The organism is Ramlibacter sp. JJN2-2R (assembly GCF_057747835.1).
Map to the genome: position 1 here is coordinate 1,654,709 of NZ_CM173226.1, position 54,809 is coordinate 1,709,517.

General features: G+C 71.1%; 56 protein-coding genes (2 of these 56 running past the window's edge). 32 read left to right on the forward strand and 24 right to left on the reverse strand.

Translation table 11 applies throughout. The annotated features are described in order from the left end of the window. The 3 genes from AC3ANR_RS08215 to AC3ANR_RS08225 form a co-directional block, all read left to right on the forward strand. Window positions 1-186, forward strand: the end of a protein-coding gene (locus AC3ANR_RS08215; protein WP_488291387.1) for a JmjC domain-containing protein. The gene continues 939 nt to the left of window position 1, outside the view; 186 of the gene's 1,125 nt are visible here — the last part of the coding sequence; its start codon lies off the left edge, out of view; the stop codon is at window positions 184-186. Beyond that, window positions 183-674, forward strand: coding sequence for a hypothetical protein (locus AC3ANR_RS08220; RefSeq protein ID WP_488291388.1), 492 nt, complete (start codon window positions 183-185; stop codon window positions 672-674). Before AC3ANR_RS08215 ends, AC3ANR_RS08220 begins: the two co-directional genes overlap by 4 nt. Before the next feature lie 160 nt (window positions 675-834). Then, window positions 835-1,104, forward strand: coding sequence for a hypothetical protein (locus tag AC3ANR_RS08225; RefSeq protein ID WP_488291389.1), 270 nt, complete (start codon window positions 835-837; stop codon window positions 1,102-1,104). A 131-nt stretch (window positions 1,105-1,235) separates the two neighbouring features. On the opposite strand, the gene AC3ANR_RS08230 is transcribed toward AC3ANR_RS08225, so the two are convergent. Then, entirely contained in the window at window positions 1,236-3,098 is a 1,863-nt protein-coding gene (locus tag AC3ANR_RS08230) for a PKD domain-containing protein (protein ID WP_488291390.1), read from the reverse strand. Between the two features lie 348 nt (window positions 3,099-3,446). Here AC3ANR_RS08230 and AC3ANR_RS08235 point away from each other — a divergent pair, with 348 nt between their 5' ends. Next, window positions 3,447-4,553 (forward strand): helix-turn-helix transcriptional regulator, encoded by a 1,107-nt coding sequence (locus AC3ANR_RS08235; RefSeq protein WP_488291391.1) that lies wholly within the window; start codon window positions 3,447-3,449, stop codon window positions 4,551-4,553. A 33-nt stretch (window positions 4,554-4,586) separates the two neighbouring features. Here the strand turns inward: AC3ANR_RS08235 and AC3ANR_RS08240 are convergent, their stop codons facing one another. The 7 genes from AC3ANR_RS08240 to AC3ANR_RS08270 are packed head-to-tail and all read right to left on the reverse strand — an operon-like array spanning window position 4,587 to window position 10,143. Further along, entirely contained in the window at window positions 4,587-5,360 is a 774-nt protein-coding gene (locus AC3ANR_RS08240; protein ID WP_488291392.1) for an MBL fold metallo-hydrolase, read from the reverse strand. Window positions 5,361-5,415: 55 nt separating this feature from the next. Then, window positions 5,416-6,498: an NlpB/DapX family lipoprotein gene (bamC, locus tag AC3ANR_RS08245; RefSeq protein WP_488291393.1), complete on the reverse strand. Its 1,083-nt coding sequence runs from the start codon at window positions 6,496-6,498 to the stop codon at window positions 5,416-5,418. A 24-nt stretch (window positions 6,499-6,522) separates the two neighbouring features. Beyond that, complete coding sequence (gene dapA, locus AC3ANR_RS08250; RefSeq protein ID WP_488291394.1) at window positions 6,523-7,410, reverse strand: 4-hydroxy-tetrahydrodipicolinate synthase; 888 nt, start codon at window positions 7,408-7,410, stop codon at window positions 6,523-6,525. Next, on the reverse strand, window positions 7,407-7,985 hold the full coding sequence (locus AC3ANR_RS08255) for a class I SAM-dependent methyltransferase (RefSeq protein WP_488291395.1): 579 nt from the start codon (window positions 7,983-7,985) through the stop codon (window positions 7,407-7,409). Before AC3ANR_RS08255 ends, dapA begins: the two co-directional genes overlap by 4 nt. Beyond that, complete coding sequence (locus tag AC3ANR_RS08260; protein ID WP_488291396.1) at window positions 7,982-8,794, reverse strand: SDR family oxidoreductase; 813 nt, start codon at window positions 8,792-8,794, stop codon at window positions 7,982-7,984. The genes AC3ANR_RS08255 and AC3ANR_RS08260 overlap by 4 nt, the downstream gene beginning before the upstream one ends. Before the next feature lie 4 nt (window positions 8,795-8,798). Then, window positions 8,799-8,930, reverse strand: a complete 132-nt coding sequence (locus AC3ANR_RS08265; protein WP_488291397.1) for a hypothetical protein — start codon at window positions 8,928-8,930, stop codon at window positions 8,799-8,801. 1 nt (window position 8,931) lies between these two features. Then, the gene (locus AC3ANR_RS08270) at window positions 8,932-10,143 is read right to left on the reverse strand and encodes an MFS transporter (RefSeq protein WP_488291398.1); all 1,212 of its coding nucleotides are present in this window, start codon (window positions 10,141-10,143) and stop codon (window positions 8,932-8,934) included. A gap of 156 nt (window positions 10,144-10,299) precedes the next feature. Here AC3ANR_RS08270 and AC3ANR_RS08275 point away from each other — a divergent pair, with 156 nt between their 5' ends. Genes AC3ANR_RS08275 through parC form a run of 5 tightly spaced genes read left to right on the forward strand, consistent with a single transcriptional unit; the run spans window position 10,300 to window position 17,259 of the window. Beyond that, complete coding sequence (locus AC3ANR_RS08275) at window positions 10,300-12,273, forward strand: DNA topoisomerase IV subunit B (RefSeq protein ID WP_488291399.1); 1,974 nt, start codon at window positions 10,300-10,302, stop codon at window positions 12,271-12,273. 8 nt (window positions 12,274-12,281) lie between these two features. After that, on the forward strand, window positions 12,282-12,842 hold the full coding sequence (locus AC3ANR_RS08280) for a GNAT family N-acetyltransferase (protein WP_488291400.1): 561 nt from the start codon (window positions 12,282-12,284) through the stop codon (window positions 12,840-12,842). Then, window positions 12,839-13,711, forward strand: a complete 873-nt coding sequence (locus AC3ANR_RS08285) for a lytic transglycosylase domain-containing protein (protein WP_488291401.1) — start codon at window positions 12,839-12,841, stop codon at window positions 13,709-13,711. Before AC3ANR_RS08280 ends, AC3ANR_RS08285 begins: the two co-directional genes overlap by 4 nt. Window positions 13,712-13,756: 45 nt before the next feature. After that, entirely contained in the window at window positions 13,757-14,947 is a 1,191-nt protein-coding gene (locus tag AC3ANR_RS08290; protein ID WP_488291402.1) for a GGDEF domain-containing protein, read from the forward strand. Beyond that, window positions 14,926-17,259, forward strand: coding sequence for a DNA topoisomerase IV subunit A (parC, locus tag AC3ANR_RS08295; RefSeq protein WP_488291403.1), 2,334 nt, complete (start codon window positions 14,926-14,928; stop codon window positions 17,257-17,259). Before AC3ANR_RS08290 ends, parC begins: the two co-directional genes overlap by 22 nt. Window positions 17,260-17,307: 48 nt before the next feature. Here parC and AC3ANR_RS08300 read toward each other — a convergent pair whose 3' ends face one another. The 4 genes from AC3ANR_RS08300 to AC3ANR_RS08315 all read right to left on the reverse strand — a co-directional run bounded on the left by AC3ANR_RS08300 (window position 17,308) and on the right by AC3ANR_RS08315 (window position 20,537). After that, window positions 17,308-17,643, reverse strand: coding sequence for an addiction module antidote protein (locus AC3ANR_RS08300; protein ID WP_488291404.1), 336 nt, complete (start codon window positions 17,641-17,643; stop codon window positions 17,308-17,310). Further along, window positions 17,643-17,939: a type II toxin-antitoxin system RelE/ParE family toxin gene (locus AC3ANR_RS08305; protein WP_488291405.1), complete on the reverse strand. Its 297-nt coding sequence runs from the start codon at window positions 17,937-17,939 to the stop codon at window positions 17,643-17,645. Before AC3ANR_RS08305 ends, AC3ANR_RS08300 begins: the two co-directional genes overlap by 1 nt. Before the next feature lie 97 nt (window positions 17,940-18,036). Next, window positions 18,037-18,696 (reverse strand): response regulator, encoded by a 660-nt coding sequence (locus AC3ANR_RS08310; protein WP_488291406.1) that lies wholly within the window; start codon window positions 18,694-18,696, stop codon window positions 18,037-18,039. Next, window positions 18,693-20,537: a sensor histidine kinase gene (locus tag AC3ANR_RS08315; protein ID WP_488291407.1), complete on the reverse strand. Its 1,845-nt coding sequence runs from the start codon at window positions 20,535-20,537 to the stop codon at window positions 18,693-18,695. Before AC3ANR_RS08315 ends, AC3ANR_RS08310 begins: the two co-directional genes overlap by 4 nt. Before the next feature lie 101 nt (window positions 20,538-20,638). Here AC3ANR_RS08315 and AC3ANR_RS08320 point away from each other — a divergent pair, with 101 nt between their 5' ends. From AC3ANR_RS08320 to AC3ANR_RS08375, 12 genes are all read left to right on the forward strand, one after another. After that, window positions 20,639-20,965 (forward strand): hypothetical protein, encoded by a 327-nt coding sequence (locus AC3ANR_RS08320; RefSeq protein WP_488291408.1) that lies wholly within the window; start codon window positions 20,639-20,641, stop codon window positions 20,963-20,965. Window positions 20,966-21,209: 244 nt separating this feature from the next. Beyond that, window positions 21,210-21,572, forward strand: coding sequence for a GNAT family N-acetyltransferase (locus AC3ANR_RS08325; protein ID WP_488291409.1), 363 nt, complete (start codon window positions 21,210-21,212; stop codon window positions 21,570-21,572). A gap of 133 nt (window positions 21,573-21,705) precedes the next feature. Beyond that, window positions 21,706-22,107, forward strand: coding sequence for a GFA family protein (locus tag AC3ANR_RS08330; RefSeq protein ID WP_488291410.1), 402 nt, complete (start codon window positions 21,706-21,708; stop codon window positions 22,105-22,107). A 90-nt stretch (window positions 22,108-22,197) separates the two neighbouring features. Then, complete coding sequence (locus AC3ANR_RS08335; protein ID WP_488291411.1) at window positions 22,198-22,692, forward strand: TspO/MBR family protein; 495 nt, start codon at window positions 22,198-22,200, stop codon at window positions 22,690-22,692. A gap of 133 nt (window positions 22,693-22,825) precedes the next feature. Next, the gene (locus AC3ANR_RS08340) at window positions 22,826-23,137 is read left to right on the forward strand and encodes a hypothetical protein (RefSeq protein ID WP_488291412.1); all 312 of its coding nucleotides are present in this window, start codon (window positions 22,826-22,828) and stop codon (window positions 23,135-23,137) included. 109 nt (window positions 23,138-23,246) lie between these two features. Next, entirely contained in the window at window positions 23,247-23,672 is a 426-nt protein-coding gene (locus AC3ANR_RS08345) for a hypothetical protein (RefSeq protein ID WP_488291413.1), read from the forward strand. Window positions 23,673-23,786: 114 nt separating this feature from the next. Next, the gene (locus tag AC3ANR_RS08350; RefSeq protein ID WP_488291773.1) at window positions 23,787-24,008 is read left to right on the forward strand and encodes a DUF7661 family protein; all 222 of its coding nucleotides are present in this window, start codon (window positions 23,787-23,789) and stop codon (window positions 24,006-24,008) included. A 41-nt stretch (window positions 24,009-24,049) separates the two neighbouring features. Beyond that, window positions 24,050-24,493: an aminoglycoside 6'-N-acetyltransferase gene (gene aac(6'), locus AC3ANR_RS08355; protein ID WP_488291414.1), complete on the forward strand. Its 444-nt coding sequence runs from the start codon at window positions 24,050-24,052 to the stop codon at window positions 24,491-24,493. 111 nt (window positions 24,494-24,604) lie between these two features. Next, complete coding sequence (locus AC3ANR_RS08360; RefSeq protein WP_488291415.1) at window positions 24,605-25,000, forward strand: GFA family protein; 396 nt, start codon at window positions 24,605-24,607, stop codon at window positions 24,998-25,000. A 33-nt stretch (window positions 25,001-25,033) separates the two neighbouring features. Beyond that, window positions 25,034-25,114 (forward strand): hypothetical protein, encoded by an 81-nt coding sequence (locus AC3ANR_RS08365; protein WP_488291774.1) that lies wholly within the window; start codon window positions 25,034-25,036, stop codon window positions 25,112-25,114. A 62-nt stretch (window positions 25,115-25,176) separates the two neighbouring features. Further along, window positions 25,177-25,365 carry a hypothetical protein gene (locus tag AC3ANR_RS08370; RefSeq protein ID WP_488291416.1) on the forward strand — a complete coding sequence of 63 codons (189 nt, stop codon included), beginning with the start codon at window positions 25,177-25,179 and terminating at the stop codon, window positions 25,363-25,365. A gap of 23 nt (window positions 25,366-25,388) precedes the next feature. Next, complete coding sequence (locus tag AC3ANR_RS08375) at window positions 25,389-26,162, forward strand: carbon-nitrogen hydrolase family protein (RefSeq protein ID WP_488291417.1); 774 nt, start codon at window positions 25,389-25,391, stop codon at window positions 26,160-26,162. On the opposite strand, the gene AC3ANR_RS08380 is transcribed toward AC3ANR_RS08375, so the two are convergent. Both AC3ANR_RS08380 and AC3ANR_RS08385 read right to left on the reverse strand, forming a co-directional pair. Continuing rightward, a complete protein-coding gene (locus AC3ANR_RS08380; RefSeq protein ID WP_488291418.1) occupies window positions 26,100-26,957 on the reverse strand; it encodes a transglutaminase-like domain-containing protein in 858 nt (285 codons plus the stop codon). The two genes, AC3ANR_RS08375 and AC3ANR_RS08380, sit on opposite strands and share 63 nt — an antisense overlap. A gap of 25 nt (window positions 26,958-26,982) precedes the next feature. Next, window positions 26,983-28,023 carry a DUF4399 domain-containing protein gene (locus tag AC3ANR_RS08385; protein ID WP_488291419.1) on the reverse strand — a complete coding sequence of 347 codons (1,041 nt, stop codon included), beginning with the start codon at window positions 28,021-28,023 and terminating at the stop codon, window positions 26,983-26,985. A 138-nt stretch (window positions 28,024-28,161) separates the two neighbouring features. Here AC3ANR_RS08385 and AC3ANR_RS08390 point away from each other — a divergent pair, with 138 nt between their 5' ends. Next, the gene (locus AC3ANR_RS08390) at window positions 28,162-29,154 is read left to right on the forward strand and encodes a MerR family transcriptional regulator (RefSeq protein ID WP_488291420.1); all 993 of its coding nucleotides are present in this window, start codon (window positions 28,162-28,164) and stop codon (window positions 29,152-29,154) included. A 62-nt stretch (window positions 29,155-29,216) separates the two neighbouring features. Here AC3ANR_RS08390 and AC3ANR_RS08395 read toward each other — a convergent pair whose 3' ends face one another. Both AC3ANR_RS08395 and AC3ANR_RS08400 read right to left on the reverse strand, forming a co-directional pair. Continuing rightward, the gene (locus AC3ANR_RS08395; RefSeq protein ID WP_488291421.1) at window positions 29,217-30,368 is read right to left on the reverse strand and encodes a mandelate racemase/muconate lactonizing enzyme family protein; all 1,152 of its coding nucleotides are present in this window, start codon (window positions 30,366-30,368) and stop codon (window positions 29,217-29,219) included. Continuing rightward, window positions 30,365-31,033 (reverse strand): GntR family transcriptional regulator, encoded by a 669-nt coding sequence (locus AC3ANR_RS08400; protein WP_488291775.1) that lies wholly within the window; start codon window positions 31,031-31,033, stop codon window positions 30,365-30,367. Before AC3ANR_RS08400 ends, AC3ANR_RS08395 begins: the two co-directional genes overlap by 4 nt. Window positions 31,034-31,297: 264 nt before the next feature. Between AC3ANR_RS08400 and AC3ANR_RS08405 the strand changes: the two genes are divergently transcribed. The 5 genes from AC3ANR_RS08405 (at window position 31,298) to AC3ANR_RS08425 (ending at window position 36,162) form a co-directional block, all read left to right on the forward strand. Then, window positions 31,298-32,116: an ABC transporter permease gene (locus AC3ANR_RS08405; protein WP_488291422.1), complete on the forward strand. Its 819-nt coding sequence runs from the start codon at window positions 31,298-31,300 to the stop codon at window positions 32,114-32,116. Between the two features lie 181 nt (window positions 32,117-32,297). Then, window positions 32,298-33,041 (forward strand): ABC transporter ATP-binding protein, encoded by a 744-nt coding sequence (locus AC3ANR_RS08410; RefSeq protein ID WP_488291776.1) that lies wholly within the window; start codon window positions 32,298-32,300, stop codon window positions 33,039-33,041. A gap of 34 nt (window positions 33,042-33,075) precedes the next feature. After that, the gene (locus AC3ANR_RS08415) at window positions 33,076-34,074 is read left to right on the forward strand and encodes an ABC transporter substrate-binding protein (protein ID WP_488291423.1); all 999 of its coding nucleotides are present in this window, start codon (window positions 33,076-33,078) and stop codon (window positions 34,072-34,074) included. Then, on the forward strand, window positions 34,071-35,687 hold the full coding sequence (locus AC3ANR_RS08420; protein WP_488291424.1) for a GMC family oxidoreductase: 1,617 nt from the start codon (window positions 34,071-34,073) through the stop codon (window positions 35,685-35,687). Before AC3ANR_RS08415 ends, AC3ANR_RS08420 begins: the two co-directional genes overlap by 4 nt. Before the next feature lie 49 nt (window positions 35,688-35,736). Next, window positions 35,737-36,162 (forward strand): PaaI family thioesterase, encoded by a 426-nt coding sequence (locus AC3ANR_RS08425; protein ID WP_488291425.1) that lies wholly within the window; start codon window positions 35,737-35,739, stop codon window positions 36,160-36,162. Between the two features lie 925 nt (window positions 36,163-37,087). On the opposite strand, the gene AC3ANR_RS08430 is transcribed toward AC3ANR_RS08425, so the two are convergent. The 5 genes from AC3ANR_RS08430 to AC3ANR_RS08450 all read right to left on the reverse strand — a co-directional run bounded on the left by AC3ANR_RS08430 (window position 37,088) and on the right by AC3ANR_RS08450 (window position 45,521). Further along, complete coding sequence (locus AC3ANR_RS08430) at window positions 37,088-37,540, reverse strand: RidA family protein (protein ID WP_488291426.1); 453 nt, start codon at window positions 37,538-37,540, stop codon at window positions 37,088-37,090. Further along, window positions 37,537-38,472, reverse strand: coding sequence for a transglutaminase family protein (locus AC3ANR_RS08435; protein ID WP_488291427.1), 936 nt, complete (start codon window positions 38,470-38,472; stop codon window positions 37,537-37,539). The genes AC3ANR_RS08430 and AC3ANR_RS08435 overlap by 4 nt, the downstream gene beginning before the upstream one ends. 5 nt (window positions 38,473-38,477) lie before the next feature. Continuing rightward, entirely contained in the window at window positions 38,478-41,039 is a 2,562-nt protein-coding gene (locus AC3ANR_RS08440) for a circularly permuted type 2 ATP-grasp protein (protein WP_488291428.1), read from the reverse strand. A 94-nt stretch (window positions 41,040-41,133) separates the two neighbouring features. Continuing rightward, window positions 41,134-41,526: a DUF4148 domain-containing protein gene (locus AC3ANR_RS08445; RefSeq protein ID WP_488291429.1), complete on the reverse strand. Its 393-nt coding sequence runs from the start codon at window positions 41,524-41,526 to the stop codon at window positions 41,134-41,136. Between the two features lie 581 nt (window positions 41,527-42,107). After that, window positions 42,108-45,521: a transglutaminase family protein gene (locus tag AC3ANR_RS08450; RefSeq protein ID WP_488291430.1), complete on the reverse strand. Its 3,414-nt coding sequence runs from the start codon at window positions 45,519-45,521 to the stop codon at window positions 42,108-42,110. A gap of 156 nt (window positions 45,522-45,677) precedes the next feature. Here AC3ANR_RS08450 and AC3ANR_RS08455 point away from each other — a divergent pair, with 156 nt between their 5' ends. From AC3ANR_RS08455 to AC3ANR_RS08475, 5 genes are all read left to right on the forward strand, one after another. Beyond that, window positions 45,678-48,089 (forward strand): DNA internalization-related competence protein ComEC/Rec2, encoded by a 2,412-nt coding sequence (locus tag AC3ANR_RS08455; RefSeq protein ID WP_488291431.1) that lies wholly within the window; start codon window positions 45,678-45,680, stop codon window positions 48,087-48,089. Between the two features lie 63 nt (window positions 48,090-48,152). Continuing rightward, the gene (locus AC3ANR_RS08460) at window positions 48,153-49,649 is read left to right on the forward strand and encodes a circularly permuted type 2 ATP-grasp protein (protein WP_488291432.1); all 1,497 of its coding nucleotides are present in this window, start codon (window positions 48,153-48,155) and stop codon (window positions 49,647-49,649) included. Between the two features lie 2 nt (window positions 49,650-49,651). Further along, window positions 49,652-50,611: an alpha-E domain-containing protein gene (locus tag AC3ANR_RS08465; protein ID WP_488291433.1), complete on the forward strand. Its 960-nt coding sequence runs from the start codon at window positions 49,652-49,654 to the stop codon at window positions 50,609-50,611. Beyond that, a complete protein-coding gene (locus AC3ANR_RS08470; RefSeq protein WP_488291434.1) occupies window positions 50,611-52,161 on the forward strand; it encodes a tetratricopeptide repeat protein in 1,551 nt (516 codons plus the stop codon). Before AC3ANR_RS08465 ends, AC3ANR_RS08470 begins: the two co-directional genes overlap by 1 nt. A gap of 79 nt (window positions 52,162-52,240) precedes the next feature. Beyond that, complete coding sequence (locus tag AC3ANR_RS08475; RefSeq protein ID WP_488291435.1) at window positions 52,241-52,879, forward strand: glycoside hydrolase family 19 protein; 639 nt, start codon at window positions 52,241-52,243, stop codon at window positions 52,877-52,879. A 13-nt stretch (window positions 52,880-52,892) separates the two neighbouring features. On the opposite strand, the gene AC3ANR_RS08480 is transcribed toward AC3ANR_RS08475, so the two are convergent. The 3 genes in view from AC3ANR_RS08480 to AC3ANR_RS08490 are tightly spaced (each overlapping or abutting the next) and all read right to left on the reverse strand, a layout consistent with a single transcriptional unit that may run on beyond the window. Further along, window positions 52,893-53,519 (reverse strand): HD domain-containing protein, encoded by a 627-nt coding sequence (locus AC3ANR_RS08480; protein ID WP_488291436.1) that lies wholly within the window; start codon window positions 53,517-53,519, stop codon window positions 52,893-52,895. Then, complete coding sequence (gene mltB / locus AC3ANR_RS08485; protein WP_488291437.1) at window positions 53,516-54,619, reverse strand: lytic murein transglycosylase B; 1,104 nt, start codon at window positions 54,617-54,619, stop codon at window positions 53,516-53,518. The genes AC3ANR_RS08480 and mltB overlap by 4 nt, the downstream gene beginning before the upstream one ends. Next, window positions 54,616-54,809, reverse strand: the final stretch of a protein-coding gene (locus AC3ANR_RS08490) for a transglutaminase TgpA family protein (RefSeq protein ID WP_488291777.1). The gene runs 1,876 nt beyond the window's last position; the window shows 194 of its 2,070 coding nt (coding positions 1,877-2,070); its start codon lies off the right edge, out of view; the stop codon is at window positions 54,616-54,618. The genes mltB and AC3ANR_RS08490 overlap by 4 nt, the downstream gene beginning before the upstream one ends.

Genomic DNA, 54,809 nt, shown 5'->3' on the forward strand with positions numbered 1-54,809 from the left:
GACGCCCGCCACGTGTTCGTCAACGGCGAGAGCTGGCGCGCAGCGGGCGCCGACGCGCGCCTGATGCGCAAGCTGGCCGACCAGCGCCGCCTGGCCCCGGCCGAGCTGGCCAAGGCCAGCGAAGCCGCGCGCGAACTGCTCGCCGCCTGGTGCGAGGCGGGCTGGGCCCACGGAGAGGCCGCGTGACGCCGGCCGGGCTGCCGCAGGGCCGCTTCGAGGGCCGCGAGGCCTTCGGGCGCCTGGTGCGCGAGGCGCTGGCCTGCGCGGCCGGGCAGGGCTGGCGCGAACTGATCCTCAGCGATGCCAGCTTCGCCGACTGGCCGCTGGGCGAGCGGGCCGTGGCCGAGTCGCTGCAGGCCTGGTCGGCCAGCGGGCGCCGCTGCATCCTGCTCGCGCGCCGCTACGACGACGTGCGCCGGCTGCATGCGCGCTTCGTCAGCTGGCGGCAGACCTGGTCGCACATCGTCGAGGCGCGTGCCTGCCCGGCGGCCGACGAGCTGGACCTGCCCAGCGCGATCTGGAGTCCGGCCTGGGTGCTGCAGCGGCTCGACCCCGACCGCTGCACGGGCTTCGCCGGCACCGAGCCCGAACGCCGGGTGGCCGTGCGCGAACTGCTCGACGGCTGGTTGCAGAAGAGCTCGCCGGCCTTTCCGGCCACCGTGCTCGGCCTTTGAAATGCCGCCGAACGGGCGGCCCCACCCCCGGCTGGAACGACGAAACTGCCTATAATTTCCGGCTGAGCAGAGGAAAGCTCGACTCCTTGCTGTTCGGCCACGCTCCATCCCGGGCGCGCGGCAATTTCCGGAAATTGATCATTCCTAGAGGAAATCTGAAATGAAGAAATCGCTCGTCCTGGCTACCCTGATGGCCGCCGTGGCACTGGCTGCTTGCGGCAAGAAAGAGGAGCCGGCTCCCGCTCCCGCCCCGGCGCCCGCCGCTGCTCCGGCTCCCGCCGAAGCCCCCGCTGCTGCCGCTTCGGCCGCCGATTCGTCGGCCGCCGCCGCTTCCGCTGCTGCTGCCGCCGCGACCAGCGCCGCCAGCGCCGCGTCGTCCTCCGCTGCTGCTGCCGCTCCCGCGGCTTCCGCTGCCAGCGGCACCAAGTAAGCAGTCCGCTGCTTCGCGAGAAAGCCGCCCTCGGGCGGCTTTTTTCTTTTGAGAGCGGCAAGCCTCCAATTGGCGGATCCGCAGGCCACTGGATGCGCGCTGTTGGAGGCTTCTTTCGGCGCTTCCTGCCCTCACTTGCTCTGGATGACGATGCTGCCGCCCCCGATGGCGGTCCCCTCGCTGTTGCCGCCCTCGGTGCTGCTGTCGATCTGGTTGTCGTAGACCACCACGTCCTGCTGGGTGTCGCTGTCGTACTGCCAGATCTTGATGCGGAACCGGTCCGGCGGCGAGCCGCCCAGCTTGGCGCCGTCCACGGCCGTCAGCAGGAACTTGTACTCGCCCTGGCCGTTGATCGTGCCCACGCCCTTGTACTGGGCCCGCGCGCCGGACACCACCAGCCAGTCGTAGTTCTCGCTGTGGAAGTTCAGGTTCGCGGCGTGGAACTGGAACTCGGTGTTGCCCGAAGGCTTGGTGGCGCCCTTCTGGTACCTGGACACGAACCCGAAGGTGGCGCGGCCGGCCAGGGCCGTGTCCTTCTTGTAGGCGCCGGGGGGCGACTGGATCCAGCCGCCGCCCGTGACGAAGCCCGCGGCCGGGTCGTAGGCCACGACGTCGCGGCTGACGGTGGCGCTGCGGCCCGTGCTGTCGGTGACCGTCACCGAGACCTTGTAGACGCCGGCGGCCGGGAAACTGTGGCTGGCCGAGGCGGTGCCCGTTCCGTTGCTCTCGCTGATGGTCGCCGCCGTGCCCGTGCTGCCGTCGCCCCAGGACCAGGCCGCCGTGTGGGTGTCGCCGGTGTCCGCATCCGTGAAGCCGGCCGAAAAGGCGAGCGCGGTGTTGACGGCCACCGGGTCGCCGGCGGAGATGGCACCGACGGTGGGGATCGCGCTGGAGCCGGGCTGCAGCAGGACCAGGCCGGTGTTCGCATTGGCGACGATGGCGCCGTTGTCGGAGACGGCCACAGCGTTGTAGAGGAACACGCCCAGCGCGCTGGCGTCCGGGATGCGGGAGTTCAGGTCCACCACGCCTTGGGCGGCGCTCCAGGCAATGGCTGCCTGTTGGCCGCTAGGGCGCAACGCGGTGCCCACCGCCAGGCCGGCACCGTTGATCCCGTACGCGTAGGACCACGGACCGCCCAGGCCCAGTTCGACCGCACTGCCGCCGCTTGTGCTGCCCGGCGTCCATACGAAGGCCTGGGGATAAGAGCACCAGTCGGGACAGGAGTAACCGACGATCTGGCCCAGGTCGTTGAGCGCGTAGGGATAGCTGGATCCGGCCTGCGGCACGTTCAGGTCCGTCACCGTGGCATCGCCAGGGCTCCAGCGGAAGGCGCGATACATCGTGCCGTTGTAGTGGTGGCCGATGACCCGTCCGGAGGCGTTGATTCCGTTCGCGTAGCCATACGAATACGAACCAGTACTGGGCAGAGCCACCAACTGGACGTCACCGCCTGAGGCGCCCGGACTCCAGACGAATGGACGGTACTGGCCCGAATCGGGATCCCACGCCTGCCCAACCGCCGTGCCTGCGTCGTTGATGGCCAGCGGGACGGCCCAACTCGGAAAGCTTGAACTTGCGACCAGGCTGCCGGTCGCGGGCGTCCAGACTCTCGGACGGCTGTCCTGGTCCGAATAGACGGCCGCCTGCCCCACGTTGTTGATGCTGTACACCCAGCCTGGATCGCTCAGGGCCGTGGCCGATCCGTTACGCCAGACGAAGGGCCACCAGTTCGAGCTGCCACAACAGGAGGTACCGAAGACTTCGCCCGTATTGCTGATCCCGGCAGTTCGGTTGTCCTGGCTGCCGGCTGGGCTGACGTCCTGCACTGCCGGCACCGACGAGCCGTCGAACCGCATGGCGCGGTAGCCTTGCCCGGTCCATTGGGTGAAGGCCACCTGGCCGCTCGCATTGATCGGTCGTCGCCCTTCGCCCCAATCCACCCAGCCGTTCGACGTCAGGTTCACCACCGTGTAGCGGTCCGCGATCGTCCCCACCGCCGTGGCGGGGGTGAGGGCCAGGCGCTGCGCGCTCGGCCCGCTCGCGGCAGGGCCCGAAGCACCACTACCTCCGCCGCCCCCGCCGCCACAGGCGACGACGGCCAGTGCGACGGCGGCCGAGGCCACCGCCTTGTGTGGAATGCGGCCGAGCCATCGTGCCCAGCCTGGTGGGTGAAGCGCATCCATGGGGACCTCCTGGTAGGAACGAGGCCAGACTAGGAAGGCGCGGCGCCGGCGGCATCACTTGTTTGTGCTACTGCAGATCGTGACAAACGCCCGATTCCAGGTGCCCGGGCCCGGGGTCCAGAATGGGCGCAACCAAGAACAATCACGCCGGCAGGCTTCATGGTCACGCACGGTTCCCTCGACAAGCTCGTGGATTCGACCATCCAGGCGCTGTACCTGTCGGTGTCGGACAGCGGGCAGTGGACCACCGCCCTGGCGCGGCTCTCCGAGGCATTCGACGCCCCCCGCGTGTCCCTCATGCGCACCACGCCGGCGCTGGACGCCATCCTGGACCTGCGGGGGCTCAACCACGACCCCACGACGCAGAAGCTGTACTGGGACCACTACTGGACCCTGGATCCCACCGCGCTGGTCGCGCGCGATGCGGCCGTGGGGCAATGGCTGGATGCGGACCCGCTGTTGGCCCCCCGCAGCACGCCGTCGCCTGAGTACGCCGAGTTCGCCGTGCGCCACGGCATCCGCCACGTGGCCGGCGGCAAGGTGCACGCGGACGCTGGCAGTTGCACGATGCTGGGCCTGCAGCGGCCGGCCGACCATCGCCCGTTCGGCCTGGAGGCGCAGCAGCTCTATGCCCGGCTGGCGCCCCACATCGGCCGCGCCGCCGCCTTGTCGGCGGAACTGGAGCAGGCACAACTGGCCCGGGGCCTGTCGGCCACGGCGCTGGACGCGCTGCAGTGGCCGGTGTACGCGATCTCACCGCAACGCCGCTTGCTGCTCGCCAATCGCATCGGCGAGCGCCGGCTCGCGGTGGGTTTGCCCTTCACGCTGCACCAGGGCCGGCTGCAGTGCGGGGACCTGGAAGCACGGGCCCGCCTGCTGCGGGCGGTCGACCTGGCGGGGCGGGGCCGAGGCAGTGCGTTCCGCATCCACGCCGCGTCGGGGCCGTGGTGGGTGGAGGCCCTGCCGCTGCCCGAGCCGGCCGGCGCGGTGCTGCTCTATGCCGCGGCGCCCGGTGCGGCGCCGCCGCCGGCCGCCGGCGTCCTCAAGGACGCGCTGGGCTTCTCGGACGCCGAGGCGGAGGTCGCCGGCCTGCTGCTGCAGGGCCGCAACGTGAAGCAGATCGCCATCGCACGCCGGGTGAGCGTGTGGACCGTGCGGGCGCAGGTGCGCGAGATCCTGCAGAAGGCGGGCGTGCGGCGCCAGGTGCAGCTGGCCCAGTTGCTGCTGGCGCTGCCGAGGGTGGGCGAGGAGACCGGGGTGGAATGAGCGGGGCAACGCCGGCGCCCGCCGCGCCCGCGTTCAGGCCGTGAGCCAGCCGCTGCCCGTCGGGCCGTCGGCCACGTGGATGTCGATGCCCTCGCCCAGCGCGTCGACCAGCGCGGCGCGCGCGAGGTCGGGCCGGTTGTTCTGCTCGCTCAGGTGCGCGGCCACCACCTGGCGCAGGCCGTGCGGGCGGATCCGCATCGCGATGGCGGCGGCATCCTCGTTGGCCAGGTGCCCCCAGTCGCCGCCCACGCGCTTCTTCAGGAACCAGGGGTAGGGGCCCGCATCCAGCAGCTGCCGGTCGTGGTTGCATTCGAGCAGCAGCGTGTTGCTGCCCGAGAGCCGGTCGATCACGTGCTGCGTCGCGTGGCCCAGGTCGGTGAGCACGCCCAGCGTCACCGCGCCGTCGGTGCACGTGAGCTGCAGCGGCTCGCGCGCGTCGTGCGGCACGGTGAACGGGCGCACCTGCAGCCCGCGCACCTCGATCGGCACCGAGTCGCCGGCGATGCGCAGCAGGCCGTCGAAGTCGGGCTGCCCCAGCCCGAGCCAGGTGCCCTCGCTCATCCAGACCGGGATGCGCTCGCGGAGCGCGAGGCTGCGCGCGCAGCCGATGTGGTCGGCGTGCTCGTGGGTGATGAAGATGGCGTCGATCTGCTCGGCGAGCATGCCCGCCAGGCCGAGGCGCTTGTCCAGCTGGCGGATGCCCAGCCCGCAGTCGACGAGCAGGTGGGTGAGGCCGGCGTCGCCGCGGGCCTGCACCACGGTCGCATTGCCGGTGCTGCCGCTGCCCAGGCTCTTGAAACGGATCATCGCCAGCCTCGCGCGCGCAAGGCACAAGGGGCCGGCGGGCGGCCCCGTGTGCTGCTTACTTCAGGTCGTCGGCGATGACCTGCAGGATGCGCTTGGCGTCGTCGCCCGTCTCGGGCGCGCCCTGCGCGTTGAGCACGGCGACGGTGGTCGCCTCGCCCTGGCTCTTGACCGTGATGCGGTACTTGGTCGGCGGCAGCGCCGAGTCGCGGCTGAACATCTTGCTGAAGAAGCCCGAGTCCTGCTTGTCGGGGTTCGGCGGCACGTAGCGCACGAAGTAGGTGCCCTGGCTGCGGTCGCGGTCCTCGACGGTGAAGCCGGTGCGGTCCAGCGCCAGGCCGACGCGGCGCCAGGAGCGGTCGAAGCCTTCGTCGATCTGCACCACCGGCGCGTTGTTGACGGTGGTCACGCGCGAGGTGGTCTTGGGGGCGCCGGAGGCGACCAGGGCCTTGGCCTGCTCCTGCGGCACGCCCAGGCGCAGCATCAGGCGGCGCAGGAACTCGGCTTCCAGCTCGGGATCGACAGGGCGCGGTTGCCACACGGTCTGGTCCTTCTGGTTGTTGTTGTTGGAGTAGACCTCCTGCATGCCGCGGTGCGACAGGTAGATCTCGGTGCCGCCGCTGGCCGTGCGCTCCAGGCGGGTGCGGAAGCGGTCGCGCTCGGAGGTGGAGTAGACCGAGTCGAGGATCTTGCCCAGCGACTGGCGGATGAAGTCCTGCGGGATCTTGGCGCGGTTCTCGGCCCAGTCGGTCTCCATGATGCCCAGCGCCGGCTGGTCGATCACGAGCTGGAAGCCGCTCTCGAGCCAGAAGTCGCGCACCGGGCCCCACAGCTGGTCGGCCGGGCGGTTGACCACCAGCCAGCGCTGCGTGCCCGCGCGCTCGATGCGCACGTCGCCCATGGTGGTGGCCGCGGTGGGCACCGTGGGCGCGGACTGGCCGACCTGGTAGCTGCTGGCCGTGACCGGGCCGCCGGGGATCTGGTAGCGCGAGTCGCGCGAGAGCTGTGTGAGGTCCGGCGGGACCTCCAGCGACGTGCCCTTCTGCGCGCTCTTGTAGTCGATCTTCTCGCCCTCGAGCACCGAGCAGGCCGCGAGCGCGGCGCAGGCCATCGCCAGCGCCCCGAGTCTTGCAAATCGCATCACGTTCATCCGTCCTTGTCGTTATCAGGCCAGCACGCCGGCCGCCCGCAGGGCACCCTCGACCTGCGCGTGGAACGCCGGCGAGAGCGGCGTCATCGGCAGGCGCAACGCCGGCCCGCACAGGCCCATCCTGGCCATCGCCCACTTCACCGGGATCGGGTTCGCCTCGACGAACAGGTGGCGGTGCAGCGGCATGAGCCGGTTCTGGATCTCCATCGCCTTGCGGGCCTCGCCGTTGACGGCGGCCACGCACAGCTCGTGCATCGCGCGCGGCGCCACGTTGGCCGTGACGCTGACGTTGCCGTGGCCACCGCACAGCATGAGGGCGACGGCCGTGGGGTCGTCGCCCGAGTAGACGGAAAAGCCCTTGGGCGCGTCGCGCAGCAGCCACTGGGCGCGCTCGAGGTTGCCGGTGGCTTCCTTGATGCCGACGATGCCGGGCACCTCGGCCAGGCGCAGCACGGTGTCGTGCTGCAGGTCCGCGACCGTGCGGCCGGGCACGTTGTACAGCACCAGCGGCAGGTCGCCCACCGCCTCGGCGATCGCCTTGAAGTGCAGGTACTGGCCTTCCTGGGTGGGCTTGTTGTAGTAGGGCACGACCTGCAGCTGGCAGTCGGCGCCGACCTTCCTGGCGAATTTCGCCAGCTCGATCGCCTCGGCGGTCGAATTGGCGCCGCAGCCGGCCATGATCGGCACGCGGCCGCGGGCCTGCTCGACCGAGACGCGGATGATCTCCTGGTGCTCGGCCACGGTGACGGTGGGCGACTCGCCGGTGGTGCCGACGACGCCGATGCAGTCCGTGCCCTCGGCGATGTGCCAGTCGATCAGGCGCCGCAGCGCCGGGTAGTCGACGCTGCCGTCGTCGTGCATCGGCGTGGCCAGGGCCACGATACTGCCGGTGATAGGGGTCATGGGCGAGGGCGGGTCGAAAGCGAAGATTCTACCCAGAGCGGGTGCCGAACCCGACCGTCGGCGGGGTCCGTCCGCACGGCCGCGATGCGCTGCACGAACCGCTCGGGCGCGTCGAGGAATCCGTCCTCGTAGGCGACCACGCGCAGCCCCGCGCACAGGGTGAGCAGTTCGCCGTGGCGCAGCAGGAAGTCGGGGCGCGAAGGCCGGCCGACCGTCTCGTTGCCGTCGGCGAAGGTCTCGTACAGCAGCACGCCGCCCGGCGCGATGCTGGCCAGCAGTGCCGGGAACAGCGGGCGCCAGAGGTAATTGGTGACGACCACGGCGGCGAAGGTCTCGCCCGGCAGCGGCCACGGCCCGCCTTCGATGTCCGCGGCGATGGCGCGGCCGAGCGGCTGCGCGGCGGCGACCGCCTGCGGGTCGCGGTCGATGCCGGTGACGGGGTGGCCGCGGCCGGCGAACCAGCGCAGGTGCCGGCCCTGGCCGCAGGCGACGTCGAGCACCGCGCCGCCCGGCGCCACCAGGTGGCTCCAGCGCCGGATCCAGGGCGAGGCGTCGCCCGTGCCGTGCGGCGTCACCGCGGCCCCGTCTCGTGCGCCAGCGCGGCCCGCGCCATCCGGTCGACGACGCCGGGGGCGACGAGCTTCAGGAAGCGGCCGAACTTGCCCTTGCCCGTCATGACCACGTCGCGGCTGCGGTCCTCCATGCCCTCGAGGATCAGGCGGGCGCACTCCTCGACCGGCATCGCGTCCTGCTCCTTCAGGCCGCTGCGGCCGGCGGGCCGGCCCTGGGCATTCCAGCCGTTGCGGCGGATCTCGGTGGCGACGACGCCCGGGTAGGCGATGGTGACCGACACCCCGTCGGGCTGCACCTCGGTGCGCAGCGCCTCGAAGAAGCCGGCCATGGCGAACTTGGTGGCGCTGTAGGCGGTGCGGCCGGGCACGCCCAGCAGGCCGGCGAGCGAGGAGACGGCCACGATGCGGCCGCGCGCGGCCTTCAGGTGCGGCAGGGCGGCGTGGGTGCACCAGATGCTGCCCCAGAGGTTGACCGTCATCAGGTCCTGGTACCAGCGCAGGTCCTGGGCCCGGACGTCCTCGAACCGCGCGTGCGCCGACACGCCGGCGTTGTTGACGAGGCAGTCGATGCCGCCGAAGTGGCCCACGGCCCGCTCGATGAGCGCGCGGCACTCGGCCTCGCGCGTGACGTCGGTGGGCACGGCGAGCGCGGCGGCGCCCAGCGCCTCGCACTGGGCGGCCACGTCGGCCAGCTTGTCGGCATTGCGCGCGGCCAGCACGAGGGCGGCGCCGGCGCGGTGCCGGCGGGCGAGCTGGCGCGCCAGCTCGGCGCCGATGCCGTCGGAGGCGCCGGTGATCACATGGATTCTCATCGTGTCATTGGAAGCAGGCCCAGAGCTGGTCCGCGAGCATGACGACGATGGCGGGGCGCGTGTACAGGGCAAACACTGCCGCCAGCACCGCGGCGGCCGCGGTCCAGGCGATCAGGCGGCGGGCAGCCGGGCGCATGTCAGGCCGGCTGCGGCGCGGGCCGGGCGATCGGCGCCTCCCGCACGGGCAGGTTGACGATGGCGGCGAACAGGCCCAGGGCGATGGCGATCCACCAGACGATGTCGTAGCTGCCGGTGCGGTCGTACAGCAGGCCGCCCAGCCACACGCCCATGAACGAGCCGATCTGGTGGCTGAAGAACACGAAGCCGCCCAGCATGGACAGGTGCGCCACGCCGAAGATCTGGGCGACGGTGGCGTTGGTGGGCGGCACGGTGGACAGCCACAGCAGGCCCATGACGGCGGCGAACAGGTAGACCGACAGGGGCGACAGCGGCGCCCACAGGAACACCGCGATGGCCACGGCCCGGGCGAAATAGATGAAGGACAGGATCTTGCGCTTGGCCAGCCGCTGGCCCAGCGAGCCGGCGATGTAGGTGCCGAACACGTTGAACAGGCCGATCAGGGCCAGCGCGTAGCTGGCCACCTGCGGCGACAGGCCCTTGTCCCTCAGGTAGCTGGGCATGTGCACGCCGATGAAGACCACCTGGAAGCCGCAGACGAAGTAGCCGGCCATCAGCAGCTGGAAGCTGGGGTACTTGAAGGCCTCGCGCAGCGCCTGCCCGACGGTCTGCTGGCGGCGCGGCGCGTGGCCGGCGGCGAAGCCCGGCTCGCGCAGGCCGAAGGCCAGCGGCATCACCAGCAGCACGGCCGCGGCCAGCGCCAGCAGCGCCTGCTGCCAGCCCAGGCCCGAGATCAGGAAGCCCTCGACCGGCACCATCAGGAACTGGCCGAAGGAGCCGGCCGCCGCGGCCACCCCCATCGCCCAGGAGCGCCGGGACGGGTCGATCTGCCGGCCGATGACGCCGTAGACGACGGCGTAGGTGGTGCCGGCCTGGGCGGCGCCGATCAGCACCCCGGCGGTGAGCGAGAACAGCAGGGCATTGGGCGACAGCGCCATGCCCGCCAGGCCCAGCGCATACAGCGCGGCGCCCAGCACCAGCACCCGGAAGGCGCCGAAGCGGTCGGCCAGCATGCCGGCAAAGATGCCGAAGAAGCCCCAGGCCAGGTTCTGGATGGCGATGGCGAAGGCGAAGGTCTCGCGCGTCCAGCCCTGGGCCTGCGTGATGGGCTGCAGCCACAGGCCGAACCCGTGGCGGATGCCCATGGACAGGGTGACGACGGCGGCGCCGCAGGCGAGGACCTGGCGCATGGAAAGGCGGGCGGGCTGCATCCGGGCGACTGTAGCCAATCGCGCCGGGCGGCCGCCGTCGCGCGGCTGACGGCCCCATGAATTCCTAGGCCGCCATTGATGCCGTTGGCGCATCGGCCGCGGCGGGCTGGATGTTTGTCCAGTGCTAGGATGGCGCGCCACTACAATCCGCCACCCATGGCCACCCGACCCGCCTCCGCTCCCGAGTACTCCGAAGGTTCGATCCGCGTGCTCAAGGGCCTCGAGCCCGTGAAGCAGCGGCCGGGCATGTACACGCGCACCGACAACCCGCTGCACATCATCCAGGAGGTCCTGGACAACGCCGCCGACGAGGCGCTGGCCGGGCACGGCAAGCGGATCAAGGTCACGCTGCACGCCGACGGCTCGGTCAGCCTCGAGGACGACGGCCGCGGCATCCCGTTCGGCCTGCACCCGGAAGAAAAGGCGCCGGTCATCGAGCTGGTCTACACGCGGCTGCACGCGGGCGGCAAGTTCGACAAGGGCAAGGGCGGCGCCTACAGCTTCTCCGGCGGCCTGCACGGCGTGGGCGTGTCGGTGACCAACGCGCTGGCCAAGCGGCTGGAAGTGACCACCCACCGCGAGGGCCAGGTGGCCACCATCGTCTTCTCGGGCGGCGACGTGGCCGAGCCGCTGAAGGTGCGCAAGGCGGCCGAGGGCGACCGGCGCTCGGGCACCACGGTGCGGGTCTGGCCGGACGCCAAGTACTTCGAATCCAGCCAGTTGCCGCTCACCGAGCTGGCCCACCTGCTGCGCAGCAAGGCCGTGCTGATGCCCGGCGTGGCGGTTTACCTGGTCAACGAGAAGACCCGCGACAGCCAGAGCTGGCAATACAAGGGGGGCCTGCGCGACTACCTGATGCAGACCCTGCCGGCCGACCCGGTGATCCCGCTGTTCGAGGGCGAGGGCTATGCCGAGAACAACGAGACCTTCGCCGAGGGCGAGGGCGCGGCCTGGTGCGTGGCGTTCACCGAGGACGGCGCGCCGGTGCGCGAGAGCTACGTCAACCTGATCCCCACCAGCGCCGGCGGCACGCACGAGAGCGGCCTGCGCGACGGCCTGTTCAACGCGGTCAAGAGCTTCATCGAGCTGCACTCGCTGCTTCCCAAGGGCGTCAAGCTGCTGCCCGAGGACGTGTTCGCCCGCGCCTCGTACGTGCTGTCGGCCAAGGTGCTGGACCCGCAGTTCCAGGGCCAGATCAAGGAGCGCCTGAACTCGCGCGACGCCGTGCGGCTGGTCTCCAGCTTCGTGCGCCCGGCGCTGGAGCTGTGGCTGAACCAGCACGTCGACTACGGCAAGAAGCTGGCCGAGCTGGCCATCAAGGCCGCGCAGACGCGCCAGAAGGCCGGCCAGAAGGTGGAAAAGCGCAAGGGCTCCGGCGTCGCCGTGCTGCCCGGCAAGCTGACCGACTGCGAGAGCAAGGACATCTCGCACAACGAGGTGTTCCTGGTCGAGGGCGACTCCGCCGGCGGCAGCGCCAAGATGGGCCGCGACAAGGAATGCCAGGCGGTGCTGCCGCTGCGCGGCAAGGTGCTCAACACCTGGGAGGTCGAGCGCGACCGCCTGTTCGCCAACACCGAGATCCACGACATCGCGGTGGCGATCGGCGTCGACCCGCACGGCCCCAATGACACGCCCGACCTGTCGGGCCTGCGCTACGGCAAGGTCTGCATCCTGTCCGATGCCGACGTGGACGGCTCGCACATCCAGGTGCTGCTGCTGACGCTGTTCTTCCGCCACTTCCCCAAGCTGATCGACGCCGGCCACGTGTACGTCGCCCGGCCGCCGCTGTACCGCGTGGACACGCCGGCGCGCGGCAAGAAGCCCGCGGGCAAGCAGTACGCGCTGGACGAGGGCGAGCTCACCGCCATCCTGGACAAGCTGCGCAAGGAGGGCGTCAAGGAAGGCGCCTGGACCATCAGCCGCTTCAAGGGCCTGGGCGAGATGAGCGCCGAGCAGCTGTGGGAGACCACGCTCAACCCCGACACGCGCCGCCTGCTGCCCGTGCACCTGGGCAAGTTCGACTTCGCCGGCACCGAGTCCCTGATCACCAAGCTGATGGGCAAGGGCGAGGCCGCGGCCCGCCGCGAGTTGATGGAACTGCACGGCGACGCCGTCGAACTGGACATCTGAGCCCGCGCATGCTGCCCGCCGCCGCCCCTTCCAGCGCCAGCAGGCCGCCCGCCCGGGCCCGGCTGCGGCCGACGATGCAGAGCGACCTGGAGTTCGTGCTCTCGCTCGAGGGCGACGCGGCCAACCTGCCGTTCATCACGCCCTGGGAGCGCACGCAGCACGAGGCCGCCATCCGCTTTCCGGACTTTCGCCACTTCATCATCGAAGGCGGCGAGGACCTGGCCTCGGTCGGCTTCCTGATCCTGATCGGCTGCAAGAGCCGCAACCAGGCGCTGGAGCTCAAGCGCATCGTCGTGCGGGACAAAGGGCTGGGTTACGGCCGCGCCGCGCTGCGGGTGGCCAAGAAGGTGGCGTTCGACGACCTGGGCGCGCACCGCCTGTGGCTGGACGTGCGCACCCGCAACGAGCGCGCCCGCGCGCTCTACGAGAGCGAGGGCTTCGTCCTCGAGGGCACGCTGCGCGAGTGCGTGCGCGGCGCCGACGGCGCGTTCGATTCGCTGGCCGTGATGGCGATGCTGGCCGCCGAGTTCGGCCAGCGCCGCGCCCAGGGCCTGGAGCTGCTGCGGTGACGCGCTGGCTCGCGCCGCTGCTCGCCCTGGCGCTGGCCGGCGCCGGCACGGCGGCGCATGCCGAGGTCTGGGGCTACGTCGACGCCAAGGGCGTGGCGCACTTCGCGCCCGGCAAGCTGGACGAGCGCTACGAGCTGTTCTTCCGCGGCGGCGAGAGCTTCGACACCGCCGAGGGCCTGGCGGGCAAGACCCCGCGGCCCGTGGCCGTGCCCACCAGCGCCACGCGCCTGATCGCCTTCTTCGAGGTGTCGCCCGGCTACAAGCAGGTCAAGCACCACCTGCGCGAGGCCTCGCGCGCCCACCGCATCGACTACGAGCTGCTGCAGGCGCTGATCGCCACCGAGTCCGGCTTCGACGCCGCGGCGGTCTCGCCCAAGGGCGCCATCGGCCTGATGCAGGTGATGCCGGCGACCGCGCAGCGCTTCGGCCTGCAGGCCGACCGCAGGGCGCCGGTCGAGAAGAAGCTGGCCGACCCGGGCACCAACATCCGCACCGGCACGCGATACCTGCGGCACCTGCTCGACCTGTACCCCGGCAACCTGGAGCTGGCGCTGGCCGCCTACAACGCGGGCGAGGGCGCGGTGCTGCGCGCCGGCCACCGCATCCCCAACTTCCGCGAGACGCAGGACTACGTCAAGACCGTGCTGCAGCTGTACGCGATGCTCAAGCCGCCCGCGATGACGGCGCAGGTGCGCCGCGTGCGCGTCGAGATGGGCGGTGCGCCCACCGGCGGCGCGGTCGGGCGCGGCAACCTGCCGGCCGATCCCGACCGGGTCGCCCCCGCATCCGCACCGGCACCTGCCCCTGCAGCCGCGCTCGAGCGCGTGGCGGGCGATCTCGCCGCCGAAGGGACCGGGCCCGGTGACTGAGTCCCGCTTCACCCCGCTGCGGTCGCGGCCGCGAGAAGACGCCGCATGCCGTTGCTGACGACGCCGTTGCAGTGGGCGGTGCTGGGCGCCTTCACCGGCGCGCAGTTGCTGCTGGTGGTGCTCAGCGTGCTGATCGCCAATGCCTACCGCGACCGCGGCCTGCTGGTGCACGCCGTGGCCACCCTGCTGGGCACCGTGGTGATCCAGGGGCAGCAGGTCGACGAGCTGGCCCCGCTGGTGCCGGCCGGGCTGCTCGGCCTGATGGCCTTCTCGGCGATGCACGTGCAGGGGCTCACCACGCACGTCGGTTCGCTGCGGCCGTTCCGCCGATGGATGTCGGCCGCCGCGATGGTGCTCGGCGCGTTGGCCCTGCTGGCCACGGTGGTGCGCGAGCCGCGCCTGCTGCTGGCCGGGGCGGCGCTGCTGTTCCTGCTCGATGCCGCCGTCGTCACGCGGGCCTGGCCGCAGAGCCAGCCGTGGGCGCAATGGGTGGTGGCCGGCCAGGGCGCGCTGCTCGCGGCGGGGGTGTGGACGGGCGTGCCCGGCCTGGCCGGGGGCAGCCCGCTGCTGCTGGGCGGGGTGCTGGCGTTCTGGTCGATGGCGATCTACCTGGCCAGCGTGTGGCGCAGCCGCGTGTTCGGCGAGCGCCAGTGGCGCCAGGCCGCCGAGCGCCACGAGGACCCGCTCACCGGCCTGGCCACGGCGATGGTGCTGGGCCAGCGCATCCAGTCGGCGCGCGCCCTGATGCGTCGCCACGGCCACCCCAGCTCGCTGCTGCTGGTGCACGTGGACGAACTGGCCCGCATCGCCGCCGAACTGGGCGCGCGGCACGCCGAGGCCGCGACGCTGGAGGCCGGCCTGCGCCTGCGCAGCGCGCTCAGCCGCGCCGACGTGGCCGCGCGCGTGGCCCCGCACCGCTTCGCCATCCTGGCCGAGGGCAGCTCCACCGAGGAGGCGGCGGCCAACCTGGCCAGCCGCATCCTGGTGGCGGGCCTGAAGGAGCCGCTGCACGCGGTGGAGGGCGCCTTCCTGCATTTCCGCATCGTCCTTGCCGAGCTGCCGACCGACGACGCCTCCGTGCCCGGCCTGCTGCAGTGCCTGGGCGAGCGCCTGGACGCCGACGTGGCGCGCGCGCGCGACCGGCGCATCCACACCCTGCCGCCCGAGGACGTCCGGCCGCAGATGTCGACCCAACCCCTTCCCATGCCATCCCCATGGACGACCAAGACGAACTGATCACGCCCGCCGACGGCGGCGACGACACCCAGCTGGACCTGGCCACCTACGCCCAGCGCGCCTACCTCGAATACGCGCTCAGCGTCGTGAAGGGGCGCGCGCTGCCCGACGTGTGCGACGGCCAGAAGCCCGTGCAGCGGCGCATCCTGTACTCGATGGCGCGCATGGGGCTGGGCTTCGGCGCCGGCGCCGGCGCCAAGCCGGTCAAGAGCGCGCGCGTGGTCGGCGACGTGCTCGGCCGCTTCCACCCGCACGGCGACCAGGCGGCGTACGACGCGCTGGTGCGCATGGCGCAGGACTTCAGCCAGCGCTATCCGCTGATCGACGGCCAGGGCAACTTCGGCAGCCGCGACGGCGACGGCGCAGCGGCCATGCGCTACACCGAGGCGCGGCTGGCGAAGATCACCAACCTGCTGCTCGAGGAGATCGACGAGGGCACGGTCGACTTCGCGCCCAACTACGACGGCAGCACCCAGGAGCCGCTGCAGCTGCCCGCGCGGCTGCCCTTCGCGCTGCTCAATGGCGCCAGCGGCATCGCCGTCGGCCTGGCCACCGAGATCCCGAGCCACAACCTGCGCGAGATCGCCGACGCCTGCGTGGCGCTGGTCAAGAACGCCAAGCTCACCGACGACGAGCTGTTCGCCCTGGTGCCCGGCCCCGACTATCCCGGCGGCGGCCAGGTGATCAGCAGCGCGGCCGACATCGGCGACGCCTACCGCACCGGGCGCGGGTCGCTCAAGGTGCGCGCGCGCTGGAAGATCGAGGACCTGGCGCGCGGCCAGTGGCAGCTGGTGGTCAACGAGCTGCCGCCGGGGGTGAGCGCGCAGCGCGTGCTGGAGGAGATCGAGGAGCTGACCAACCCCAAGGTCAAGGCCGGCAAGAAGGCGCTGCTGCAGGAGCAGCTGCAGCTGAAGCAGACCGTGCTGTCGGTGCTGGACGCCGTGCGCGACGAGTCGAGCAAGGACGCGCCGGTGCGCCTGGTGTTCGAGCCCAAGACCAGCCGCATCGAGCAGGCCGAGCTGATCACCACGCTGCTGGCGCACACCAGCCTGGAGACGTCGGCGCCGATCAACCTCACCATGGTGGGCCTGGACGGCAAGCCGGTGCAGAAGTCGCTGCGCCAGATGCTCACCGAGTGGATCGAGTTCCGCCACCGCACCATCGAGCGCCGCTCGCGGCACCGCCTGGACAAGGTGCTGGACCGCATCCACATCCTCGAGGGCCGGCAGCTGGTGCTGCTGAACATCGACGAGGTGATCGCGATCATCCGCAACAGCGACGAGCCCAGGCAGGCGCTGATCGAGCGCTTTCGCCTCTCGGACCGCCAGGCCGAGGACATCCTGGAGATCCGGCTGCGGCAGCTGGCCCGGCTGGAGGCCATCAAGATCGAGCAGGAACTCAAGGACCTGCGCGAGGAGCAGAAGAAGCTGGAGGAGATCCTGGGCAGCCCGGCCGCGCTGCGCCGGCTGATGGTCAAGGAGATCGAGCAGGACGCCAAGCAGTTCGCCGACGCGCGCCGCACGCTGATTCAGGCCGAGAAGCGCGCCGTCGCCGAGGTGAAGGTGGTCGACGAGCCGGTCACGGTGGTGGTGTCGCAAAAGGGCTGGGTGCGCGCGCGCCAGGGCCACGGCCACGAGGCCGCCAGCTTCGCCTTCAAGGCCGGCGACGGCCTGTACGGCACCTTCGAGTGCCGCACCGTGGACACGCTGCTGGCGTTCGGCAGCAACGGCCGCATCTATTCGATCCCCGTCTCCACGCTGCCCGGCGCGCGCGGCGACGGCCAGCCGGTCACGACCTACATCGACCTGGAGTCGGGCACGCACCTCGTGCACTACTTCGCCGGCGCCCCCGGGGCGTGGCTGCTGCTGTCCAACAGCGGCGGCTACGGCTTCCTGGCCACGGTGGAAAACATGATGTCGCGCCAGCGCGGCGGCAAGTCGTTCATCAGCTGCGCGGCCGGCGAAACCATCTGCCGGCCGTCGCCCGCGAACGTGCCGCCGCAGGCGCCGGCCACGCACGTGGCCTGCGCCTCCACCGGCGGGCGGATCCTCACCTTCGACATCACCGAGCTGCGGCCGCAGGCCAACGGCGGGCGCGGCCTGATGCTGATCGACCTGGAGCCCAAGGACACGCTGGCGGGCGCCGCCGCCTACACGCGCAGCGTGAAGATCAGCGGCATCGGCCGCGGCGGCAAGGACCGCGACGAGACGCTGGAGATCCGCTCGCTGAACAACGCCAAGGGCGCGCGCGGGCGCAAGGGCAAGGCGGCCGACCTGGGCTTCAAGCCGGCGCAGATCGAGCGGGTGGAGTAGGGCGGGGGAGGCGCCTGGAGGACGGCGAGACGGGTCGCTGGCCGCAAGTCAGGCAGCCTGCGCGTGGAACTTCACGCCCAGCGCGCGCGCGACCTTCAGGACGGTCGCGAAACTGGGATTGCCAGTTTCGCTCAGAGCCTTGTACAGGCTCTCCCGGCTCAGTCCGGCGTCGCGAGCAACCTGGCTCATTCCCTTCGCGCGAGCAATGTCCCCAAGAGCCCGCGTGATTCCGGCGGCGTCCTCAGGCGCCTCCTCGAGCCACGCGTCCAGATAGGCCGCCATTTCCTCTGGAGTTCGTAGCTGCTCCGCGACGTCGTACGCGACGGTCTCCGTGCGAGCGACCGCCGTTGCCTTCGACTTCGACTTCGATGCTCCCTTGACCATCACTCCTCCTGCAGGCCTTTCGCCAACGAGATTGCAGTCTTGATGTCCTGTTGCTGCGACGACTTGTCGCCACCAGCGAGAAGAACGATCAGAACCCCCGCGCGCTCGGTGTAGTACACCCGGTACCCAGGTCCAAAGTCGACCTTCAGCTCGCACACCCCATGGGTCAGCGTCCTGTGTTGCCCGGGGTTGCCATGAGCCAACCTGTCCACGCGCACCTGAACTCGCGCGCGACCGACACGATCCTTCAGAGAGTTGATCCAGTCTCGGTAGACCGCGGTCATCTCCACGCGCATGGCTTAAGTGTATCCTATGGGCTACATGTCCGCCAAGCTCAGGAGCGGACGACGTGACGCAGATGCGCTCTGACGGCGGATCGGGCCGCCGCACCCTTCAAGACCGCACCAGCCCCATCCGCGCCGCTTCCAGCGCGGCCTCGGCGCGCGAGGAGACATTGAGCTTGCGGTAGACGTTCTTGATGTGGGCCGCGACCGTGTTGCGCGTCACGCCGAACTGCTGCGCCACCTCGGCCAGCGTGTAGCCCTTGGCGACGCGCTGCAGCATCTCGGTCTCGCGCTCGGTCAGGCGTCCCTCGTCCTCGATCTGCCTGACCAGCGTGGTGCGGCGGTCGGGCGCGCCGGCGAAGTAGCCCAGGACGCGGCGCGCGATCGGTGGCGACAGCGGCGGCTCGCCGCTGGTGATGCGCAGCAGGTGCGCCACCAGCTGCTCGTGCGGCTGGTCCTTGAGCAGGTAGCCGAACGCGCCGGCCTGCAAGGCGGGAAAGAGGTGGTCGTCGTCGTCGTGGATGCTCACCACGACGGGCACGGCCTGGGGCTGGCGTTCCTGCAGCAGGCGCAGCAGGTCGATGCCGCTGCCATCGGGCAGGCCCAGGTCCACCAGCGCCAGGTCGAACGGCTGCGTGGCGATGGCCGCAACGCCTTCGTCCACGCGCGAGGCCAGCGTCAGGTGCAGCCCGGGAAAGGCTTCCTGCGCGACTTGCGCGAGCCAGGTGCGGATGTCCGGCAGGTCCTCGACGATCAGGGCGGTCTTCATGGCGCGTCCATGGTATCGGATGGCGTCTCCAGCGACACCCACGCGGCAAGCCGCGTGCCGCCGCCCTGCGCGGCGTCGAAGCGGTGCCAGCCCGCCAGGCGCCGCACGCGGGCCTCGATGCTGGCCAGGCCATGGCCGCGCGCGGCCGTGCCGGCGGCGGGCAGGGCGAGCCCCCGGCCGTTGTCGGTCACCTCCAGCAGCAGCCCGTTGTCCTCCAACGCGATGCGGATGTCGCACGCGGTCGCGCCGCTGTGCCGGATCACGTTGCTGATCGCCTCGCGCAGCACGCGGGTGCACTGCACCTGCACGCGCGAGGGAAGTGCCAGGGCCTCGTCCGGCTGCGGCGCCGCCCAGCGCACCTGCAGGCCGGCCGCCTGCAGCCGCGCCACGCACTCCGCGCGCCAGTCGGCAAAGACATCCTGGGCCCGGGCGGGTTCGGCGGTCATGCCGCGCACGGCCAGCCGCATCTCGTCCATCGCCTGCCGCGCGAGCGTCGCGATCCGCTCGCCCCCCGGCGCCCCGGCCACGCCGGCGCTGGCCTGGGTGATGCCCAGCAGGCGCGCGCCCAGGTCGTCGTGCAGGTCCGAGGCGATGCGCCGGCGCTCGCCACGCGCGGCTTCCGCGGCGCGCAGCTGCGCGATCTGGCGCCAGTTGTGCTCGATCTCGCGCGACTTCTGCGCGACGCGCCGCTCCAGTTCGACGTTGGCCTGTTCCGTCGCGCGCAGCGCCCGCGAGAACTGCCGCAGCAGGTGGATGCCGATGATGCCCGCCACCACCGGCGCGGCCAGGTGCGCGACCTGCAGCCCCTGGAAGGGCAGCCAGCGGTTCTGCATGGCGATCTCCAGGCCGGCCATGCCGGCGACCGCGGCCAGCGCCACGGCCAGCACCCAGAAGTCCTGCCGGCGCTCGCGCCAGGACACCACGAAGAAGAAACCCGCGAAGGCCAGGAACTCCAGGCCCATCAGGTTGTAGAAGGCGGCGAAGGCCGGCAGCACGCGATCGGGCGCCGCGGCCAGGAGCAGCCCGGGTGCGAGCGCGCACTGCAGCCACAGCGCGCGCTCGACGCGCGGGCAGCGGCGATCCACCATCCGCAGCAGGAAGACGAAGAAGCTGCTGAAGGTGGGCGCCATCAGGCTGTAGAACAGGATGTCGGCCACCAGCGTGCCCGGCAGCGGCGCGAACAGCCGCACCTCCAGCAGCGCCCAGCCGGCCGCGTACAGGCCGAAGTACAGCAGCCGGCCGCCCTGGCGCCGCACCAGCGACAGCCCCAGCAGGCCCAGGCCCAGCGCGCCCAGCAGCGCGCAGACGAGTTGCGCGATGCCGACCGTCCAGAACTGCTGGTCGTCGAAGCGCTCCTGCAGCGGCGCCAGCGGACCCACCGTCACGGCCGACAGGCCCGCCGCGCGCTGGCGCGACACCACGCCCGGCGCCGCCCGGCCCGCGACGTCGAGCTGCAGCGCGTTGGCGCCGGGGCGCAGCAGCGACCGGGGCAGGGTGACGAGGTGGGGCTGGTAGCAAAGGTGGGTCTGCGGCGCCAGTCCGGCCATGCCGCCGATGGCCTCGCCGTTCAGGCGCACGCGCAGGCCGCTGCAGGCGCGCTCCACATAGACGGCCAGCAGGTCATCGCCGGGCGGCGCCTGCAGGGTGAGGCGGTAGCTGCCCACCCCCACGTAGCCGGGGACGTCCGACTCCCAGACATGGGGGAGCTGGACGCGACGCTCCAACCCGCCGGCGCGGAACACGGCATCGCGCAGGAGCTGCTCCTGCCCCGCCGCCGGCCGCGCCACGGCCAGCACCAGCCACGCCGCCAGGGCGACCATCCTGCGCCACCGAATCCCCATCCGGGCATTGTCGCCACAGTTCGCGGTGCCGCCTAGCAGCGTGGCCGGTGGTTGGCCCCGCCACGCCCTTGACCCGTAGGCGAATCGCCTCCATCAGGCGCATGCCGGTGCCGAGCCGTGCGACAAGCACCGGCGGATCGTTAGCTGCACTCAACGCTCATGTGGATTGCACGCCGAGCGAGCCTCGCTTAAGCTGCCGCGTCGCAAATAGCCAGGGGGAGCGGTTTATGGGCGAGTGGTCCGAGTACTTCGAGGATTTCCCTGAGGAGAATCCTGCCAACTACGTCAATGGTCGCTTCGACCCGAAAGGGGCTGCGGAGGCGAGGGTCGCGGAATCGAAGGTCGCGAAAGACCAAGCGGCGCTGAATGCTGAGATCCAGGCGATCGTGCAGAAGCATCGCACCGCTGGCGCACGCGGCAAGTCCTAGTCGGCCCCGTGCCAGCTAACTGGTCGTTCGGTACGGACGCACACGTGCTTCCGTGCGCTTCGCGCACTCACCTTGTGTGCGCCGGTCAAAGATCGGTGGCAGACCCTCTGAGCTCTAACAGGCCGGTCAACGCGGACGCCTTGCCGCGTACGGCCGTTGCGCGGCCTCCGGGTGCAAGTCGCCGGTTACCTCTACGTTAGATGTCGTGGAAGTCCGCGCGCCTGACTTGTCGGAGTTGGCAGCAGTGAGGGCACTGCTCGCCTCAAACGGATGGGCACATCGTCTCGGCGACGAGGCATGGCTTGAGAAGCTGATCGCCGCGTCTCGAGCGTTTGTCGCGATAGAAGCAGGCGAGATCGTGGGCTTCGCTCGTGGTGTGACGGACGGACTCTCTAACGGCTACCTGTCGATGCTGGTCGTTGCGGAGACGCATCGCCGCAAAGGCGTCGGTTCGCGCCTGGTCCGTGAGATCATTGGCGCCGAGCCTAAGATCACCTGGGTACTTCGGGCCTCCCGACCTGGTGCTCGCGAGTTTTTTGAGCGCCTCGGATTCCAGCCCTCTTCAGACGCAATGGAGCGAATTCGTGCGAGTCGCCCCGACTTCTAACTTGGCGGTCGACACGGACGCCCAACGGCGTCCGCGCGCACTGCGCGCCCCTGTTGGTCGCCGCTCACCTCTACGTTAGGCGTCCTGAACACCGAGGCCTTACCGTCCACCATCTCTCCTCAAAGCTACCCAAATGCATGAAGGCTCTTGTCACTGCGGCGCAGTTCGGCTGACGTTGCCGTCCACGCCCGTGGTGGCCACGGACTGCAACTGCTCTCTTTGTCGTCGCATCGGTGGTCCCTGGGTCTACTATGAGTTCGGTACCGTAAAGATCCAGGGGCACCCGGAAGCCACCGCCGAGTACATCCAGCGCGACGGAACGATGCGGACAATTCACTGTTGCACCTGCGGATGCGTAACGCACTGGGAGCCGTTGGTTCCAACTGAAGGAGCCAAGCACGGAGTCAACTTGGGGAACTTCGAACCCGCACTCATAGCGTCTGTCAGAGTCCGGAAGTTCGATGGCGCGAACACTTGGAAGTTCTTCGACGAACTGGAAACGCCAGGTAATGCATCGGGCACAGGCGACGCCTAACCCCTCCTTCGAGGGGACGTCCACAAGCAAGCCTCGCCTGCTTGCGGCCGCCCCGCATGTCAAACGTTAGACCTCACGAAACGCCGCGCCATGCTTCAACGCTCCGCAATTGCACAAGCTGTCGGACTGGTTGGCTGGCTGGCGATCGTGTTTGCCGCGGCCGCAGTTGGGGCATTAGCCTCAGTCAATGCCAGCTCGTTCTATGCGCAGCTCAGTCGCCCAGTCTGGGCGCCGCCGGCGTCAGCCTTCGGTCCTGTTTGGTCTGTGCTCTATCTTCTTATGGGGCTTGCTGCTTGGTTGGTCTGGCGCATCCGGGGCGCTGACCATCTTCGCCTCGCATTAGGCCTTTTCATTCTGCAGCTCTGTGCAAATGCTCTCTGGTCTTGGTTGTTCTTCGCATGGCGCAATGGAGCGATCGCGTTCGCGGATGTGCTTGTATTGCTGGCTCTGATCGCCGCTACGATTGCGGTGTTCTGGCGCATCAGCCGCCTAGCGGCCATCCTCATGCTCCCCTATTTCGCATGGGTAACCTTGGCGTCCGCACTCACTTGGAGCATATGGCAACGCAATCCAGTTGCCCTGTAAGCTGTCCGGACGCGAGGCCTAACAAGTCGGTCGACGCGGACACGCACCGACAGCGCGCCGCGAGGCGCGCGGGTGATCGTGCACCTCGTGGCGCGCTGCCGGTGCGTTCCGGTCAGCTCTAACGTTAGACCGCATGAACGACATCTTTGGCTTGCTAGGCTGGCAGATGCTCCTCGCCTTACTCGCCGTGGCGTTGTGGTTTGCCGCCCATCGCGAGAAGGCTTCTCGCGATCGAAAGGGCCAGGTCCTGGCGGCTTGGTTGCTGCTTGCCGGAGCCGGCCTGGGCTTGGTGCCGCTTCTCATGTTGCACGGCCTCTTTGAAGGCGCCGAAATTCTCTTGGCGCTTGCTCCTCCGCTCCTTACGCTCATCCTCTGTGTTCGTATCTTGGCGAATCCCGTTCGCAGCAAGTCTCACGAGAGCGACTCGTCGAAGGAGAGCATGTGAACCTCGCCACCACGCGGTCTAACTGGTCATTCGACACGGACACGCATGACACTCCGTGCGCTTCGCGCACTCGGTACATGCGTGCCGGTCAACTCCGACGTTAGCCCTCATGCCGGCTCCCACTGGCCAAGAGAAGCGGCATGCCGCGGCAGGCGCGACGTTGATTGGCCTCGGGGTGGCCGTATTCGCGCTCATGTTGGCCTATCCGGAAGGTCTCAAGGTTCCGGCTCCTATCGGTTACATGACCGCCGCCATCGTTGCCCTGGCAGGTTTGCTCGCACTTGCCAATGCGTTCGGGCGCCGCGGCATCAGGCGATGGTTGGCGGTTGTGTTGTTGTCTTGTATGGTGGTGCCGCCGGCTTGGATTGCGGTTGGTCCGGGCCAGCGAACATGCTTCGCGGCCATTGGCTTTCTGTCCGGGGTTGAGACTGGTGGCGCGTGCCGGTGGGCATTCGGCATCGGCGCACTCCTTGTGGGTGCGCTGGTTTTGGTGGCGCTACGCTACGCGTTAGCAGGAGGTGGGGATGAGGGCTAACAGGTCGGTCGACTCGGACACGTTGCGGCAAGGGGCCGCACAGTGCCGTTGGAAATCGTGCACCGTGCGGCCCCTTGCCGTAACGTGCGGGTCACCTTTGCGTTAGGCAGCAGCATGGCAGCATCGCGCTTCAACGTGTTCGGGCACATCTACGAACTGCGCCGCGAAGGTGGGTCCTGGCGCGCTCTTTCAGTGGGGAACGATGGGAAGCTCGGACCGGCCGGCTTCGAAGTGCCATCGTTCGTGGAGGACGCGGAGCTCGAGGAATTCTTATTCGACCTCTTTCACGAGAGTGCGACTCCAACCAATGGTGACGTTCGGAGGATTGTGCGATGACGAGCAGACGGCGCGCGGTGCAGCTCCGACGTTAGACCGCAGTGGTCAAGCCGTGCACCGACATTGACCAGCCGGGGTGGCTCGTACTCCGGCAGCAGTTGTGGCCTCATTGCACGACCGGGGATCACCTCGCCGAAATGTCTGCGTTCTTGGCGGAGCCTAGTCGGTTCGCGCAGTTCGTTGAGTACGACCTGTCGGGCGCTCCGGTAGGACTCATCGAAGTGGCGATCCGCACCGACTACGTCAACGGCGTGGACACCTCACCGGTGGCCTTTCTTGAAGGGATCTACGTTGTGCCAGAAGCGCGGCGTTCGGGCATTGCTCGCGAGTTGGTGGCTGAAGCGGAACGCTGGGTCATGACAATGGGCTGCACGGAGCTTGCATCCGACGCTCGGATCGAGAACACTTCCAGCCACGCAATGCACGCCGCTCTCGGCTTCGTCGAAACAGAGCGAGTTGTGTTCTTCAAGAAGGTGCTCCGGTGAAGCAGCGGTCTAACAGGTCAATCGAAATGGACGTCATCGCGGCAGGCTTCGCCTGCCTATGTGCCGTCGGTCATTTCCGACGTTAGGCGTCGCAGCGACAATCCAGCGCACATGAACACCCGAATCGCGACCTGCTCCTGCGAGCAACTCAGGGCAACCGTTGCTGGAGAGCCAGCCAGGGTCTCCGTCTGTCATTGCCTCGCGTGCCAGCGAAGAACCGGCAGCGTCTTCGGCGCCCAGGCGCGGTTCGCGGCAGAGCAAGTTTCGGTCGACGGCAAGGCGAGCGAGTACACCCGAGTCGGCGATGCAGGCTCGCACGCCAGATTCCGCTTCTGCCCACACTGCGGATCCACGGTGTACTACACGATCGAAGAACTGCCCGGCGTGGTCGTCATCCCGGTGGGGGCCTTTGCCGAACCAACCTTCCCAGGGCCAACGTTCTCGGTGTACGAGGAGCGAATGCACAGGTGGGTCGGTCTTCCAGCAGGCATCGAGCACATGGCGTGATGCTGCGGGCGCCGCCTAACCGATGAGACTGGCTTGAACGAAAGGTTCGAGTCCGAGGCGCATCCGGGCTTTGTGCAGATTGACCCGGTCGCAGCGCTTGAACGCGTGGTCTGACAGGGGTTGCCCGACATGGGGCGCGTATCTGACAGGGGAACGATATGGAAACATGGGCACGAGTGATCGGAGTCGTGGTGCTTGTCGGCCTGCCCTTCGCGGCCGTCTTCATCTGGTGGAAGGCGTTTGGTGGCCCTGACGGCGAGCGGCTGCAAAAGCGCCGCATGCAAGGCCCGTTTGTTCCACTCAGCCAGGACGACATCGAAGAAGATCAGCGCCGCAAGGAATCACCGCGCGGCACGGATGGCTAGTCCGGCACGGCGACGAAACCCCCATGACGCACCGTATTGCCATCGCACAAATCGGAATGCACTGGACGACGGGGGAGAACATGGCCTCCATGACCCGCGCCCTCAGGGTCGCGCATGCGCGAGGCGCAGCGATTTGTGCATTTTCAGAACTGGCAGTCACCGGTTTTCACCGCCAGATCGCTCGCGAAGCAGTACCGGAAGTCGTAGGGCCTGCAATCGAGCAACTCGGGCGCGACTGCGCCAGCCTTTCGATGGGGCTCGCTGTGGGCGCGCCGACCTTCGCCGAAGGCGGCGAGAAGTTCATCTCGCATCTCCTGATCGATGAAGGGGGCGGGATCTCCGCCACGATCTCCAAACAGGGTCTCACAGGACCCGAGGCTACGTTCTTCCAACGTGGAACAACACGCCCAGTCGGGACGATGCACGGCCTGCGCTGCTCGGCAGTCATCTGCCGTGAGGTCGAGGATCTCGAGCAGGTTTCCCGGCAATTGCCGCATGGAAGTGTCGACCTGATCTTCGTGCCGGGTGCTCTGCGGCAGGATCCCGAGAAGCCGCGCACCGACCTGCCTGAATACGTCCGCAACATCCAGCGGCTGGCACGCGCCACGGGAGCCCATGTCGTCCAGACCAATTGGCCCAACGCGCTCAATCGTCCGGAAGAGAGCGTCGACGGCGGGGAGAGCACCGTTGCAGGGCCCGATGGCCAGGTTCTGTTCCGGTTGCCCAGGCAGGCTTCAGGAATCGGCATTTTCACGCTGGGCGAATCGTGCTTCGAATGGCATCCGCACGAAGCCTGACGGGTCGTTCGCCACGAGGCCCGCTGACTTCTGATTCCTGGCGCGGGCCACGCGCCGATTGACGATGTGGGCGCCCAGCAGGTACCTGAGGCCGGTCGAGCCGCGGGTCGCGGTGGCCTTCGCATCGAAGTGCCGCGGGTCGTGGAACACGCCGTGGCTGCGCACCACGTCCGGCCCGCGGAACTGATGCAGGCAATCGCGGTCGCCCTTCCAGATGCCTTCGGCCTCCAGCACGATGCCCCAGCCGCAATCGCGCCCGTGTTCGCGCAGCCGCTGCTTGGCCTGCGCGAACAGCGCCGGGTCGACCACGTAGCCGTCGGTGCTGAGCCAGAGGGAGCCCACCCAGGCCTGGCCCACGGCGTGGGGCAGCACCGGCGGGCCTTCGTCGAGGATGCCGCGGAGAAACCGGGTGCGCACGTCGACGAAGAGCAGGCGCGCAGGAATCTCCGCCGCGCGGCACAGCGCCGTGAAGAGCACGCCCTTGGAATGACAGTCGCCATGGCGGCGCCGCAGGACTTCGCTGGCTGCCAGGGCGCGGCTGTCGAACGACGTCGCGAACGGCAGCCGGCGCACGAAGGCCTGGATGGCGGCCACGCGCGCCGGAATCGATTGCAGCGCCTGCGTCAGCTTGTGCGCCGTGATCCGCACCTTGGGGTGCGAGATGTCCAGTTGGGCCGTCTCGCACAGCCACGTGGCGGGTCGGGCCTCGTTCGCATCCGGCTCGCCGCAGCCCATGGCGAAGTTGCCGGCGACCGGGTCGCGGGCGCCGGGCACGGCGTGGGCGGTCGCCGTCAAGCCGCCGGCGGGCCGGCGCCCTGGTTCACTGCGCACCGGCATCACGCTGCGCGACGCGGGTGCCGCTGCGCGCGGCCGCACGGCTGCTGTCGGCGCGGACATGCACGAAAGGAGCGGAGGCGAGGATCGTGCCGTCCCGGTTGCTGACCAGGTCGAGCCGCAGCCGGTAGTCGCCAGGCGGCGGCTCCACCCAGGTCTCGGTCTGTCCCTCCGTGAAGGCATACACGGTGGGCCGGGCTGCGCCACGGTCCATGGTCAGGCGAAAGTGCCCCGTGTCCGCCGCCTTGATCGACGCGTCCGCGACGTTGAAGCCGCTGGCGTGGAACTGCACGTTGAAGGCATCGCGCACCTGCGCGCCATCGGCCGGGGAGAGCAGCTCGACGCGGCGCGGGCCCAGCGCGGCAGCGGCCGTCGCCGCGGGGTTCTGCCGCGTGACCGTCACCTGGATCGGCTTGCTGTAGACGAAGTAGGGGATGTGCCCCTGGTCGGCGAGCAGCAGCGTCAGGGTGTGCCGGCCCGGCTTGAGGTTCAGCACCGTCTCCATCTGCCCCTTGCCGAAGTGCATGTAGTGGTCGGTGAAGGGCAGGGCCTTGGTGAAGTCCAGCGGCAGCGGCTGATCCACCAGCAGGTGGTGGTGGCCGGCGCGCCCCACGCTCTTGCCGGCAGGCACCAGGCCGCGCATGGACAGCCCGAACTTCACCACGAAGGGAGACTCCACCACGGCGCCGTCTTTGAGGTTGGTGAAGTGGGCCTGCGGTTGCAGGTTGGTCGGCGGCACCACCCAGGCGCGCGCTGGCGTGTCCGCTGCGGCTTCCGGGGCGGCCGCGGCGGCCCGGGCATCCGCGGCCAAGATGGCGGTCAGGGCGATGGCCGTGGCGGCGATGGCTCGGGCCGCCACGCCGCCCACCGTCCAGGCCCGCTGCGCGAGCGCGCGCTGCGGCGATGTGCCGGCACGCGGGCGCTCCTCGCCCCTCGCGGGGTGCGACGGCAGATGCCGATCGGCGGCGCGGTGTGGCGCCAGCGCCTGCTTCCAGGCTTCCAGGGCGGTCGGGATCGTGGGGGCCATGAACTGCTTCCTCGTTTCGGAGCGCCGAATGTCCTTTCTTTGTGTTGCTTCTGTCAAAGCATGTAAGCTATTCACCAGCTCAAGCATTGGCTCATAGCTACTCGCAACCTACTCAATCAGCCAAAAGGCGGCGGACAAATGACGACTGAAGGTGGCATCTACCGAATCGGCGCGGTTTCCAAACTGTCCGGCGTACCGGTCTCCACGCTGCGGGTGTGGGAGAGCCGCTATGCCGCGTTCGCGCCGGACAAGAGCAAGGGCAGGCACCGGCTCTATCCCGAGACCGAGCTGGTGCGGGCCCGCCTGCTGCGCCAGCTGACCGAGGCAGGGCACAGCATCGGCGGCATCGCCGCGCTGCCGGTGCAGCAGCTGCAGGCGATGCTGTCGTCGACCCACAAGACGACCCGCGCAGCCGCGCCCGCGCCTGCGCTCGTCGGCGCCGTCACGGCCGTGGTGGTGGGCGCCGCGCTGGCGGCCCGGCTGAACGCGCCGGCGTGGCAGCAGCGCGTCCTGCGGCGCGACGTCCGGGTCGCATCGGTGTTCGTGGACCTGCAGGCGATGCGGGACTCGCCGCTCGCGCACGCCGAAGCGGTCGGCGCGGCCCTGCTGATCGCCCGCATGAACACCATCCAGCCCGGCGTCGCGGAACTGCTGGCCGCCACGTGCCACCGGTTCCGGATCCACAAGGCGATCGTCCTGTACAACTTTGCCGCCGAGTCGACGCTGGAGAGCCTGCGGGCCGCGGGCGTGATCCTGCGGCGCGAGCCGGTGCCCGATGCCGAACTGGCGCAGCTGATCGATGCCGTGCTGCTGGTGGATGCCGCGCAATCGATGCCACCCGCGGCCACGGGCGGCCTCATTCCGCCGCGGCGCTATTCCGATGCGAGCCTGGCCAAGGTCGCCGCCGCCACCAGCGGCATGGCCTGCGAGTGCCCGCGGCACCTTGCCGACCTGATCGTGCAGCTGGCCAGCTTCGAGGTCTACAGCGAGGAGTGCCTCAACACCACGGCCGAGGACGCGCAGGTGCACGGGTACCTGCGCTCGATCTCCGGCTCGGCGCGGGCGCTCTTCGAGCACGCGCTCGACGTGGTGGCGCAGCATGGCCGGATCGACATTCCGGCAGGCGACTAGAACCGGATCGACCGATCGCGGCGATCCATGGCCGACCGCCCCGATGCGACGGGGGCGCGCGCCTAGCAGCCGCGCGCGGCCACGTCGGCCAGCTGCTGCAGGTCCGGCACCACGCCGATGCCGGGCGCGTCGCCCAGGCGGCAGCCGCCGTCGGCGATGGCCGCCAGCGGCCCGGCCAGCGACGTGCGCAGCGGGTTCGGGTTGGCGTCGATCTCCAGCAGCCCGTCGCCACCGGCCGCCGCAAGCACGTGCGCCGAGGCGAGCAGGCCGACGCCGCCGCCCAGGAAGTGCGGGCAGTAGCGCAGGCCCGCCTGCCGGCCGCGGCCGATCACGGGCCAGCAGCCGGAGATGCCGCCCCACTTGGCCAGGTCGGGCTGCAGCACCGCCAGCGCGCCCGAGCCGATGGCGGCGTCGAAGCCGGCGTCGCCCAGCACGTTCTCGCCGCCGGCCAGCGGAATGTCGGTGGCGCGGGCCAGCTGCTGCCACTCGCTCCAGGGCCGGTCGGCCCGCAGCGGCTCCTCCAGCCAGCGCAGGCCGAAGCCGGCCAGCTGCCTGGCCATGTGCAGCGCCTCGTCCAGCGTCCAGCCTTGGTTGGCGTCCACCATCAGCGGCGTGTCGGGGCCGAGCAGCTCGCGGATGGCGGCCACGTTGCGCAGGTCGCGCTCCTGGCCGAAGCCGACCTTGAGCTTGAAGGCGCGGTAGCCCTCGGCCCGGCGCGCGGCCACCACGTCCTCGGGCCGGTCGGGGTTGATGCCGCTGGCGTAGATGCGCACCGCGTCGCCCTGGCCGCCGAGGTAGCGCCACAAGGGCTGGCCGGCGCGGCGCGCGCACAGGTCCCACAGCGCCAGGTCGATGCCGGCGATGGACTGCGCCATCGGGCCGGGCTCGCCGGACTGGATGGCCAGCACCGCCGTGCGGTCGGTCAGCCAGTCGAACGCCTGCGCGGGGCCGTCGAACGCGCGGCCGACCGCCAGCGGCGCCAGCACCGACTGCAGCAGCCGGGCGCGGTGCTCGGCGCCGCAGGCGGGGAAGTTGCACCAGATCTCGCCCCAGCCGACCGCGCCGTCGACGTCCTCGGCGCGCACGTACACGGCCGGGCGGTCGTGCATGGTGCCGAACGAGGTGCGCACCGGCGTGGCGATCGGGCAGCGGAACACGAAGGCCTCCAGCCGCGCGAGCTGGAGCGGGGCGGCGGGCAGGGGCGCGAGGATCACGGTTTGAGGTCCATTTCCAGTCGGATGGCGTCGCCGCGGTAGGTCACGTCGGCCAGGTAGATCACGGTGCCGGCCGCGTCCTTGAAGATGCGGCGCACCTCCGCCACGGGCGCGTTCATCGGCAGCTCCAGCAGGCCGGCCACTTCCATGTCGGCGCTGCCGATGGTCAGCACCTGGTGCGCGCTGGCGATGCGCAGCCCCTTCATCGACGTGAGCAGCGGGATGACCGTCTTGGCGCGGAAGGCCGCGGGCGACTTGCGGAAGATGCGCTCGTCCAGCCAGATGTTGATCGCGCAGTACGGCCGGCCGCCGCGCGAGTGCACGCGCCGCATGAAGGCGTAGCTGGGCGCGGCCGCGCCGTCGCCCTCGGCCAGCGGCGCCGAGCCCACCGATTCGTCGATGTTGACGACCTTGGGCTGGGTGTCCTCGTACACGCGCGCCAGTTCGTCCAGCGTGGTCACCACGTTGATGATGCGGTCGCGGCTGGGCGCGCCGGTGACGAAGGTGCCGCGGCCCTGCTGCGGCGACACCAGGCCCTCGCGCGCCAGCAGGTCGACCGCCTGGCGCACCGTGACGCGGGCCACCCCGAACTCGCCCATCAGGACCTCCAGCGAGGGCAGGCGATGGTCGTGCGGCCAGGTGCCGCGCGCGATGCGCTGGCGCATCAGGTCGGCGATCTGCACGTAGCGCGGCACCGGGCTCTCGTGGAAGCGGGCGGCGGCGGCGCTGCCGGCGGTGCGCGCGCTGGCGCGGCCGCGGCGGGCAGGCGCGGGGGCGCCGGCCGGGGCGCGCGGGGCTGGCACGTTCCGTTGCATCGTCAGGGAAAAAACCGAGTGGAGTTCACTGGGGCGCAATGGTACTATGTATAGAACGTTAGGACAACCGGTCGACCAGGCCGGGCAACGACAGAGAGACCCGCCGCTTTTCGCATGACGTCCGCCGCTTCCGCCCCCACCCCGATGGCCGCTCCGGCCGCCCCGCCGCGAGCGCGCCGCATCGCCGGCCGCGTGGCCCTGGTGCTCGCGCCCTGGCTCCTCATCCTCGTGCTCTGGTACGCCGTGCGCGCCAGCGGCCTGATCAACCCGGCGCTGGTGCCGGCCCCGCATGCCGTGCTGGCCAAGTTCCTGGAGCTGTCGAAGGGGCGCCTCCCCGCCGACGTCTGGATGTCGACGCAGCGCGTGTTCCTGGGCGTCACCCTTGGCGTGGTGCTGGCGGTGCCGGTGGGCTTCTGCCTGGGCTGGTACAAGGGCCTGCGCGGCTTCATCGACCCGGTGATCAACTTCTTCCGCGCGCTGCCGCCGATCGCGCTGATCCCGCTGGTGATCGTCTACTTCGGCATCGGCGAGGCGGCCAAGACGGTGATCCTGTTCTACGCCTCGTTCTTCGCCGGAGTGATCGTGATGTACGAGGGCATCGCGCAGATCAGCCCCATCTTCATCAAGGTGGCGCGCACGCTGGGCGCCAGCGACCTGGAGATCTTCGGCAAGGTGATCGTGCCGCTGACCATCCCGCACATCCTCACGGCCGTGCGCGTGGCGCTCGGCGTCGCCTGGGCCACCCTGGTCGCCTCCGAGCTGATCGCCGCCCAGCAGGGCCTGGGCGCGCTGATCCAGGACGCCTCGGCCTTCTTCCAGCTCGACACGATCTACGTCGGCATCATCTGCATCGGCTTCATCGCGCTGCTGATGGACCTGGCGCTGCGTGCCGCCACCCGCCGCCTGGTCGCCTGGCAGGACCGACTCGCATGAGCCCCGCCCGGCCGCCCGTAGGGGCTCGCACCGCAGTGCGCAGCACGAAGGTTTCCCGATGACCACAGCCACCCTCTCCGCCGGCGCCTTCGCCTCCGCGCCCGCCCACGGCGCCGCCACCTCGCCCGTGCGCATCAGCTTCGACCGCGTCTCGGTCGACTTTCCCACCCAGCACGGCCCGATGCGCGTGCTGGACGACGTGTCGTTCGAGATCCGCAACGGCGAGTTCGTCTCCATCATCGGCCCCTCGGGCTGCGGCAAGACGACCATGATGAACATCGTGGGCGGCTTCGTGCAGCCCACCACCGGCCGCGTGCTGCTGGACGGCAAGCCGGTCGCCGGGCCCGGCCCCGACCGCGGCGTGATCTTCCAGGAGTACGGCGTCTTTCCCTGGCTGACGGTGCGCCAGAACATCGAGTTCGGCCTCAAGCTGTCGGCCAGCAAGGTGCCGGCGGCGCAGCGCGAGGAGACCGTCACGCGCTACATGAAGCTGATGGGCCTGACGGACTTCGCCAACCACTTCCCCAAGCATCTGTCCGGCGGCATGCGCCAGCGGCTGGCGATCGCCCGCGCCTATGCCGTGCGGCCGCAGTTCCTGCTGATGGACGAGCCGTTCGGCGCGCTCGACGCGCAGACGCGCAGCGCGATGCAGGACCTGCTGCTGGAGGTGCTGCAAAGCGAGGGCAAGACGGTGATGCTGATCACGCACTCGGTGGAGGAGGCGATCTACCTGTCCTCGCGCATCGTGGTCGTGACCGCCCGCCCGGCCCGCATCCGCACCATCATCGACGTGCCGTTTGGCTACCCGCGCGCCGAGAACGTGCACGAAGACCCGCGCTTCGGCGAGCTGCGCGCGCACATCCGCGACCTCGTCATGCAGGAGTACGCCGCCCAGGCCCGCCAGGGCGTTCGCCTGTCCGATTGATCCCCCGCCACGAACCCACCCAAGAGGAGACACCATGGCCATCCAACGCAGACAATTGATCCAGGCGGCCGCCGCCGCATCGCTGGGCGCCGCCGCGCTGCCCGTCCTTTCGCAGGGCCGCACCAAGGTCAAGGTCGGCTACCTGCACACGCCGGCCGTGGACGGCCACATCTTCGTCGGCCAGCAGGCCGGCAGCTTCGCCAAGCAGGGGCTGGAGCTGGAGCTGGTGAAGTTCACCACCGGGCTGGAGCTGTTCCAGGCCATGATCGGCGGCAGCCTGGACATGCTGGCCACCGGCGCCGTGCTGTCGAACTTCCCGGCGCGCGGCCAGGGCAAGGCGTTCCTGATGAACAACATCGAGTACGCCACCGCGCAACTGTGGGTGCGCGGCGACTCGGGCATCAAGACGATCGCCGACCTCAAGGGCAAGCAGGTCTCCACCACCACCGGCACCACGGCGCACGTGTTCCTGGACCGCGCCCTGCGCTCGAACAACGTCGACCCCAAGGACGTGAAGGTGGTCAACCAGCGCATGACCGAGGCCGTCAGCTCGTTCATCTCCGGCGCCGTGCCGGCCGTGGCGCTGTGGGTGCCGTTCGATTCCGTGATCAAGAAGCAGTCGCCCGATGCCAGGCGCCTGGTCGATGCCTCGGCCTTCTTCCCGCAGGCCGCCATCATGGGCGGCTGGGCGGCTCGCAACGACTACTACGAGAAGAACCAGCCCGTGATCAAGAAGCTGATCGCCGCCTGGGCCGACGCCAACGCGCTGATCACCGGCAAGCCCGACGAAGCCGCCGAGATGCTGCAGAAGGCGCAGTACCAGGACGTGCCGCTGCCGGACTTCAAGGAGCAGTTCAAGGCGTCCAAGTACTTCACCAACGCCGAGTGGCGCACCCGCTACCAGGACGGCACGGTGACCAAGTGGCTGCAGCAGGTGACCGACTTCTTCGTCGCCACCGGCGGCATCCAGAACCCGGTGAAGGCGTCCGAGTACTTCGATCCCAAGCCCTTCCTGGAGGTGGTCAAGGCATGACGGGCGGCGCCGGCGGCGCCGGTTATGACTACATCGTGATCGGCGCCGGTTCGGCCGGCTGCGTGCTGGCCAACCGGCTGAGCGCCGATCCGCAGTGCCGGGTGCTGGTGCTGGAGGCGGGCGGGGAGGGCGGCAACTTCTGGCTGCGCCTGCCCATCGGGTACTTCCGCACCATCTACGACCCGCGCTTTTCCTGGCAATTCCCGCTGGAGCCGCAGGAGGCGACCGGCAACCGCCAGATCGTCTGGCCGCGCGGCAAGGTGCTGGGCGGCTCCAGCGCGATCAACGGCCTGCTCTACATCCGCGGCCAGCACGCCGATTTCGACGACTGGGCCCGCCTGGGCGCCACCGGCTGGAGCTACCGCGAGGTGCTGCCGTACTTCAGGAAGTCCGAGCGCTACCAGGGCGGCGAGAGCGAGTTCCACGGCGGCTCCGGCGAACTGTGCGTCTCGGACCTGCGCAACGACCATCCCTACTGCCAGGCCTGGATCGAGGCCGGCGTGGAGGCGGGCCACGGCCGCAATCCCGACTTCAACGGCGCGCGCACCGAGGGCCTGGGGGCCTACCAGCTCACGCTGCGCGGCCACTGGCGCTGCGACGCCGCCACCGCCTTCCTGGCGCCCGTGCGGCGCCGTCCCAACCTGACGGTGCTGACCGGCGTGCACGTCACGCGCGTGCTGGTCGAGAACGGCCGCGCCACCGGCGTGGAATGGCTGGAGAACGGTGCGCTGCGCAGCGCGCGGGCCGACGGCGAGGTGCTGCTGGCCGCGGGCGCGCTGCAGTCGCCGCAGGTGCTGCAGCTGTCGGGCATCGGCCCCGCCGACCTGCTGCGCAGCCACGGGCTGCCGGTGCACGTGGACGCCCCGGACGTCGGCGCCAACCTGCAGGACCACTACCAGGCGCGGGTGATCGTCAAGCTGAAGCACCGCATGTCGCTCAACGACCAGGTGCGCAATCCGTTCTCGCTGGCCGGCATGGGCGCGCAGTGGCTGCTGCAGCAGCGCGGCCCGCTCACCGTGGGCGCCGGCCAGGTCGGCGGCATGGTGTGCAGCGAGCATGCCGAGGGCGGCCGGCCCGACGTGCTGCTCAACGTGATGCCGCTGTCGGTGGACAAGCCGGGCGATCCGCTGCATGCGTTCTCCGGCTTCTCGGCCTCGGCCACCCAGTGCCGGCCGCTGTCGCGCGGCACGGTGCAGGTGCGCTCGGCCGATCCGCTGCAGGCGCCGCGCATCGTCTCGAACTACCTGACCGACCCGCACGACGTGAAGGTGCTGGTGTCGGGCCTGAAGATCCTGCGCGACATCTACCGCCAGCCGTCGTTCCGCGACCTGGTCACCGGCGAGGAGTACCTGCCCGGCAACGGCATCACCACCGACCAGGCGCTCGAGCGCTTCGCGCGAGGCAAGGGCGGCACCGTGTTCCACGCCAGCGGCACCTGCCGCATGGGCGGCGACGACCGCTCGGTGGTCGACGCGCAGCTGCGCGTGCGCGGCATCGAGCGGCTGCGGGTGATCGACGCCTCGGTGATGCCGACCATGGTGTCGACCAACACCAACGCGGCCTCGATCATGATCGGCGAGAAGGGCGCGGCACTGGTCGCCGCGGGGCGTTGAGCGGCGCCGCGCGCGGCGCTGCCCAGCCACATCCGGCACACTTGCCGCCATGGCAACCAAACAAGAGATCTCGGAGTTCATCGCGCGCGAGTTCCCGCAGACGCGTGTGCAGGTGCTGGAGGCCGGCGGCATGTCGGCCACCGTCGCCCACCACGTGGGCCGCGACGAGCTGCGGCCCGGGGGCACGGTCTCCGGCCCGGTGATGATGGCCACGGCCGACGTGGCCCTGTATGTCGCCATCCTGGGCGAGATCGGCATCGTGCCGCTCACCGTCACGACCAGCCTGAACTTCAACTTCATGCGCAAGCCGTCCGCGGACCGCCGCATCCTCGGCGTCTGCAAGCTGCTCAAGCTCGGTCGCACGCTGGCGGTGGGCGAGGTGGCGCTGTATTCGGAGGGGTTGCCCGAGATGGTGGCGCACGCCGTCGGGACCTATGCGATCCCGCCGGGGGATCGGGGTTCGCGCGGCGGTTGAAGTGGGGGGCCGCAGCCTCCATTGAGCTGTCGGGCGTTTGGCGCCTGGCGTGCTGGGCGGTGGACGATTTGCTTGGCAGGGTCGGCGCGTGTTCGGGCGTCCGGGGCGGGCGGCAGGGCGATGCCCGCCAGGGGCTCATGCTGGCCTCTCCGTGCTTCGCCTGCGGCTGCGCACAGTCGCGCGTTGCCTTCCGGGGCGCGGGCCCACGCGGCACAACTCGCTGCGCCTGCGGCTCCGCTCAGACACGTGCCGCGAGTCAGAGGCCCATGTCGAGCTGCGCTCCCTGCGGGAGCTCGCCAGGGCCCGCGCCCCTGCGGCAACGCTCAGGCCAGAAATCGCCCCCGACGTGCATCGCCCTGCCGCCTGGCAGCAGCGGATGAAGGCCCCCACCAGGCCGAGCCGCCCGCGGATGCCTTGGCCGCGCATCTCTTGGCCGCCCGTGCTGTCCGGTCATGCCTGTCCACCATCCCCTGTCATTCCCGCGAAAGCGGGAATCCACGCTTTCGCGCATCGCCCGTTTCCGGCCTGGCGGCGGCGAAGACGCCGAGGCTTGACCCAAGGCCCTGCCCGATCAAGCCCAAGGTCCCCAGCGCGGCAGGCGGTGCCTGCCGGGGGCGATTTGTGGCCCGGCACCGCCGCAGTGGCGCGGGCCCTGCGAGCGACGCAGGAGCGCAGCTCGTGAATGAGCCACTGGCTCGCGGCACGTGTCTGAGCGGAGCCGCAGGCGCAGCGAATTGTGCCGCGTGGGCCCGCGCCACGGAAGGCGGCGCGTTGTCCTGTGCGAGGCGAAGCCGCAGCACGGGACCGGGACAGCATGAGCCCCTGGCGAGCGCCGCCTGCCGCGCCACCCCGGCGGCCCGAGCAAGCGCGCGCCAACGTCCGCAGCCGGAAAACAATCGCCCCAATCCCCTGCAACCCGGGAGACTCAGACCTCCGCGATCAGCTCGATCTCCACGCAGGCCCCCAGCGGGATCTGTGCCACGCCGAACGCGCTGCGGGCGTGCGCGCCCTTGTCGCCGAACACCTGGCCGAACAGTTCGCTGGCGCCGTTGGTGACGAGATGCTGCTCGGTGAAGTCCGGCGTGGAGTTCACCAGGCTCATGAGCTTGACGATGCGCTTGACCTTGTTCAGGTCGCCGACGGCGGCCTGCAGCGTGCCCATCAGCTCGATGGCGATCGCGCGCGCGGCGGCCTTGCCTTCCTCGGTGGCCATGGTCTTGCCGAGCTGGCCGACCCACGGCTTGCCGTCGCGCCGGGCGATGTGGCCGGACAGGAAGACGAGGTTGCCGTTCTGCACGAACGGCACGTAGGCCGCGGCGGGCGTGGACACGGGCGGCAGCGTGATGCCGAGTTCCTTGAGCTTGTCGTTGACGTTCATGCGCTCTCCTTCGGTGGCGGGTCGGCGATTGTAGGAGCGGCCGCGGCGTCGAGCGGCGTGACCGTCACCGCGACATGCAGCGTGTGGTGCGCGCCGCCGTGGATCACGCCGCGCAGCGGCGCCACGTCCGCGTAGTCGCGGCCGGTCGCCACGGTGACGTAGTCCTCGCCCGGCGCGCGATCGTTCGTCGGATCGAGGTCGGTCCACAGGCCCGGCCCTTCGTCGGCCGCCGGCAGGTAGACCGACACCCAGGCATGCGACGCGTCGGCGCCCACCAGGCGGGCCTGGCCGGGCGGCGGCTCGGTCAGCAGGTAGCCGCTGACGTAGCGCGCCGGCAGGCCCAGGCTGCGCAGGCAGCCGAGCATCACGTGCGCGAAGTCCTGGCACACGCCCTGGCGCAGCGCCAGCGCCTCGAGCGCGGGCGTGCCCGCGTCGGTGGCGTGCGCGACGTACGCGAAGTCGGCATGGATGCGCGAGGCCAGGGCGCGCGCGGCGTCGAGCAGCGGGCGCCCGGGCGCGAAGCTCGACCGGGCGTAGTCGAGGAAGTCCTGGTGCCGCGGCACGTAGGGCGATGCGAACAGGAACGCCGCCGCCGGGTCGAAGCGCGCTGCGCGGTGGTACCGCAACTGCTCGCGTGCTTCTTCCCAGGACAGTCCGTCCGCCGGCGGTACCGCGGGCGCGGCCGTTTCGACCACGCTGTCGGCGACGACGCGCAGCCGGGTGTGCGCGGACTGCAGGCCGAAGAAGGTGCGGGCGTTGCCGAACACGTCGACCGAATCGGTGCGCAGCGGCGGCGCCGGGTCGATGTCCAGCCGGTGGCGCAGCAGCCGCTGCCCTTCACGGTCGGCCGGCCGCAGGTGTGCCAGGTGCTGGGCGGTCTTGACCGCGGGCGCGTAGTCGTAGCGGGTCTCGTGGACGACGTGCAGCAGCATGCGCTTCAGGCCCCGACGCTCAGGCGCGGTTCGGCCGAATGCGTGAAGTAGCGCGCGCCCAGGTCGTCCGAGAGCTGCCAGGCGGCCGCGGCGCACTGCTGCAGCACCGGCAGCAGCAGGTCCGTGTCGCACAGCGCCTCCAGCGACCACTCGCCGGGGTCCGGCACGGTCAGCGCGATGCCGGGCACCTGCCCTGGCGCGCTGCCTTCCAGGCGCGCGAGCCGGCCGCGCAGCGTCTGCGCCACCCAGGCGAGCGAGCGCGGGTTGTCGCGGTCGAGCACCAGCAGGTCGAGCAGGGCCGGAATGTCGTGCCGCTGCTGGTACTGCGCATGGAAGGTGATCGTGCTGTCGAAGAGCGCCACCACCGCCTCGTAGCCGCCTTCGTCGTGCACGGCGCCGGTTTCGAAGCCGCAGGCCAGCGCGGACGCGAGGAAGCCGAGCCGCTCCAGGTGCCGGCCCGTCGACAACAGGCGCCAGCCGTCGTCGCGCGTCATGCGGTCGGTCTGTGCGCCGGTCATGGCGGCGGTGTGGCCCGACAGCGCTTCCAGCAGGCGCAGCGCCTCGACCGAGGACGCGTCGCCGGCCCGCAGGCCCTGCCGGCAGCCGCGCAGGAAGTCCTGCTCGGCGCGCACGACCAGGTTCCACTGCTCCTGCGACAGCCGGTCGCGCACCGCCGAGGCGGCCCCGCGCAGCGCGCCCAGGTTGAAGCCGATGCTGGTGGCGTGGCGGGTGTCGGCCAGCGTGGCCACCAGCGAGCGCTCGAAGATCCGGCGCGAGACGGCCGGCGCGGGCACCTCGGGCAGGACCAGGCCGTGCTCGGCCGCCAGCTCGCCCAGCCAGGCGAGCAGCGGCTGCGACGACTGGTCCTCGCCGTTGAGGGTCTGCAGCGCCAGGCGCGCCAGCCGCGTGGTGTTCTCGGTGCGCTCGGTGTAGCGCCCGAGCCAGAACAGGTTCTCGGCCGACCGGCTGGTGACCATCCGGCCGCGGTGCGAGGTGGCGGTGGCGGGATGGTCGTGCTGCAGCAGGCTGGTGGTGTCGACCTCGCCGTCGGTGAGCACCCAGGTGTCGGCGCTGCTGCCCCCGCGTTGCATGGTCGCGATCTCCGTGGTGTCGCCCGCGATGCGCGTCAGGCCTCCGGGCAGCACGCGCCACGAGCCCGGACCGTCCGAGACCGCGAACACGCGCAGCATCAGCGACCGGGGGGTGAGGCGGCCGTCCTTCCACGTCGGCATCTGCGACAGTGGCTGGTCCGCCTGCAGCGTGAAGTCGGCCGGCTCGCGCGCGATGCGGCCGGCCCACTCGTCCCGTTCGCGCGGCGACAGCGAGCTTCCGAGCACGGCGTCCGAGCCCGGCCCGCCGAACGTGGACCGGATCACCGCCGAGCCCAGTTGCGGCAGCGCCGCGTCCATCGCGGCGCGTTCGCCGCACCACCAGGTCGGGATCGAGGGAAGCGCCAGCTCCTCGCCGAGCAGGTGGCGCGAGAGCGCGGGCAGGAAGCCGAGCAGGGCGTTCGATTCGAGGAAGCCGCTGCCGGGCGCATTGGCCACCAGCACGTGGCCGGCGCGGATGGCCTGCAGCAGGCCGGGCACGCCCAGCCGCGAATCGGAGCGCAGCTCCAGCGGGTCGAGGAACTCGTCGTCCAGGCGCTTGAGGATGCCGTGCACCGGCTCCAGGCCGCGCAGCGTCTTGAGGTACAGGCGCTCCTCGCGCACCGTGAGGTCGCTGCCCTCGACGAGCGTGAGGCCGAGGTAGCGAGCCAGGTACGCGTGCTCGAAGTAGGTCTCGTTGTACGGCCCCGGCGTGAGCAGCACGATGCGCGCGTCGCTGCCCGCCGGGCTCATCGCGCACAAGCCCTCGACCAGCGCGCGGTAGGTGGCGGCCAGCCGCTGCACCTTCAGCGCGCTGAACGCGGCCGGGAAGGCGCGCGAGACGATCAGCCGGTTCTCCAGCAGGTAGCCCAGGCCCGAGGGCGCCTGCGTGCGCTGCGAGGCCACCCACCACTGCCCGTCGGGATCGCGGGCGAGGTCGAAGGCCACGATGTGCAGGAATGTGCCGCCGGCCGGACGCACGCCGTGCAGCGGCCGCAGGTAGCCGGGATGGCCGTGCACCAGCGCCGGCGGCAGCAGGTTGCGCGCGAGCAGCGCCTGCGGCCCGTACACGTCGGCCATCACGCGGTCCAGCAGGCGGGCGCGCTGCAGCACGCCGGTTTCGATCGCCTGCCAGCTGCCGGGCGTGACGATCAGCGGGAAGAGGTCGAGCGACCAGGGCCGCTGCGGGCCGTCGGCGTCCGCATAGACGTTGTAGGTGATGCCGTTGTCGCGCACCTGCCGCGCCAGCTGCCCCATGCGCTGGTCCAGGTCGTCGAAGCCGGCGCCGCCCAGGTGCTCGAAGAACCGCGCCCAGGCCGGCGACACCGCGCCGCCCGCGCCGCGACCGCCGGCGCGCGAGACGGCCGCGCGCAACTCGTCGAAGTGGCCCGCGGCCGCTGGCGGCGCGAGCGCGGCGGCCAGCGCGGCGGGGTCGTCGCCGGCAGCGTCACCAAACAGCGAGTCGATGGGCGTGTCCACGGGGGGCGATTGTCCCATCCGGACATGCGGCCGCCCCGCGGCGCGATGGCGCCGCGGGGCGGATGGCTTCGGGAGCCAGGGGGCGGCCGCTGGATCAGCGCGCCTGGGCGGGGGCTTCGACGCTGGCCAGGGTGGACGGGGCGGGGGCGGTCCGGGTCGCCTGGGCGAAGAAGGACGAGCCGCTGTCCTCGGCGTTGCGGGCGGCCACGTCGTCACGCTCGGCGATGTAGGCGGCGGTCACATCGGCGCGGGTCGCGGTGCTCTGGAAGTTCGCCAGCGGGTTGTAGCGGAACGACCAGGGGCTCACGGGGTAGGCGGCACGGAACTGGTCGAGTTCGGCGCGCACGTCGGCGCGGGTCTTGGCCGGCACGAAGGCATCGGCCTGGCCGCCTTCCTGGCCGAGCGGGGCGGTCTGGGCGAAGGCCTGGCCACCGGCGACGATGGAGGCAACGGCAACGGCGGTAGCGAGGAGGGAGCGGGTGGTCATGGCGATTTCCTTTCGGTGGTGTCTTCGGTTGGCGGGTTCTCGCGAACCCGTGAAGTCACTGTAGGAAGCCACCATGAGGTGACGCTTAGCGAAAACTTAGCTGGGGATGAGGAGGGGTGGCGGGGCGTGGCTTGTGTGCGGGGGGCGTCGGGCCGAGGGAAAGCTGTCGGGTCTCGAGGAAGAGGTGTCGGGCGTGCAGCGGGGGTGCGCGGCAGGCGGCGCCTGGCAGGGCCTCATCCCCTTTTGTCCCCGCTACGCTGCGCTCGCTCCGATGCCCTGCCGGCAAAAGCCAAATCGGCCCCGCCAGGCACCGCCTGCCGCGTGGGTCACGTGTGCTTCATCGGGCAAGGAGAGGCGCGCTGTCCTGGCAGTGCGACGGTGCCGGGCGCGGCACCTGTCAATCGAAGCACCGCAGCTGTCCGGCGGCAGGGGGTTGACGGCGGGGGTGATTTTTGTGAACGCCGGCGCGCGCGTAGCGCAAAGCGGTCCTCACAGCATGAACCCCCGGCGGCAGCCCCCTGCCGCCGCGCACGACGCCCAACCAGCCTCTGTCCGCTCGCCCAACCAGCCCCGTCCGGACGTCACCCGACCGGCACATGCCGCAAATCGAGCGTGAACGGGAACTCCCGGCTGCCGGGCACGCCGACGGTGGCCGGCGGCACGCGCAGCGTCCCGGGCGTGTGGCCCATGCGGGAAAAGCGCGCCAGGCGGCGGCTTTCCGCCTCGTACGCGTTGACGGGGAAGGTCTCGTAGTTGCGGCCGCCGGGGTGCGCGACGTGGTACCGGCAGCCGCCGAGCGAGCGCTGCATCCAGGTGTCCACGATGTCGAAGGTGAGCGGCGCGTGCACGCCGATCGTCGGGTGCAGGGCCGAGGGCGGGTTCCAGGCGCGGTAGCGCACCCCCGCGACGAATTCGCCGGCGGTGCCGGTGGGCTGCAGCGGCAGCGCGGCGCCGTTGACCGTGACCACGTGGCGGCTGTCGTTCAGGCCGCTGACGCGCACCTCGATGCGCTCGAGCGACGAGTCCACGTAGCGCACCGTGCCGCCGATCGCGCCTTGCTCGCCCATGACGTGCCAGGGCTCCAGCGCGTTGCGCAGCGTGAGCGCGATGCCCGCCGCCCGCACCTCGCCCACGAGCGGGAAGCGGAACTCCAGGTGCGGGGCGAACCAGGCCGGATCGAAGTCGTAGCCCGCCGCGCGCAGTTCCTCCAGCACGTCGCGCAGGTCGGCCTGCACGAAGGTCGGCAGCATCCAGCGGTCGTGCAGCTGGGTGCCCCAGCGCGTGACGGGGGCGCGGTACGGCGTCGTCCAGAACCGGGCCACCAGGGCGCGGATCAGCAGCTGCTGCACGATGCTCATGCGCGCGTGCGGCGGCATCTCGAAGCCGCGCAGCTCCAGCAGGCCGAGGCGGCCGGTGGACGAATCGGGCGAGTACAGCTTGTCGATGCAGAACTCGCTGCGGTGCGTGTTGCCGGTCACGTCGACCAGCACGTTGCGCAGCGTGCGGTCCACCACCCACGGCGGCATCGCCTCGCCGTGTAGCTGCCGGCTGCGCTCGATCTCGCGCAGCGCGATCTCCAGCTCGTACAGCTGGTCGTTGCGCGCCTCGTCCACGCGCGGCGCCTGGCTGGTGGGGCCGATGAACAGGCCCGAGAACAGGTACGACAGCGACGGGTGGTTGTGCCAGTACAGCAGCAGGCTGGCCAGCAGCTCGGGCCGGCGCAGGAAGGGCGAGTCGGCCGGCGTCGCGCCGCCGAGCACGAAGTGGTTGCCCCCGCCGGTGCCGGTGTGGCGGCCGTCGGTCATGAACTTCTCGGCCGACAGGCGGGTCTCGAAGGCCGCCTGGTACAGGAACTCGGTGTGCTCGACCAGCTCGTGCCAGTCGTACGCCGGGTGGATGTTGACCTCGATCACGCCCGGGTCGGGCGTGACCTGCAGCAGCTTCAGGCGCGGATCGCGCGGGGGCGGATAGCCCTCCAGCACGATCTGCACGCCCAGGTCCTGCGCGGTGCCTTCCACCGCGGCCAGCAGCGCCAGGTAGTCGGCCACGTCCGCGAGCGGCGGCATGAAGACGTAGAGCACGCCGCGGCGCCCGCCCGCCTGCTCCGCCTGCGGGCCGTCCGCGCGGCTGGGGTCGCGCGCTTCCACGCACAGCGCGGTGCGTGGCGTCCAGTGCGCGGACTCGAAGCGCTCCGGCGCACGCGCGGGCGTGGCGCCACCCGGAGCAGTGGCCACCGTGCCGCCTTCAGCGAAGCGCGCGACCGGCGGCGCCGGGCGGAGCGCCGCGTCGGCGGCCAGCGGCTCGCGCGGCGCGAACGGATCCTGCGGCACCAGGTGCGGCTGGTCGGCCTCGTCGGCCCATGGCAGCGCATCGAGCGGGAGCCGGTATCCCATCGGCGAGTCACCGGGCACCAAGTACAGCCGCTGGTCGCGCACGAACCAGGGGCCGGTGGACCAGGCGGGGCCGCCGGGGCGCTCCTTGCCGCGCTCGTTGGCCTGCAGCGGCAGCGCGTAGCCCACCACGGTGCCGAGCTGCTGCCCGAACACGCGCCGCAGGCGGGCGCGTTCGAGCTCGTCGTCCAGGCGGGCGTCGAACGGATCCACGTTCACCGGCAGCCGCCGCTCGCGCCACAGGTAGTAGAGGACGTCCTCGTAGCCCGGCTGGATGTGCTGCGTCGTGAGCTCCAGCCGCGTGGCGAGCCGCTCGATGAAGCGTTTGGCGTCATCGGCCCCATAGGCATGCGACTGGCGCTCGTCGGCCAGCAGCGCCGGGTTGCGCCAGCAGGGCCGGCCGTCGGCGCGCCAGTAGATCGACAGCGCCCAGCGCGGCAGCTGCTCGCTGGGATACCACTTGCCCTGGCCGAAATGCAGGAAGCCGCCCTGGCCGTAGCGCTCGCGCAGCTTGAGCACCAGCTCGGTGGCCAGGCCGCGCTTGGTCGGGCCGAGCGCGTCGGTGTTCCACTCCGCCGCGTCGCGGTCGCGGGTGGCGACGAAGGTCGGCTCGCCGCCCATCGTCAGGCGCACGTCGCCGGCGTGCAGGTCACGGTCGACGGCCTCGCCCAGGGCGAGCACCTGCTGCCATTGCGCGTCGGTGTAGGGGCGGGTGACGCGCGGCGACTCGTGGATGCGCGTGACCTGCATGTGGTGGCCGAACGTCACCTGGGCCTCGTCGACCAGGCCCTCGATCGGCGCGGCGCCCGAGGGCTGCGGCGTGCAGGCCAGCGGGATGTGGCCCTCGCCCGCAAGCAGGCCCGAGGTGGGGTCGAAGCCGATCCAGCCGGCGCCCGGCAGGTAGACCTCGGCCCAGGCGTGCAGGTCGGTGAAGTCCACCTCGGTGCCACTGGGGCCGTCCAGCGCCTTGACGTCGGGCGCCAGCTGGATCAGGTAGCCCGAGACGAAGCGCGCCGCCAGCCCCAGGTTGCGCAGCAGCTGCACCAGCAGCCAGCCGGAGTCGCGGCATGAGCCGCTGCCGCTGCGCAGCGTCTCCTCCGGTGTCTGCACGCCCGGCTCCATCCGGATCAGGTAGCGGATGTCCTGCTGCAGCTGCTGGTTCAGGGCCACGAGGAAGTCGACGGTCGCGCGCGGGCTGCGGTCGAAGCGCGCCAGGTACTCGCGCACCAGCGGCGTCAGCGGCTCGCAGGCCAGGTAGGGCGCCAGCTCCTGCGCCACCAGCGGCTCGTAGCGGAACGGGAAGGTTTCCGCGCTCGGCTCCAGGAAGAAGTCGAACGGGTTGTAGACCGCCATCTCGACCACCAGGTCGACCGTCACCTTGAACGTGGTCGCGGGCTCGGGAAAGACCAGGCGGGCCTGGTAGTTGGCGAACGGGTCCTGCTGCCAGTTGATGAAGTGCTCGGCCGGCTCCACGCGCAGCGAGTACGACAGCACGTTGCTGCGGCAGTGCGGCGCCGGCCGCAGCCGCACGGTCTGGGGGCCCAGCCGCACCGGCCGGTCGTACTGGTAATGCGTGACGTGGTTCAGCGCGGCATGGATCGACATGCGCCGATTTAACGATGAAACGCGAGCGGCTCGCGTGGGCGGAACGGTGGCGAGGGCGGGCCTCGTCGCCACGCGGATGAGCTCGATCGCTGCGCTCTCCTTCGATGCGAGGAAGGGGGTTGTCGCCAGCGTGCGGCGCGGCGGCGTTGTGCACCCATGCCGAGTTCCAGCGTTCCTGGCCGCCTGCTCGTGCCGGTGCTGCTCGGGGCCGTGGCGGGGCCCGCGTGGCAGGTGCAGCAGGCGCAGCTGTGGCCCGCCGCGGCGTTCGCGGGCCTGACCGCGGCGGGGCTGCTGGCGCTGGGGGCAGCGAGCCGCTGGACAGTGGCGCCCTGGGGGCGCTGGCTGCTGGTGCTGGTGTTCGCGGCGATGGCGGCGTTCGGCGACTGCGGGTGGCGCGCGGCGGGCTTCGCCGCCCACGCGCTCGATCCCGCGCTGGAAGGCCGCGACCTCACGGTCACCGGCGTCGTCGCGGCCATGCCCCAGCGCAATGACCTCGGCCAGCGCTTCCGCTTCGAGGTGGCGTCCGCGCTGGACGCGCAAGGCCGGCCGGTCACCATCCCGCCCTTGCTGTCGCTTGCCTGGTATGCCGGGCCGTGGGCCGCCGGCGCCGGCAGCTTCGATGCGCAGCGCGCGCCGGCGGACCTGCAGGCCGGCGACAGCTGGCGCTTCACGGTGCGGCTGCGCGCGCCGCACGGCAACCGCAACCCGCATGGCTTCGACTACGAGCTGTGGCTGTGGGAGCAGGGCCTGCAGTCCACGGGGGCGGTGCGGGCCGTCCAGGGCGAGGCGGCGCCGCAGTGGCTGGGCACGGGATGGCGCCACCCGGTCGAGCGGGCGCGCCAGCGCGTGCGCGCGGCCATCCAGGCGCGGGTGGCCGATCCGCAGAGCGCGGGCGTGCTGGCGGCGCTGGTGGTGGGCGACCAGAACGCCATCGAGCGCGCCGACTGGGACGTGTTCCGCGCCACCGGCGTCGCGCACCTGATGTCGATCTCCGGCCTGCACGTGACCATGTTCGCGTGGCTGGCCAGCGCGCTGGTGGGCGCGGCCTGGCGGCGCAGCGCGCGGCTGTGCATCGCGTGGCCCGCGCCCCATGCGGCCGCCGTGGGCGGCGTGGTGCTGGCCACCGCCTACGCGCTGTTCAGCGGCTGGGGCGTGCCGGCGCAGCGCACGCTGCTGATGCTCGGGTCGATGGCGTTGCTGCGCCTGGCGGGCCGGCGCTGGCCGTGGCCGGTGAGCTGGCTGGCCGCCTGCGCGGTCGTCGTCAGTTGCGACCCCTGGGCGCTGCTGCAGGCCGGCTTCTGGCTCAGCTTCGTGGCGGTGGGCGTGCTGTTCGCCACCGACCCGCAGCAGGACGGGGAGGACACAGGGCGGGTGCGGCGCTGGTGGCACCGCCTCGTGGCCTTGCTGCGCGAGCAGGCCGTGGTCACGCTGGCGCTCGCCCCGCTCACGCTGCTGCTGTTCGGCCAGGTGTCCCTCGTCGGCCTGGCCGCCAACCTGGTCGCGATCCCCTGGGTGACGCTGGTGGTCACGCCGCTGGCGATGCTGGGCGTGGCGGCCCCGGTGGCGTGGGACCTGGCGGCCTGGGCCGTGCAGGCGCTCACGGGGCTGCTGCAGTGGTTCGCGGGCTGGTCGCTCGCCGTCTGGTCGGCGCCGGCGCCGCCGCTGTGGGCCGGCGCGGCCGGGGTGGCCGGCGGCGTGCTGCTGGTGGTGCGCGCGCCGGCCTCGCTGCGCCTGCTCGGGGTGCCGTTGCTGCTGCCCGTGCTGCTGTGGCAGGCGCCGCGGCCGCCGCCGGGCGAGTTCGAGTTGCTCGCCGCCGACGTCGGGCAGGGCAACGCGGTGCTGGTGCGCACGGCCACGCACGCCCTGGTCTACGACACCGGGCCGCGCTACGGCGCCGAGAGCGACGCCGGCCAGCGGGTGCTGGTGCCGCTGCTGCGCGCGCTGGCCGAGCCGGTCGACACGGTCGTGCTCAGCCACCGCGACAGCGACCACACCGGCGGGGCCGCCGCCGTCCTGCAGATGCAGCCGGGGGCGCGCCTGCTGGCTTCGCTGGAGGCCGGCCATGTGCTGGGCATCGTGCGGCCGCCGTCGCCGTGCCTCGCGGGCCTGGCGTGGACGTGGGACGGCGTGCGCTTCGAGGTCCTGCATCCGACGCCGGACGACCTGGCCGCGGCGCAGCGGCCCAACGCCACCAGCTGCGTGCTGCGGGTGGACAACGGCCGGCAGGCGGCGCTGCTGGCCGGCGACATCGAGCAGCCGCAGGAGGCCGCGCTGCTGCGCCGGCCGGTGAACCTGGCCGCGCAGGTGCTGCTCGTGCCTCACCACGGCAGCCGCACGTCGTCGAGCGGGCCGTTCCTCGACGCCGTCCAGCCCGACTGGGCCCTGGTGCAGGCGGGCTACCGCAACCGGTTCGGGCACCCGGCGCCGGACGTGATGGCGCGGTACGCGCAGCGGGGCATCGGGATCGTCGTTTCCCCCCTGTGCGGAGCGGCCTGGTGGTCCTCGCAGGACCCCCGTGCCATGCGGTGCGAGCGGGAGGTCTCGCGCCGCTACTGGCAGGCCCGCTGAACGCTGGTTTCCACCCCGGAACAGGCCTGGTTGTTGCTATCCTGCTGGGCGTAGCGAGCGACCATGCACAAATTCGACGAGATGTTCCAGCAGCTGCCCGAGGCCGGGCCGCTGCAGTTCCAGACGCAGTCCCTGGGGGGGACGACGCAGTCCCAGGTGCAGGGGGTGCGCGAGCATTACCAGCGCTATGCGCAGTGGCTGGCGCGCCAGCCGCAGGGCGTGATGCAGGCCCGGCGCGAGGAGGCGGAGATGATCTTCCGCCGCGTGGGCATCACCTTCGCCGTCTACGGCGCCAAGGACGAGGACGGCGCCGGCACCGAGCGGCTGATCCCGTTCGACCTCATCCCGCGCATCATCCCGGCGGCCGAATGGGCCCAGCTCGAGCGCGGCCTGGTGCAGCGCGTCACGGCGCTGAACCACTTCTTGCACGACGTCTACCACGAGCAGGAGATCCTGCAGGCCGGCGTCATCCCGCACGAGCAGGTGCTGAACAACGCGCAGTTCCGCAAGGAGATGATGGGCGTGTACGTGCCGCACCGCGTGTACTCGCACATCGCCGGCGTGGACATCGTGCGCGCCCCCAACGAGCAGGGCGAGGGCGAGTACTACGTGCTGGAGGACAACCTGCGCGTGCCCAGCGGGGTGAGCTACATGCTCGAGGACCGCAAGATGATGATGCGGCTGTTCCCCGACCTGTTCAGCCAGCACCGCATCGCCCCGGTCGCCCACTATCCCGACCTGCTGCTGGAGACGCTGCGCGCCTCGGCCCAGCCCGGCGCGCCGGACCCCACGGTCGTCGTGCTCACGCCCGGCATGTACAACAGCGCCTACTTCGAGCACGCCTTCCTGGCCCAGCAGATGGGCGTGGAACTGGTCGAGGGCCAGGACCTGTTCGTCAAGGACCGCTACGTCTACATGCGCACCACGCGCGGCCCGCGCCGTGTCGACGTGATCTACCGCCGCGTGGACGACGACTTCCTGGACCCGCAGGTGTTCCGGCCCAACTCCACGCTGGGCTGCCCGGGGCTGGTGGACGCCTACAGCGCCGGCAACGTGACCATCTGCAATGCCATCGGCACCGGCGTGGCCGACGACAAGTCGATCTATCCGTACGTGCCGAGGATGATCGAGTTCTACCTGGGCGAGAAGCCGATCCTGAAGAACGTGCCCACCTACGTGTGCCGCGAGGCCGAGGACTATCGTTACGTGCAGGCGAACCTGAAGGACCTGGTGGTCAAGGAGGTGCACGGCGCCGGCGGCTACGGCATGCTGGTCGGCCCCGCGGCCACGCGGCAGGAGATCGAGGACTTCCGCAAGGCGCTGGACGCCAATCCGGCCGGCTACATCGCGCAGCCGACGCTCAGCCTGTCGAGCTGCCCCACGTACGTCGAGAGCGGCATCGCGCCGCGCCACATCGACCTGCGGCCGTTCGTGCTGTCGGGCAAGCAGGTGCAGATGGTGCCCGGGGGCCTGACGCGCGTGGCGCTCAAGGAGGGCTCGCTGGTGGTCAATTCGTCCCAGGGTGGCGGCACCAAGGACACCTGGATCCTGGAGGTGTGAGCATGCTGTCGCGCACCGCCGACCACCTGTTCTGGATGTCCCGCTACACCGAGCGCGCGGAGAACACCGCCCGCATGCTGGACGTCAACTACCAGACCTCGCTCTTGCCGCAGTCGGCCGCCGTCGCCCAGGTGGGCTGGCAGGGGCTGCTGTCCATCAGCGAGCTGGTGCCTGCGTACACGGCCAAGCACGGGGCCATCGAGGCCGCGCGGGTGATGGAGTTCATGGTCAAGGACGAGAACAACCCGTCCTCCATCCTGTCGTGCCTGCGCGCGGCGCGCGAGAACGCCCGCGCCGTGCGCGGCTCGCTCACCACCGAGGCCTGGGAGACGCAGAACCAGACCTGGCTGGAGGTCAACCGCATGCTGCGCGGCGGCGACTTCGAGCGCGACCCCGGCCAGTTCTTCGAGTGGGTGAAGTTCCGCTCGCACCTGTCGCGCGGCGTGACCGTGGGCACGATGCTGATGGACGAGGCGCTGCAGTTCATGCGCCTGGGCACCTTCCTCGAACGCGCCGACAACACGGCGCGCCTGGTCGACGTGAAGTTCCACGCGGTGCAGAGCGACTTCTTCGGCGCCGCCACCGAGCAGGACCAGGAGTACGACTTCTACCACTGGAGCGCCATCCTGCGCAGCGTCTCGGGCTTCGAGATCTACCGCAAGGTGTACCGCGACGTCATCAAGCCCGAGCGCGTGGCCGACCTGCTGATCCTGCGCCCGGACATGCCGCGGTCGCTGCATGCCAGCATGAACGAGGTCGTGCACAACCTGGACATGGTGGCCAACGAGCAGTCGCGCGAGACGCAGCGGCGCGCGGGCAAGCTGCGCGCCGAGCTGCAGTACGGCAGCATCGACGAGATCCTGGCCACCGGGCTGCACGCGTTCCTCACCCAGTTCCTGGATCGCGTCAACGAGCTGGGCAGCCGCATCAGCCGCGACTTCCTGGTGCCGGCCACGCTCTGATGCCGGCGCGCGGCCAGGCCCTGCTGCAGGGTGGGCGCTTCCACGAGGCGCAGGCCGCTTTCCGCGAGGCGCTCGCGCAGGATCCGGCGTCGGTGCCGGCGCGCCTGGGGCTGGCGCACGCGCTCGCGGCGTCGGGCGATGCGCTGGCCGCCGCCGCGTGGCTGAGCGACGCGTGCCGCCTGGCGCCGCAGCGGCCCGAACCGCTCGCGCGGCTGGCCGACGTCCTGCTCGGCCAGCGCCAGCACGCGCAGGCCCTGCCGCTGTACCGGCGCCTGTACGAGGCGTTCGGCGCCCGCGACCGCGCGACGCTGCTGCACTACGGTTTCTGCTGCGAGCACGTGGGCGACATCGATGCCGCGGTCGCCCTGTACCGCGAGGCGGTGACGCGCGATCCCGGTTTCTTCGAGGCGCACGTGGACCTGGCCGGCGTGCTGTGGCGCACGGGCGACTTCGACGGCGCCCTCGCGCACGCGCGGGCGGCCGTGCAGCTCGCGCCAGAGCATCCCCATGCCGTGCGCATCCTGGGCACGGCGCTGCTGAACCTGAACCGCCTGGACGAGGCGCAGGTGCAGCTGCGCCGCGCGCTCGCGCTGCGGCCCGACTTCGCGCTCGCGCAGGTGGACCTGGCCTTCACGCTGCTGCTGGCGGGGCGGCTGGAGGAGGGCTGGTCCTGGTACGCCAGGCGCTGGAACGACACGGCGCGGATGCAGCGGCCCGCCTTCTACAACCCGGCGCTCGAGTGGCGAGGACCGGCCCAGTCGCTGCGCGGCCAGCGGCTGCTGGTCTACGCCGAGCAGGGGCTGGGCGACGTGCTGCAGTTCGCCCGCTACCTGCCCCGGCTGCAGGCGCTGGGCGCCACCGTGCACGCCGCCGTCCCGCCCGATCTCGTGCCCCTGGTCGAGGCCAGCTTCGAGGGCGTGCGGTGCGTGACGCCGCAGCGCGGTGTGCAGGTGGACCTGCATGCCGCCCTGCTCGACCTGCCGGGGCGGTTCGGCACCACCCTGGCGGACATCCCGGCCGACGTGCCCTACCTGCGCCCGCCCGCCGAGCGGCTCGCGCACTGGCAGCAGCGGCTGGCCGCCTGGCCGGGCCGGCTGAAGATCGGGCTGGCCTGGAGCGGCTCGCCGGCGCAGGTGAACAACCGCAACCGCGCCATCGCCCTGGGCGAGTTGCAGCCGCTGCTGGCCGTCGAGGGCGTGCAGTGGTTCAGCCTGCAGAAGGGCGACGCCGGCGCCTTCACCGACGTCCAGGTGCCGCCGGACACGTTGGTGGACCTGACGCCCGGGTGGCGCGATTTCGCCGACAGCGCGGCGATGCTGCAGCAGCTGGACCTGGTGGTCACCGTGGACACCTCCATCGCCCACCTGGCCGGCGCGCTGGGCCGGACGGCGTGGGTGATGCTGCCGCCGAACGCGGACTTCCGCTGGCTGCTCGATCGCGAGGACTCGCCCTGGTATCCGACGATGCGGCTGTTCCGGCGCGGCTTCGGCGAAGCGCGGGCGGGGCAGGTGCAGCGCGTGCTGCAGGCCCTGCGCGAGCGCGGGCCCTGAGCGGCGGCGCTCACCCGAATGGTGGTCGCCGGCGCGCGGGCCGGCACCGATCATGGCCGGCGCAAGGAGGAACCGCGCCATGGCCCTCATCACCGCCGCCTCGCTGGCGAAGGCACTGCCGCAATGCAGGCTGCCCGCGCTGTGGGCCGATGCGCTCGACCCGGTGCTCGCCCAGTACGGCATCGAGACGCGCGACCGCATCGCGGCGTTCGTGGCCCAGACCGGCCACGAGTCCGGGCAGTTCAACGTGCTGCAGGAGAACCTGCGCTACGGTTCCGCCGAGCGGCTGGTGAAGGTCTGGCCGCGGCGGTTCCCCACGGTGGGCAGCGCGCAGCCGTACGTGAACGATCCTCAGGCGCTGGCCAACGTGGTCTATGCCAACCGCATGGGCAACGGCGGGGTGGCCAGCGGCGACGGCTTCCGCTTCCGCGGCCGCGGCGTGATCCAGCTCACCGGCCGGTCCAACTATGCGCAGGCCGGACAGGCGATCGGCGCCGACCTGCTGGCCCGGCCCGACCTGCTGCTGGAGCCGGTGCATGCCGCCCGCGCCGCCGGCTGGTTCTGGGCCTCGCGCGGGCTCAATGCCCTGGCCGACGACAACACGGCCGACGACGACCTGGAGGACTTCGCCGCCATCACCCGCCGCATCAACGGCGGCACGGTGGGCCTGAAGGAGCGGTTCGCGCTCTACAAGGCGGTGCTGGCGGCGCTGCCCTGAGCCCGCGCGCGGCTCAGGCCGCCAGCTGCGCGATCGACCGGGCCAGGTTCTCGCGCGCCCGCGCCTCGTAGATGGCGCGGAACACGTCCAGCCGGTAGATCGACGGGCGCTCCAGGAAGCGCCGCAGCACGGCCGGCCGGCGCGCGCGCCAGGTGGCGTCGTCGACGTGCGCGTACTCGGCGCGCACCTGGCGCTCGTACTCGTCGAAGCGCGAATACGAGGCGCCCAGGATCGCCAGGTCCACGTCCAGCAGCAGCTGGGTGTCGGGGTCGTCGCCGGCCTCGTGGCCGCGCGTGGCGAGCACCAGATCGCGCACCCGCTGCGCGACGGCGGGCTCGCAGCCGGCCGCCAGCACGCTGGCCTCGGCCCAGGCGGCGCTGCGTTCCTCGTTGTCGGCCCGCCGCGGGTCGTACACGGCATCGTGGAGCCACAGCGCGAGCTCGACCTCGGCCGGCCGGCGCGCGAGCGACTGCGCGGCGTCGAAGTGGGCCAGGCACTCGCGCAGGTGCTGCAGCGTGTGGTAGTGGCGATGCCGCTCGCTGTAGGCGGCCACCAGCTGGTTCATCAGCCCCCCGTTGATCTGCCGCGCGCCCAGCGCGCCCCACAGGCGCTGCCAGTCCTCCAGCCGCATCGCGCTCATGGCGCGCTCCGCGGCAGGGCGGCCCTCACCTCGCGCCCCAGCTCGATGACGGCCATCGCGTAGTAGCTGGACCAGTTGTAGCGGGTGATGACGTAGAAGTTCTCCGTGCCGGCCACGTAGCTGGGCGGGTCGGCGCCGTTCTGCAGTTCGACCAGCGCCAGCGGCCCGGTGTGCTGGACGGCCTCGTCGTCCAGCTGCGCGCCCTTGGCCAGGAACGCGGGGACGCTGAAGGTGGGCAGGATGTCGGGCGCGAGCAGGGCGTCCTTGTCCAGCCGCTCGGGGTCGAAGGTGACCGGGTAGTGGGTGGGCATGCCCGGCTGCCAGCCGAAGCCGCGGAAGTAGTTGGCGACCGAGCCGATGGCGTCGGCGGCGCTGCGCGACAGGTCGATGCGGCCGTCGCCGTCATAGTCGACCGCCCACTTGGCCCAGCTGCTGGGCATGAACTGCGGCATCCCCATGGCGCCGGCATAGCTGCCCAGCGGCCGGGTGGGGTCGGCGCCGCGCGAGCCGTTCAGGACGAGGAACCGTTCGAGCTCGCCGCGGAAGTACGCGGCCCGCTCCACCGCGCGCGGATGCTCGGGCGGGAAGTCGAAGGCCAGGGTGGCCAGGGCGTCGAGCACGCGGAACGTACCCATCTGCTGGCCGTAGATCGTCTCCACGCCGAGGATGCCCACCACGATCTCGGCCGGCACGCCGAACTCCTGCTGGGCGCGCTCGAGCACCGCCCGGTTCTCCTCCCAGAAGCGCACGCCGGCCTGGATGCGCGCGGGGTCGATGAAGCGGCTGCGGTACACGGCCCAGTTCTTCGGCGTGCCGACGGGCGCCGGCTGCATCAGGCGCACGACCACCGGCAGCAGCTGCGCCTCGCCGATCGCGCGGCGGGTCCAGGCCGGATCGAGCCCGTTGCGCGCGGCGATTTCGTCGGCCGCCTGCATGGCGTCGTCGCGGCCGGCGTAGGGCGTTCCCTGGCGCGTGGACCACTGGGCCTTGGTGCGTTTGGCCGCCTTGGCGCGGCCGCCGTCGGACGGCTTGCCCGCGGCGGCGGGCAGGGACAGGGACAGCGCCGCCACGGCGGCGGCGAGAAGGAGGGCACGGATCATGGAGCGACGGCGGAAGGCCAGGACAAGCGGGTGAGTTCGCGCTGCAGCGAGGGCAGCGCGGTGGGGGCGGTGCGGGCGTAGCGCTGCGCCTCCAGGCGCAGCAGCCAGTCTGCCAGCGGCTGCGCGTCGGCGCCGAAACGAGCGGTGACGGCGGCTGCCATCTGGCGCGGGCCGGCGGTGGGCGGCAGCG

Coding starts and splice junctions, on each gene's coding strand:
- AC3ANR_RS08225 (WP_488291389.1), top strand. CDS start 835: ATGAAGAAATCGCTCGTCCTGGCTACCCTGATGGCCGCCGTGGCACTG.
- AC3ANR_RS08235 (WP_488291391.1), top strand. CDS start 3,447: ATGGTCACGCACGGTTCCCTCGACAAGCTCGTGGATTCGACCATCCAG.
- AC3ANR_RS08240 (WP_488291392.1), bottom strand. CDS start 5,360: ATGATCCGTTTCAAGAGCCTGGGCAGCGGCAGCACCGGCAATGCGACC.
- bamC (WP_488291393.1), bottom strand. CDS start 6,498: ATGCGATTTGCAAGACTCGGGGCGCTGGCGATGGCCTGCGCCGCGCTC.
- dapA (WP_488291394.1), bottom strand. CDS start 7,410: ATGACCCCTATCACCGGCAGTATCGTGGCCCTGGCCACGCCGATGCAC.
- AC3ANR_RS08260 (WP_488291396.1), bottom strand. CDS start 8,794: ATGAGAATCCATGTGATCACCGGCGCCTCCGACGGCATCGGCGCCGAG.
- AC3ANR_RS08265 (WP_488291397.1), bottom strand. CDS start 8,930: ATGCGCCCGGCTGCCCGCCGCCTGATCGCCTGGACCGCGGCCGCCGCG.
- AC3ANR_RS08270 (WP_488291398.1), bottom strand. CDS start 10,143: ATGCAGCCCGCCCGCCTTTCCATGCGCCAGGTCCTCGCCTGCGGCGCC.
- AC3ANR_RS08275 (WP_488291399.1), top strand. CDS start 10,300: ATGGCCACCCGACCCGCCTCCGCTCCCGAGTACTCCGAAGGTTCGATC.
- AC3ANR_RS08280 (WP_488291400.1), top strand. CDS start 12,282: ATGCTGCCCGCCGCCGCCCCTTCCAGCGCCAGCAGGCCGCCCGCCCGG.
- AC3ANR_RS08290 (WP_488291402.1), top strand. CDS start 13,757: ATGCCGTTGCTGACGACGCCGTTGCAGTGGGCGGTGCTGGGCGCCTTC.
- parC (WP_488291403.1), top strand. CDS start 14,926: ATGGACGACCAAGACGAACTGATCACGCCCGCCGACGGCGGCGACGAC.
- AC3ANR_RS08300 (WP_488291404.1), bottom strand. CDS start 17,643: ATGGTCAAGGGAGCATCGAAGTCGAAGTCGAAGGCAACGGCGGTCGCT.
- AC3ANR_RS08305 (WP_488291405.1), bottom strand. CDS start 17,939: ATGCGCGTGGAGATGACCGCGGTCTACCGAGACTGGATCAACTCTCTG.
- AC3ANR_RS08310 (WP_488291406.1), bottom strand. CDS start 18,696: ATGAAGACCGCCCTGATCGTCGAGGACCTGCCGGACATCCGCACCTGG.
- AC3ANR_RS08315 (WP_488291407.1), bottom strand. CDS start 20,537: ATGGGGATTCGGTGGCGCAGGATGGTCGCCCTGGCGGCGTGGCTGGTG.
- AC3ANR_RS08320 (WP_488291408.1), top strand. CDS start 20,639: ATGCCGGTGCCGAGCCGTGCGACAAGCACCGGCGGATCGTTAGCTGCA.
- AC3ANR_RS08330 (WP_488291410.1), top strand. CDS start 21,706: ATGCATGAAGGCTCTTGTCACTGCGGCGCAGTTCGGCTGACGTTGCCG.
- AC3ANR_RS08335 (WP_488291411.1), top strand. CDS start 22,198: ATGCTTCAACGCTCCGCAATTGCACAAGCTGTCGGACTGGTTGGCTGG.
- AC3ANR_RS08340 (WP_488291412.1), top strand. CDS start 22,826: ATGAACGACATCTTTGGCTTGCTAGGCTGGCAGATGCTCCTCGCCTTA.
- AC3ANR_RS08345 (WP_488291413.1), top strand. CDS start 23,247: ATGCCGGCTCCCACTGGCCAAGAGAAGCGGCATGCCGCGGCAGGCGCG.
- AC3ANR_RS08350 (WP_488291773.1), top strand. CDS start 23,787: ATGGCAGCATCGCGCTTCAACGTGTTCGGGCACATCTACGAACTGCGC.
- AC3ANR_RS08360 (WP_488291415.1), top strand. CDS start 24,605: ATGAACACCCGAATCGCGACCTGCTCCTGCGAGCAACTCAGGGCAACC.
- AC3ANR_RS08375 (WP_488291417.1), top strand. CDS start 25,389: ATGACGCACCGTATTGCCATCGCACAAATCGGAATGCACTGGACGACG.
- AC3ANR_RS08385 (WP_488291419.1), bottom strand. CDS start 28,023: ATGGCCCCCACGATCCCGACCGCCCTGGAAGCCTGGAAGCAGGCGCTG.
- AC3ANR_RS08390 (WP_488291420.1), top strand. CDS start 28,162: ATGACGACTGAAGGTGGCATCTACCGAATCGGCGCGGTTTCCAAACTG.
- AC3ANR_RS08400 (WP_488291775.1), bottom strand. CDS start 31,033: ATGCGCCAGCGCATCGCGCGCGGCACCTGGCCGCACGACCATCGCCTG.
- AC3ANR_RS08405 (WP_488291422.1), top strand. CDS start 31,298: ATGACGTCCGCCGCTTCCGCCCCCACCCCGATGGCCGCTCCGGCCGCC.
- AC3ANR_RS08410 (WP_488291776.1), top strand. CDS start 32,298: ATGCGCGTGCTGGACGACGTGTCGTTCGAGATCCGCAACGGCGAGTTC.
- AC3ANR_RS08415 (WP_488291423.1), top strand. CDS start 33,076: ATGGCCATCCAACGCAGACAATTGATCCAGGCGGCCGCCGCCGCATCG.
- AC3ANR_RS08420 (WP_488291424.1), top strand. CDS start 34,071: ATGACGGGCGGCGCCGGCGGCGCCGGTTATGACTACATCGTGATCGGC.
- AC3ANR_RS08425 (WP_488291425.1), top strand. CDS start 35,737: ATGGCAACCAAACAAGAGATCTCGGAGTTCATCGCGCGCGAGTTCCCG.
- AC3ANR_RS08430 (WP_488291426.1), bottom strand. CDS start 37,540: ATGAACGTCAACGACAAGCTCAAGGAACTCGGCATCACGCTGCCGCCC.
- AC3ANR_RS08435 (WP_488291427.1), bottom strand. CDS start 38,472: ATGCTGCTGCACGTCGTCCACGAGACCCGCTACGACTACGCGCCCGCG.
- AC3ANR_RS08445 (WP_488291429.1), bottom strand. CDS start 41,526: ATGACCACCCGCTCCCTCCTCGCTACCGCCGTTGCCGTTGCCTCCATC.
- AC3ANR_RS08450 (WP_488291430.1), bottom strand. CDS start 45,521: ATGTCGATCCATGCCGCGCTGAACCACGTCACGCATTACCAGTACGAC.
- AC3ANR_RS08455 (WP_488291431.1), top strand. CDS start 45,678: ATGCCGAGTTCCAGCGTTCCTGGCCGCCTGCTCGTGCCGGTGCTGCTC.
- AC3ANR_RS08460 (WP_488291432.1), top strand. CDS start 48,153: ATGCACAAATTCGACGAGATGTTCCAGCAGCTGCCCGAGGCCGGGCCG.
- AC3ANR_RS08465 (WP_488291433.1), top strand. CDS start 49,652: ATGCTGTCGCGCACCGCCGACCACCTGTTCTGGATGTCCCGCTACACC.
- AC3ANR_RS08470 (WP_488291434.1), top strand. CDS start 50,611: ATGCCGGCGCGCGGCCAGGCCCTGCTGCAGGGTGGGCGCTTCCACGAG.
- AC3ANR_RS08475 (WP_488291435.1), top strand. CDS start 52,241: ATGGCCCTCATCACCGCCGCCTCGCTGGCGAAGGCACTGCCGCAATGC.
- AC3ANR_RS08480 (WP_488291436.1), bottom strand. CDS start 53,519: ATGAGCGCGATGCGGCTGGAGGACTGGCAGCGCCTGTGGGGCGCGCTG.
- mltB (WP_488291437.1), bottom strand. CDS start 54,619: ATGATCCGTGCCCTCCTTCTCGCCGCCGCCGTGGCGGCGCTGTCCCTG.